Origin of the sequence: Pseudomonas sp. VI4.1, assembly GCF_002029345.1 — a bacterium.
Taxonomy (GTDB): Bacteria; Pseudomonadota; Gammaproteobacteria; order Pseudomonadales; family Pseudomonadaceae; genus Aquipseudomonas.
Genome location: NZ_MULM01000154.1, coordinates 1 through 56,335, shown reverse-complemented (window position 1 = coordinate 56,335; position 56,335 = coordinate 1). Strand labels below are relative to the sequence as shown.

General features: G+C 59.8%; 51 protein-coding genes and 5 pseudogenes (1 of these 56 cut by a window edge). 33 read left to right on the top strand and 23 right to left on the bottom strand.

The features are described 5' to 3' along the window. Together BZ163_RS15980 and BZ163_RS15975 are read left to right on the top strand one after the other, a co-directional pair. Positions 1-92, top strand: a pseudogene (locus BZ163_RS15980) (NAD(P)-dependent oxidoreductase) (it extends 801 nt beyond the left edge of the window). Positions 93-275: 183 nt separating this feature from the next. Next, positions 276-1,625: an MFS transporter gene (locus BZ163_RS15975; RefSeq protein ID WP_128871714.1), complete on the top strand. Its 1,350-nt coding sequence runs from the start codon at positions 276-278 to the stop codon at positions 1,623-1,625. A 180-nt stretch (positions 1,626-1,805) separates the two neighbouring features. Here BZ163_RS15975 and rapA read toward each other — a convergent pair whose 3' ends face one another. After that, positions 1,806-4,652 (bottom strand): RNA polymerase-associated protein RapA, encoded by a 2,847-nt coding sequence (gene rapA / locus BZ163_RS15970; protein ID WP_128871713.1) that lies wholly within the window; start codon positions 4,650-4,652, stop codon positions 1,806-1,808. A gap of 217 nt (positions 4,653-4,869) precedes the next feature. Here rapA and BZ163_RS15965 point away from each other — a divergent pair, with 217 nt between their 5' ends. From BZ163_RS15965 to ccoM, 3 genes are all read left to right on the top strand, one after another. Continuing rightward, on the top strand, positions 4,870-5,211 hold the full coding sequence (locus BZ163_RS15965; protein WP_128871712.1) for an aspartate-semialdehyde dehydrogenase: 342 nt from the start codon (positions 4,870-4,872) through the stop codon (positions 5,209-5,211). 72 nt (positions 5,212-5,283) lie between these two features. Next, a complete protein-coding gene (locus BZ163_RS34855) occupies positions 5,284-5,445 on the top strand; it encodes a hypothetical protein (protein ID WP_007906621.1) in 162 nt (53 codons plus the stop codon). A gap of 143 nt (positions 5,446-5,588) precedes the next feature. Beyond that, positions 5,589-5,702 (top strand): cytochrome c oxidase subunit CcoM, encoded by a 114-nt coding sequence (ccoM, locus tag BZ163_RS36255; RefSeq protein WP_275938805.1) that lies wholly within the window; start codon positions 5,589-5,591, stop codon positions 5,700-5,702. 175 nt (positions 5,703-5,877) lie between these two features. Here ccoM and BZ163_RS15960 read toward each other — a convergent pair whose 3' ends face one another. Together BZ163_RS15960 and BZ163_RS15955 are read right to left on the bottom strand one after the other, a co-directional pair. Further along, positions 5,878-7,353, bottom strand: coding sequence for an inorganic phosphate transporter (locus BZ163_RS15960; RefSeq protein WP_128871711.1), 1,476 nt, complete (start codon positions 7,351-7,353; stop codon positions 5,878-5,880). A gap of 379 nt (positions 7,354-7,732) precedes the next feature. Then, positions 7,733-7,933, bottom strand: coding sequence for a hypothetical protein (locus BZ163_RS15955; protein WP_064676198.1), 201 nt, complete (start codon positions 7,931-7,933; stop codon positions 7,733-7,735). A gap of 668 nt (positions 7,934-8,601) precedes the next feature. Here BZ163_RS15955 and pcaR point away from each other — a divergent pair. The 10 genes and pseudogenes from pcaR (at position 8,602) to pcaC (ending at position 18,028) form a co-directional block, all read left to right on the top strand. Then, positions 8,602-9,444, top strand: a complete 843-nt coding sequence (gene pcaR, locus BZ163_RS15950) for a pca regulon transcriptional regulator PcaR (protein WP_128871710.1) — start codon at positions 8,602-8,604, stop codon at positions 9,442-9,444. 383 nt (positions 9,445-9,827) lie between these two features. Further along, positions 9,828-10,685, top strand: a complete 858-nt coding sequence (locus BZ163_RS15945; RefSeq protein ID WP_074874180.1) for a CoA transferase subunit A — start codon at positions 9,828-9,830, stop codon at positions 10,683-10,685. Then, a pseudogene (locus tag BZ163_RS15940) lies at positions 10,685-11,463 on the top strand (CoA-transferase subunit beta). The gene BZ163_RS15945 and the pseudogene BZ163_RS15940 overlap by 1 nt, the downstream one beginning before the upstream one ends. Continuing rightward, a complete protein-coding gene (gene pcaF, locus BZ163_RS15935; RefSeq protein WP_178110484.1) occupies positions 11,460-12,665 on the top strand; it encodes a 3-oxoadipyl-CoA thiolase in 1,206 nt (401 codons plus the stop codon). The pseudogene BZ163_RS15940 and the gene pcaF overlap by 4 nt, the downstream one beginning before the upstream one ends. 36 nt (positions 12,666-12,701) lie before the next feature. Beyond that, a complete protein-coding gene (gene pcaH / locus BZ163_RS15930; protein WP_128871708.1) occupies positions 12,702-13,406 on the top strand; it encodes a protocatechuate 3,4-dioxygenase subunit beta in 705 nt (234 codons plus the stop codon). A 1-nt stretch (position 13,407) separates the two neighbouring features. After that, a complete protein-coding gene (gene pcaG, locus BZ163_RS15925; RefSeq protein WP_128871707.1) occupies positions 13,408-13,974 on the top strand; it encodes a protocatechuate 3,4-dioxygenase subunit alpha in 567 nt (188 codons plus the stop codon). A gap of 131 nt (positions 13,975-14,105) precedes the next feature. Next, positions 14,106-15,410 (top strand): MFS family transporter, encoded by a 1,305-nt coding sequence (locus tag BZ163_RS15920; protein WP_128871706.1) that lies wholly within the window; start codon positions 14,106-14,108, stop codon positions 15,408-15,410. Positions 15,411-15,455: 45 nt separating this feature from the next. Then, positions 15,456-16,822: pseudogene (locus BZ163_RS15915) on the top strand (3-carboxy-cis,cis-muconate cycloisomerase). 11 nt (positions 16,823-16,833) lie between these two features. After that, positions 16,834-17,625 carry a 3-oxoadipate enol-lactonase gene (pcaD, locus tag BZ163_RS15910; RefSeq protein WP_128871705.1) on the top strand — a complete coding sequence of 264 codons (792 nt, stop codon included), beginning with the start codon at positions 16,834-16,836 and terminating at the stop codon, positions 17,623-17,625. A gap of 10 nt (positions 17,626-17,635) precedes the next feature. Further along, positions 17,636-18,028, top strand: coding sequence for a 4-carboxymuconolactone decarboxylase (gene pcaC, locus BZ163_RS15905; RefSeq protein WP_128871704.1), 393 nt, complete (start codon positions 17,636-17,638; stop codon positions 18,026-18,028). Positions 18,029-18,229: 201 nt separating this feature from the next. Here pcaC and BZ163_RS15900 read toward each other — a convergent pair whose 3' ends face one another. The 4 genes and pseudogenes from BZ163_RS15900 to BZ163_RS15885 all read right to left on the bottom strand — a co-directional run bounded on the left by BZ163_RS15900 (position 18,230) and on the right by BZ163_RS15885 (position 25,706). Further along, entirely contained in the window at positions 18,230-19,489 is a 1,260-nt protein-coding gene (locus BZ163_RS15900; protein ID WP_128871703.1) for an OprD family porin, read from the bottom strand. A gap of 435 nt (positions 19,490-19,924) precedes the next feature. Next, complete coding sequence (emhC, locus tag BZ163_RS15895) at positions 19,925-21,385, bottom strand: efflux RND transporter outer membrane subunit EmhC (protein WP_128871702.1); 1,461 nt, start codon at positions 21,383-21,385, stop codon at positions 19,925-19,927. Continuing rightward, positions 21,385-24,545, bottom strand: a pseudogene (gene emhB / locus BZ163_RS15890) (efflux RND transporter permease subunit EmhB). The gene emhC and the pseudogene emhB overlap by 1 nt, the downstream one beginning before the upstream one ends. A gap of 3 nt (positions 24,546-24,548) precedes the next feature. Next, entirely contained in the window at positions 24,549-25,706 is a 1,158-nt protein-coding gene (locus BZ163_RS15885) for an efflux RND transporter periplasmic adaptor subunit (RefSeq protein ID WP_128871701.1), read from the bottom strand. A 264-nt stretch (positions 25,707-25,970) separates the two neighbouring features. Between BZ163_RS15885 and emhR the strand changes: the two genes are divergently transcribed. Further along, positions 25,971-26,603 carry an efflux system transcriptional repressor EmhR gene (gene emhR / locus BZ163_RS15880; RefSeq protein ID WP_128871700.1) on the top strand — a complete coding sequence of 211 codons (633 nt, stop codon included), beginning with the start codon at positions 25,971-25,973 and terminating at the stop codon, positions 26,601-26,603. A gap of 248 nt (positions 26,604-26,851) precedes the next feature. Here emhR and BZ163_RS15875 read toward each other — a convergent pair whose 3' ends face one another. Further along, positions 26,852-27,337, bottom strand: a complete 486-nt coding sequence (locus BZ163_RS15875) for an N-acetyltransferase (RefSeq protein WP_128871699.1) — start codon at positions 27,335-27,337, stop codon at positions 26,852-26,854. 140 nt (positions 27,338-27,477) lie between these two features. On the opposite strand from BZ163_RS15875, the gene BZ163_RS15870 reads away from it, so the two are divergent. The 3 genes from BZ163_RS15870 (at position 27,478) to BZ163_RS15860 (ending at position 29,685) form a co-directional block, all read left to right on the top strand. Further along, on the top strand, positions 27,478-27,903 hold the full coding sequence (locus tag BZ163_RS15870; protein WP_128871698.1) for a nuclear transport factor 2 family protein: 426 nt from the start codon (positions 27,478-27,480) through the stop codon (positions 27,901-27,903). Between the two features lie 99 nt (positions 27,904-28,002). Further along, positions 28,003-28,347 carry a YciI family protein gene (locus BZ163_RS15865; RefSeq protein ID WP_095630900.1) on the top strand — a complete coding sequence of 115 codons (345 nt, stop codon included), beginning with the start codon at positions 28,003-28,005 and terminating at the stop codon, positions 28,345-28,347. A gap of 102 nt (positions 28,348-28,449) precedes the next feature. Next, a complete protein-coding gene (locus BZ163_RS15860; RefSeq protein ID WP_128871697.1) occupies positions 28,450-29,685 on the top strand; it encodes an RNA polymerase sigma factor in 1,236 nt (411 codons plus the stop codon). Between the two features lie 110 nt (positions 29,686-29,795). Here the strand turns inward: BZ163_RS15860 and BZ163_RS15855 are convergent, their stop codons facing one another. Continuing rightward, positions 29,796-30,650 (bottom strand): LysR family transcriptional regulator, encoded by an 855-nt coding sequence (locus tag BZ163_RS15855; protein WP_128871696.1) that lies wholly within the window; start codon positions 30,648-30,650, stop codon positions 29,796-29,798. Positions 30,651-30,737: 87 nt separating this feature from the next. Here BZ163_RS15855 and BZ163_RS15850 point away from each other — a divergent pair, with 87 nt between their 5' ends. Next, positions 30,738-31,175, top strand: a complete 438-nt coding sequence (locus BZ163_RS15850; RefSeq protein WP_128871695.1) for a multidrug/biocide efflux PACE transporter — start codon at positions 30,738-30,740, stop codon at positions 31,173-31,175. 244 nt (positions 31,176-31,419) lie between these two features. Here the strand turns inward: BZ163_RS15850 and BZ163_RS15845 are convergent, their stop codons facing one another. Then, complete coding sequence (locus BZ163_RS15845) at positions 31,420-32,178, bottom strand: SDR family NAD(P)-dependent oxidoreductase (protein WP_128871694.1); 759 nt, start codon at positions 32,176-32,178, stop codon at positions 31,420-31,422. A gap of 119 nt (positions 32,179-32,297) precedes the next feature. Here BZ163_RS15845 and BZ163_RS15840 point away from each other — a divergent pair, with 119 nt between their 5' ends. Continuing rightward, positions 32,298-33,194, top strand: coding sequence for a LysR family transcriptional regulator (locus tag BZ163_RS15840; protein WP_128871693.1), 897 nt, complete (start codon positions 32,298-32,300; stop codon positions 33,192-33,194). A 138-nt stretch (positions 33,195-33,332) separates the two neighbouring features. Here BZ163_RS15840 and BZ163_RS36440 read toward each other — a convergent pair. The 5 genes and pseudogenes from BZ163_RS36440 to BZ163_RS15815 all read right to left on the bottom strand — a co-directional run. Then, positions 33,333-33,523, bottom strand: a pseudogene (locus BZ163_RS36440) (inorganic phosphate transporter); the annotation flags it as partial. A gap of 232 nt (positions 33,524-33,755) precedes the next feature. Further along, positions 33,756-34,778, bottom strand: a complete 1,023-nt coding sequence (locus BZ163_RS15830; protein ID WP_128871692.1) for a transporter — start codon at positions 34,776-34,778, stop codon at positions 33,756-33,758. Positions 34,779-34,871: 93 nt separating this feature from the next. Continuing rightward, positions 34,872-36,050 carry a GAF domain-containing sensor histidine kinase gene (locus BZ163_RS15825; RefSeq protein WP_128871691.1) on the bottom strand — a complete coding sequence of 393 codons (1,179 nt, stop codon included), beginning with the start codon at positions 36,048-36,050 and terminating at the stop codon, positions 34,872-34,874. A 156-nt stretch (positions 36,051-36,206) separates the two neighbouring features. Beyond that, complete coding sequence (locus tag BZ163_RS15820; RefSeq protein ID WP_128871690.1) at positions 36,207-36,512, bottom strand: PepSY domain-containing protein; 306 nt, start codon at positions 36,510-36,512, stop codon at positions 36,207-36,209. Positions 36,513-36,706: 194 nt separating this feature from the next. Continuing rightward, a complete protein-coding gene (locus BZ163_RS15815; protein ID WP_128871689.1) occupies positions 36,707-37,834 on the bottom strand; it encodes a glycerophosphodiester phosphodiesterase in 1,128 nt (375 codons plus the stop codon). Positions 37,835-38,068: 234 nt separating this feature from the next. Between BZ163_RS15815 and BZ163_RS15810 the strand changes: the two genes are divergently transcribed. Next, positions 38,069-38,395 (top strand): DUF2025 family protein, encoded by a 327-nt coding sequence (locus BZ163_RS15810; RefSeq protein ID WP_128871688.1) that lies wholly within the window; start codon positions 38,069-38,071, stop codon positions 38,393-38,395. Here the strand turns inward: BZ163_RS15810 and BZ163_RS15805 are convergent, their stop codons facing one another. Beyond that, entirely contained in the window at positions 38,396-38,926 is a 531-nt protein-coding gene (locus tag BZ163_RS15805) for a DUF1003 domain-containing protein (protein WP_128871687.1), read from the bottom strand. It abuts the gene before it with no gap. A 65-nt stretch (positions 38,927-38,991) separates the two neighbouring features. Beyond that, positions 38,992-39,600 (bottom strand): TetR/AcrR family transcriptional regulator, encoded by a 609-nt coding sequence (locus BZ163_RS15800; RefSeq protein ID WP_128871686.1) that lies wholly within the window; start codon positions 39,598-39,600, stop codon positions 38,992-38,994. 211 nt (positions 39,601-39,811) lie between these two features. Here BZ163_RS15800 and BZ163_RS15795 point away from each other — a divergent pair, with 211 nt between their 5' ends. Both BZ163_RS15795 and BZ163_RS36435 read left to right on the top strand, forming a co-directional pair. Next, the gene (locus BZ163_RS15795) at positions 39,812-40,864 is read left to right on the top strand and encodes an MBL fold metallo-hydrolase (protein ID WP_128871685.1); all 1,053 of its coding nucleotides are present in this window, start codon (positions 39,812-39,814) and stop codon (positions 40,862-40,864) included. Positions 40,865-41,177: 313 nt separating this feature from the next. Beyond that, positions 41,178-41,402 (top strand): hypothetical protein, encoded by a 225-nt coding sequence (locus BZ163_RS36435; RefSeq protein WP_128871683.1) that lies wholly within the window; start codon positions 41,178-41,180, stop codon positions 41,400-41,402. A gap of 77 nt (positions 41,403-41,479) precedes the next feature. Here BZ163_RS36435 and BZ163_RS15780 read toward each other — a convergent pair whose 3' ends face one another. Continuing rightward, positions 41,480-41,797, bottom strand: coding sequence for a helix-turn-helix transcriptional regulator (locus BZ163_RS15780; protein ID WP_128871682.1), 318 nt, complete (start codon positions 41,795-41,797; stop codon positions 41,480-41,482). 364 nt (positions 41,798-42,161) lie between these two features. On the opposite strand from BZ163_RS15780, the gene BZ163_RS15775 reads away from it, so the two are divergent. Continuing rightward, entirely contained in the window at positions 42,162-42,524 is a 363-nt protein-coding gene (locus BZ163_RS15775; protein ID WP_128871725.1) for a hypothetical protein, read from the top strand. A gap of 32 nt (positions 42,525-42,556) precedes the next feature. Continuing rightward, the gene (locus BZ163_RS15770; protein ID WP_128871681.1) at positions 42,557-43,261 is read left to right on the top strand and encodes a hypothetical protein; all 705 of its coding nucleotides are present in this window, start codon (positions 42,557-42,559) and stop codon (positions 43,259-43,261) included. Between the two features lie 14 nt (positions 43,262-43,275). Here the strand turns inward: BZ163_RS15770 and BZ163_RS15765 are convergent, their stop codons facing one another. Continuing rightward, positions 43,276-44,265 carry a hypothetical protein gene (locus BZ163_RS15765; protein WP_128871680.1) on the bottom strand — a complete coding sequence of 330 codons (990 nt, stop codon included), beginning with the start codon at positions 44,263-44,265 and terminating at the stop codon, positions 43,276-43,278. A gap of 256 nt (positions 44,266-44,521) precedes the next feature. Here BZ163_RS15765 and BZ163_RS15760 point away from each other — a divergent pair, with 256 nt between their 5' ends. Further along, positions 44,522-45,334 carry an HNH endonuclease gene (locus BZ163_RS15760; protein ID WP_128871679.1) on the top strand — a complete coding sequence of 271 codons (813 nt, stop codon included), beginning with the start codon at positions 44,522-44,524 and terminating at the stop codon, positions 45,332-45,334. A 129-nt stretch (positions 45,335-45,463) separates the two neighbouring features. Here BZ163_RS15760 and BZ163_RS15755 read toward each other — a convergent pair whose 3' ends face one another. From BZ163_RS15755 to BZ163_RS15740, 4 genes are all read right to left on the bottom strand, one after another. Then, positions 45,464-45,997 carry a Bro-N domain-containing protein gene (locus tag BZ163_RS15755; protein ID WP_128871678.1) on the bottom strand — a complete coding sequence of 178 codons (534 nt, stop codon included), beginning with the start codon at positions 45,995-45,997 and terminating at the stop codon, positions 45,464-45,466. A 389-nt stretch (positions 45,998-46,386) separates the two neighbouring features. Further along, the gene (locus tag BZ163_RS15750; RefSeq protein ID WP_128871677.1) at positions 46,387-47,637 is read right to left on the bottom strand and encodes a ribonucleotide-diphosphate reductase subunit beta; all 1,251 of its coding nucleotides are present in this window, start codon (positions 47,635-47,637) and stop codon (positions 46,387-46,389) included. A gap of 510 nt (positions 47,638-48,147) precedes the next feature. After that, positions 48,148-48,462: a hypothetical protein gene (locus tag BZ163_RS15745; protein ID WP_128871676.1), complete on the bottom strand. Its 315-nt coding sequence runs from the start codon at positions 48,460-48,462 to the stop codon at positions 48,148-48,150. A gap of 188 nt (positions 48,463-48,650) precedes the next feature. Next, positions 48,651-48,914, bottom strand: a complete 264-nt coding sequence (locus tag BZ163_RS15740; protein WP_128871675.1) for a DUF2790 domain-containing protein — start codon at positions 48,912-48,914, stop codon at positions 48,651-48,653. 438 nt (positions 48,915-49,352) lie between these two features. On the opposite strand from BZ163_RS15740, the gene acs reads away from it, so the two are divergent. The 6 genes from acs (at position 49,353) to BZ163_RS15710 (ending at position 56,163) form a co-directional block, all read left to right on the top strand. Beyond that, on the top strand, positions 49,353-51,308 hold the full coding sequence (acs, locus tag BZ163_RS15735; protein ID WP_128871674.1) for an acetate--CoA ligase: 1,956 nt from the start codon (positions 49,353-49,355) through the stop codon (positions 51,306-51,308). Between the two features lie 699 nt (positions 51,309-52,007). Further along, the gene (locus BZ163_RS15730; protein WP_128871673.1) at positions 52,008-52,781 is read left to right on the top strand and encodes an ABC transporter substrate-binding protein; all 774 of its coding nucleotides are present in this window, start codon (positions 52,008-52,010) and stop codon (positions 52,779-52,781) included. Positions 52,782-52,872: 91 nt separating this feature from the next. Then, on the top strand, positions 52,873-53,562 hold the full coding sequence (locus BZ163_RS15725) for an ABC transporter permease (protein WP_007943881.1): 690 nt from the start codon (positions 52,873-52,875) through the stop codon (positions 53,560-53,562). Then, positions 53,559-54,257, top strand: a complete 699-nt coding sequence (locus tag BZ163_RS15720) for an ABC transporter permease (protein WP_128871672.1) — start codon at positions 53,559-53,561, stop codon at positions 54,255-54,257. The genes BZ163_RS15725 and BZ163_RS15720 overlap by 4 nt, the downstream gene beginning before the upstream one ends. A 1-nt stretch (position 54,258) precedes the next feature. After that, positions 54,259-55,371, top strand: a complete 1,113-nt coding sequence (locus tag BZ163_RS15715; RefSeq protein ID WP_128871671.1) for a M14 family metallopeptidase — start codon at positions 54,259-54,261, stop codon at positions 55,369-55,371. 27 nt (positions 55,372-55,398) lie between these two features. Further along, on the top strand, positions 55,399-56,163 hold the full coding sequence (locus BZ163_RS15710) for an ABC transporter ATP-binding protein (RefSeq protein ID WP_128871670.1): 765 nt from the start codon (positions 55,399-55,401) through the stop codon (positions 56,161-56,163). Positions 56,164-56,335: the final 172 nt, after the last annotated feature.

Sequence of the window (56,335 nt, the reverse complement as noted above, 5' to 3'; positions counted from 1 at the left end):
AACTGATGCGCCTGCATGGGGGCCAGGGCTTTCTGGAAAAGGATCCGTCAACGCTGGTGCAGCTGTATCGCGAGCCAGGCTCGGAGGTCTGACTGCACTCAAGTGCTTGCGTTGGTTGATTTCGTTGCCTTTGGAAATAAATCGTTGCATGGGCCGCGCCTGCTGCCATGGGCAGGTATCAGCTTTACGAATAATTACAGACAGCTCCAGCGGGCCTGACTAGATTGCAGGCTCCGGGACAGTGATGTCCCAATAACAATAAAAGAGACGGACCCATGCAGAACTCGACCCAAGCGGCGAATGCCTGGCGCATTCTGTTCCTGCTGTTCCTGGCCAACCTGTTCAACTTCTTCGACCGCACCATTCCGGCCATCATCATCGAGCCGATCCGCATGGAATGGCACCTCAGCGACTTTCAGCTGGGGATCATCGGCACTGCATTCACCATCGTCTATGCCATCGCCGGCCTGCCGTTAGGGCGGATGGCCGATACCGGTTCGCGCAGCAAACTGATGGGCTGGGGCCTGGCGGCGTGGAGCGGGCTGACAGCCGTCAACGGCCTGGTGGGCAGCTTCTGGGGTTTCCTGATCGTGCGCATGGGCATCGGCATCGGCGAAGCCAGTTATGCGCCAGCGGCCAACTCGCTGATCGGCGACCTGTTCCCGGCCCACCGCCGTGCGCGAGCAATGGGCATTTTCATGCTCGGCCTGCCGCTGGGGCTGTTGCTCGCGTTCTTCACCATCGGCTGGATGGTCAAGGCGTTCGACAGCTGGCGTGCGCCATTCTTCATCGCGGCGGTGCCGGGGCTGATCCTGGCGGTCTTCATGTTCTTCATCAAGGAGCCCAAACGCGGCGCAGCGGAAAGCGTACAGGTCTCCCAGGAACGCGTGGACCGGCCAATCCGTCGCATACTGGCGGTCCCGACCTTCCTGTGGCTGGTGATGGCGGGGCTCTGTTTCAACTTCGCGACCTACGCCTGTAACTCGTTCCTGGTGCCGATGCTGCAACGCTATTTCCTGATGCCGCTGCAGGACGCCGCAGTGGCGACCGGGGTGATCGTCGGCGTCACCGGGTTGTTCGGCCTGACGCTGGGCGGCTGGGTCGCCGACAAGATCCACCAGCGCATCGCCAATGGTCGCCTGCTGTTTGCGGCCTTCAGCCTGATCATCTCGACGGTGTGCACGGGCTGGGCCCTGCATTCGGGGCGGATCGAGATCGGGGTGTTTGTGGCGGTGTTCAGTGTGGGCTGGTTGTTCGCCTATAACTTTTATACCTGCGTATACACCGCCATTCAGGACGTGGTCGAACCGCGCCTGCGGGCGACGGCCATGGCCCTGTTCTTTGCCGGGCTGTATCTGCTCGGCGGTGGATTGGGGCCGGTGGTAGTGGGGGCTCTGTCCGATCACTTTGCCCACGCCGCCATGCTCTCGGCCGGTGCCGAGCAGATGAGCGAGGCGTTCAAGGCGGTCGGCTTGCACGATGCGATGTACCTGATCCCGGTGGCGCTGTTCTTGACCATGGTGTTTCTGGTCCTGGCTTCGCGGTGTTTTGTGCGCGATGCCAAGCGGATGAAGGAAGGGTTGGTGGGGGTAACCGAGCCTGGGGTTTCTGCGGCGACTGCCTGATCGCCATGGCGGGCAAGCCCGCTCCCACAGTGTCCGTGTCGAGCACAAAATCCATGCACGCCACTGAACTTGTGGGAGCGGGCTTGCCCGAAGAGGTCATCAGCAACACCCTAACAATCAAGCAGACAAAAAAAGGCCCGCATCACTGCGGGCCTTCTTTTTCACCGGTGGAGCAGGGGCTTAACCTGCCACCAACACCCGGATCGCTTCCAGTCGCAACGCCGCCTTGTCCAGCATGGCCAAACCTTGCTCACGCTGTTTGCGCAGGGCAATCAGTTCGCTGTCGCGCACGGTCGGGTTGACCGCTTGCAACGCGGTCAGGCGCGCCAGTTCTTCGTCGGTATCGGCGGCCAGGCGCCGCTGTGCTTCGGCAACGCGCTCGGCGTGACGCGGGAAGATCTTCTCTTCGCCGGCGTTGATCCGTGGCGTCAGCTGGTCGCGCTGGGCCTGGATGAACTTGTTGGCGCTGGCGCGAGGCACGCTTTCCAGCTGGTCGTTCAGGGTTTCGAACGAGACCCGGGCCGACAGGTCGTTGCCATTGGCATCGAGCAGGCAGCGCAGGGCGGCTGGCGGCAGGTAACGGCCCAGTTGCAGCGAGCGCGGGGCAACCACTTCGCTGACATAGAGCAGTTCCAGCAACACGGTGCCAGGCTTGAGCGCCTTGTTCTTGATCAACGCCACGGCGGTGTTGCCCATGGAGCCGGACAGCACCAGGTCCATGCCGCCCTGCACCATCGGGTGTTCCCAGGTGATGAACTGCATGTCTTCGCGAGACAGCGCCTGGTTGCGGTCGTAGGTGATGGTGACGCCTTCGTCGTCGCCCAGCGGGAAGCTGGCGTCGAGCATTTTTTCGCTCGGCTTGAGGATCAGGGCGTTTTCCGAGTGGTCTTCGCTGTCGATACCGAAGGCGTCGAACAGGGTTTCCATATAAATCGGCAGGGTGAACTGATCATCTTGCTCGAGGATGTCCTCGACCAGCGCATCCCCTTCGCCAGCGCCGCCGGAGTTGAGCTCCAGCAAGCGGTCACGGCCGGTGTGCAGCTCGGCTTCCAGGCGCTCACGCTCGGCGCGGGCTTCGTCGATCAGGGCTTGCCACTCGCCATCGTCGGCATTTTCCAGTAGCGGCAGCAGGCGCGGGCCGAACTGGTGCTGCAAGGCGTTGCCGGTCGGGCAGGTGTTGAGGAAGGCGTTGAGTGCTTCGTGATACCACTGGAACAGCCGCTCTTGCGGGCTGGTTTCCAGGTACGGCACGTGCACTTCGATGATGTGCTTCTGGCCGATCCGGTCCAGACGGCCGATACGCTGTTCCAGCAAGTCCGGGTGGGAGGGCAGGTCGAACAGTACCAAGTGGTGCGAGAACTGGAAGTTGCGACCTTCACTGCCGATTTCCGAGCAGATCAGCACTTGCGCGCCAAATTCTTCGTCGGCGAAGTAGGCGGCGGCGCGGTCACGCTCGAGGATGTTCATGCCTTCATGGAACACCGTGGCCGGGATGCCGGAACGCACGCGCAGGGCGTCTTCCAGGTCCATGGCGGTTTCGGCGTGGGCGCAGATCACCAGCACTTTGGTGCGCTTGAGCATCTTCAGGGTGTCGATCAGCCATTCGACGCGCGGGTCGAATTTCCACCAGCGTTCTTCTTCGTTGGCGTCCGGCAGGGCCTGGAAGCTGACTTCCGGGTACAACTCGGCGTGATCGCCCAGCGGCAGTTCGAGGTATTCGTCCGGGCACGGCAACGGGTACGGGTGCAGCTTGCGTTCCGGGAAGCCCTGCACCGCGGCGCGGGTGTTGCGAAACAGCACGCGGCCGGTGCCGTGGCGGTCCAGCAGTTCGCGGACCAGGCGGGCGGCTGCTTCGGTGTCGCCATCGTTGACCGCGGTCAGCAGGGCTTCGCCTTCATTGCCGAGGAAGCCATGGATGGTCTTGTGCGCTTCGGGCGACAGGCGCCCTTTGTCCAGCAGTTCCTGAACGGCCTCGGCCACCGGGCGATAGTTTTCGCTCTCGGCGCGGAAGGCCTGCAGGTCATGGAAACGGTTCGGGTCGAGCAGGCGCAGACGGGCAAAGTGGCTGTCCTGGCCCAGTTGTTCCGGGGTTGCGGTCAGCAGCAATACGCCCGGGATCGTTTCGGCAAGCTGCTCGACCAGGGTGTACTCGGGGCTGGCCTTGTCTTCGTGCCACACCAGGTGGTGGGCCTCATCGACCACCATCAGGTCCCAGCCGGCGGCGAACAGCGCGTCCTGGGCCTTCTCGTCTTCCACCAGCCACTCCAGTGCAACCAGCGCGAGCTGGGTGTCTTCGAACGGGTTGGAGGCATCGCTTTCGATGAAGCGTTCTTCGTCGAACAGCGCGACTTGCAGGTTGAAGCGGCGACGCATCTCCACCAGCCACTGATGCTGCAGGTTTTCCGGCACCAGGATCAGCACGCGGTTGGCGCGACCCGAGAGCAGTTGGCGATGGATCACCAGGCCGGCTTCGATGGTCTTGCCCAGGCCCACTTCATCCGCCAGCAGTACCCGCGGCGCAATGCGGTCGGCAACTTCACGGGCGATGTGCAACTGGTGCGCGATCGGTTGCGCACGCACGCCGCCCAGGCCCCACAGCGCAGACTGCAATTGGCGGCTGGTGTGTTCCAGGGTGTGATAACGCAGGGAGAACCAGGGCAGCGGATCGATTTGCCCGGCAAACAGGCGGTCACTGGCCAGGCGGAACTGGATGAAGTTCGACAGTTGGGTTTCCGGCAGGGTGACCACTTCGTTCTGTGCATTGAGGCCGTGGTAGACCAGCAGGCCATCGACGTCGTCGACTTCCTGTACGGTCAGTTTCCAGCCTTCGAAGTGAGTGATCGAATCGCCCGGCGAAAACCGCACACGCGTGAGCGGCGCATTCCGTAGCGCGTACTGGCGAGTGTCGCCAGTGGCCGGATAGAGCACGGTCAACAAGCGGCCGTCCTGTGCCAGAACGGTGCCCAAACCCAGCTCGGCTTCGCTGTCACTGATCCAGCGTTGCCCCGGTTGATACTGCTGCGCCATGCTGCCTGACTCCCACCTTGAAAAAGCGGGCTATCTTAACGGAATGAGGGCTTGAGGGCCAAAGGACTCTCATAAAACTCACGGTATTTACCTTAGACTACCCAGACGAGGGGGCAGGCCGGGGCACCTATTCGTGCCAACCGGGTCACAGTTTGCGACCGATGGCTAAAGTCGCCATCTGCGCGGCCGACAGCCTGCTGACAGGAGACCCATCATTATGCTGCCACCGATGCTCCCCTTGAGTGCGGTTCCGATCACCTCACAGCTCGACCCGGTCCGCCCGCGTCCGGATATCCCGCCTGTGGCGGCGGTGCAGGAAAGCTCCAGCGAAAGCACGATCGACCTGCAGCAACACGACCCGGAAGAAGCGGCCTTTCAATTGCGCGAGGAACATCGTCGCAAGCAGGAGCGGGACAAGCGTCGTCGTGAAGCTGATGAAAGCGTCGAAGTGCACCTGGCGATTCCCGGTACCGAGCTCAACGCCGACGACACCGTGCCGGTCGCGCCGCTGATTGAGGGCGAGCCGCGTCAGGGTTTGTGGGTTGATATCAAGATTTGAGGCGATGGCTGTTCAGGGTTGTCGTCACACCGCATTATGATGACAAACCTGCCAAGCGATGTGCTGAACCCCATGAGCCAAGACGACAAACTGATCGACCTCAACACTGAACGCGCCAAGCGGGTTCATGACCTCAACGAAAAACGCCTGAACGAAGTGCGCCAGGCGTTTGAACAGGCCATGCCGTTGGGTAAGGCGAAGAAAAAGCCGAAAAACAAACCGAAAAAGCGTTGATGCCCCCTGCATCGGTTGATGCAGATCAATTTTTCCCCGCCTTTACGCCCAGTCTCGGGCGACATTGATCCCGGTCAATTTTCTCTTCTGCCTGATTGGTTACCTTAGCTCCATCGCAACAGGGCAACTGCAGGAGAGCCGTCATGTTTCTCGACAACGTGGTGATTGCCGGAGTGCTGACCGTCGGCCTCATGGTGGTGTTTTTCGCAGGGTTTGGATTTTTTATCTGGAAAGACTCGCATAAGCGCAAGCCGTAGGTCTTTGTGGATGTAATGAGCACGCAAGGCATTTTGGGCGACTTCGGTCGCCTTTTTTTTCGTCTGCGAAAGTCTATTTGAGGTACATGGATCCCACATTTTGATTGGCGGTGTCTGGAAGCAATAAAAAAGGCGCGAACCTCACGGAACGCGCCTTTTTTGTGCCGCTTCTGTATCAGCTGCCAAGTACCTTGGAAGCCAGCCAGAACAAGCCGGCCGACAGCGCCACCGTTGCCGGCAGGGTCAGGACCCATGCCAGCAGGATGGTTCTGACGGTGCCGCCTTGCAGGCCGCTTTTATTGGCGACCATGGTGCCGGCCACGCCCGAGGACAGGACGTGGGTGGTGGACACCGGCAGGCTGAAGATGTTGGCCATGCCGATCAGGCTCGCGGTAGTGATCTGGGCCGACATGCCTTGGGAGTAAGTCATGCCCTGCTTGCCGATCTTCTCGCCGATGGTCAATACCACACGTTTCCAGCCAACCATGGTACCCAGGCCGAGGGCCAGGGCAACCGCCAGAATCACCCAGAACGGCGCGTATTCGGTGGTGGTGGTCAGGTCTTTGCGCAACTTGTCCAGGTCAGCCTTTTCACGGGGAGCGAGGCCAGGCAACTTGCCGACCTTTTTCGCTGTGTCGTCAAGGCACAGCAGGTAGCGACGCACTTCGATGCGGCTTTCCGCCGGCAGCGAGTGATAGTCGGCTACACCCTTGAGGGTGCCGAGCAGGGCGGTGATGGTCGGTTCGGTCTGTTGCGGGTTGCAACGGAATTTCTCCGGCAGATCGCCTTCCACGCTTTTGCCCAGGGCCAGGTATTCACCCAGCGTATCGGCATTGCGCTTGTAGAATTGGCTCAGGTGCAAGGTCGCGTCGCGAGTCCGTTCGATCTGGTAGGTCGTGCTGCCCAGGTCGAGCACGAACTGCGCCGGGACGATACCGATCAACACCAGCATGATCAGGCCGATACCTTTCTGGCCATCGTTGGAACCGTGCACGAAGCTCACGGCCATCGCCGAAATCACCAGCACCAGGCGGTTCCAGAACGGCGGGTGCTTCTTGTCGTCGATCTTGCGGCGCTGTTCCGGGGTCTTGTGCATCTTCGACAGCGGACGCCACCATTTAAGGCCGATCAATATCAGGGCGGCGACCAGGAAGCCGGCCATCGGCGAGAACACCAGGGAAGCGCCAATGTCGATCGCTTTCTGCCAGTTCACGCCATCGGCCAACGGAATGTCGTTGATCAAGGCATTTGCCAGGCCGACACCGAGAATCGAACCGATCAGCGTGTGGGAACTGGAAGCGGGGATGCCGAAATACCAGGTGCCGAGGTTCCAGGTAATGGCGGCGGCAAGCAACGAGAACACCATGGCCAGCCCGTGACCGGTGTTCACATTGATCAACAGCTCTACCGGCAACAGGTGGACGATGGCGTAGGCCACGCCAACCCCGCCCAGCAGTACGCCGAGAAAGTTGAACACACCGGAAAAGAACACCGCCAGATGAGGCGGCATGGCTTTGGTGTAGATAACAGTGGCCACCGCGTTAGCGGTGTCATGAAAGCCGTTGATGAACTCGAAGGCGAGGACAAAGGCCAGGGCGAGCAAGAGGCTCACAAGCACCCAAGCATCCAGTCCGCTGAATAAATCGATCATGAAGGTTTTCTGACCCGGTCGTAAGGGGGCGCGATTATGCCAGAAAAGACTGGAAATCGATGCACTTGCTGCTCATCGGTAACATTCTTCAACGAATTAAATTGTAAAAATACCTTGGGCCCCCGTGTTTTGCCGGGTTTTACAAGTCATTGAATTGCTTTGGAAAGCCCGCAGGCACAAGGCATTCTCTCGTAATACCGAGAGGCTTCAACGCTTGTGTGAAATTTCTGAAAAGAGGGCCAGACATAAGCCATTTACCTCATCCGGTGGGAGAGGCAGCCGCTGCCCGCGGATAACGGGCGCGAAAAGGCAACATCTATACACCGCGCTTGTAACGGGTGCAGACACCAGGCCCTTGAAAGGAATCCGGCCGAGACTGTCACGGCTCTTCGGCTTTGAGTTCCTTTTCCATTTTCTGCAGTTCTTGAGTGAATGCCTGATCCTGAACGGTGGCGCGTTTACGCCAAGGCTTGCGTTCCGGTTCTGGCTGGGCGGCGTAGGTGGTGACTGCCCCGCCGTATACTTCCTTGTAGCGTTGTTCCTGGCGCTCAAGTTCCGCGCGCAGTTCGTCTTTCGTCACAGTGATACCTGATTGAGATGAGATTAATTCTGGTGAAACGCGCTGCATTGAACCTATTGGTCGCGCTCGCCGAAAAGACAAAACCCGCGAAGGCTTCGTTCCTGGGCATTTGCGATCAATACTTCCATGTTGCAGGCGGCCACGGCACCAGAGACAAATAGCTGACGTAGCATCAGATTCCTGTTCCAGCGAGCGCCAGGTTGTAACCTGTGAAATGAGCGTCTGGCGCTTGCTGCGGGCAGCGGCGATGGGACATCGCGCTACCGGGTGGCGAACTCAGGTGAAAACCGAGCACCACTGAACTGTATTATAGCGGTCGATTCGAAGAACACTATCGCCAACGCGTTAAAAGTGGTTCTCCATATGTGATTGTTTTGTTGTTCGCAACTTCAGGGCCAACTAGGACGCCCCACACAGCGGTGTCTTTCTGGCGCCATTAAGTCGGTCAAGTAAGGACAATTACATTTACCCTCTTATGCCTGTTCCGCGCAAGCGTGAATCGCCCAGGGAAGGTATCAATCCGCTGAGCTATCATCGGGTGCAGTGGCCACCAATTGCGATTATCGGCTGTGCGTTCGATAATCGCCCAGTGTTGGCCGCCATGGCTTGTGCAGGACGCCGGGAGCCGCTTGTAATAGTCGCTGATCCGTGTGGGAAAAGGACCTGATATGAACGATCAAATGCGCAATGCCTTCGCCTCCGTGGCCCCGCCAATCGTTGCGTCGCCGGCCAAGCGGATCCAGGCCATGACCGGTGACCCGGATTTCATGACGTCCCTGGCCCGTGGCCTGGCCGTGGTGCAAGCGTTCCAGGAGCGCAAACGGCACCTGACCATCGCTCAGATCAGCCATCGCACGGAAATTCCTCGCGCCGCGGTGCGACGTTGCCTGCACACCCTGATCAAGCTCGGCTACGCCACCACTGACGGTCGCACCTATTCGCTGCTGCCCAAAGTGCTGACCCTCGGCCATGCCTATGTGTCCTCGACCCCGTTGGCAGTGTCCGCCCAGCCCTATCTGGACCGCATGAGCGAGCAACTGCACGAGGCGTGCAACATGGCCACGCTGGAAGGCGATGACATCCTGTATATCGCCCGCTCCGCCACCACCCAGCGGCTGATTTCAGTTGATTTGTCGGTGGGCGGACGCCTGCCGGCCTATTGCACGTCCATGGGCCGGATTTTGCTCGCCGCCCTGGACGACACTACGTTGCGCGAGTACCTCGATCATGCGGAGTTGCAGGCCAAGACCAGTCGCACCTTGCATACCCCCGAGGCGTTGCTCGAATGCCTGCAGGAAGTGCGGCAGCAAGGTTGGTGCATCGTCGATCAGGAGCTCGAGCAAGGCCTGCGCTCGATTGCCGTTCCGGTGTACGACGCGTCCGGGCAAGTCGTGGCGGCCTTGAATGTCAGTACTCACGCCGGCCGGGTCAGCCGCAACGAGCTGGAACAGCGTTTCCTGCCGGGGCTGCTGAGCGCCAGCCGTGACCTCAGTGCACAGCTCTTCGCCTAAGTTGTTCGATAACCGCACACAGGTGTCGTTGTCGAATTGACGTTCCTTCCTCTGGATCACTAATGTCGCGGCAACGTCAGCCACCTCGAGGCAGGTGCTGGTGATTGCGCCGTAGCGGCGACTTCGGCGGTGGCCGCCTTCGCCAGCAAGCCGGTCTCGCTCCCACAATTGATCGCATTCCCCTGTGGGAGCGAACCGGCCCCTGGCGTTCCGACGAGCTTTTGGGATAGGTAGGCAGACAACAATCTGTGCGATAAACGAACACTCAGTCGATTATCGGATTGTTTGGCGAATTTCAGGGGCTTACTCTTCAGTCATTCCGGCGCTGCGCATCGCGCCTTTTTCTACCACTGTCGGTTCATAACAAAACGGGAGCCTGCCCCATGGCTGAAATCCTTTCGCTGCACGACGCGGTGAAGCAATTCGTTAACGACGGCGATACCGTCGCACTCGAAGGCTTCACCCACCTGATCCCTACCGCGGCGGGTCATGAAATCATTCGCCAGGGCAAGAAAGACCTGACCCTGGTGCGGATGACCCCTGACTTGATCTACGATCAATTGATCGGTGCCGGGTGTGCTCGCAAGCTGATCTTCTCCTGGGGTGGTAACCCGGGTGTCGGTTCGCTGCACCGTCTGCGCGATGCCGTCGAGAAGCAGTGGCCGCACGCGCTGGAAATCGAAGAACACAGCCACGCCGACCTGGCCAATGCCTACGTCGCTGGCGCTTCCGGGCTGCCTTTCGCTGTGCTGCGCGCCTACGCCGGCTCCGACCTGCCGAAGGTCAACCCGCTGATCAAGACCGTCACCTGCCCATTCACTGGCGAAGTGCTGGCAGCCGTACCGTCGGTACGTCCGGACATCACCGTGATTCATGCGCAGAAGGCCGACCGCAAAGGCAACGTGCTGCTGTGGGGCATCCTCGGCGTGCAAAAAGAAGCCGCGCTGGCGGCCAAGCGTTGCATCGTGACCGTCGAAGAAATCGTCGATGACCTTAATGCTCCGATGAACGCTTGCGTACTGCCGACTTGGGCCTTGAGCGCGGTCTGCCATGTCCCTGGCGGCGCACATCCGTCCTACGCTCACGGTTACAACGAGCGCGACAACCGTTTCTACCAGGCGTGGGACCCGATTGCCCGCGACCGTGAAACCTTCACCGCGTGGATCAACGAGTACATCCATGGCTGCGCTGACTTCAGCGAGTTCCAGGCCAAGCTGGCCGCTGCTTCGGAGGCGAAGTAATGACTTACACCACCAATGAAATGATGACCGTCGCCGCCGCCCGCCGTTTGAAGAACGGTTCGGTGTGTTTCGTCGGCATCGGCTTGCCGTCGAAAGCTGCCAACCTGGCACGTCTGACATCCTCGCCAGATGTAGTCCTTATCTACGAATCGGGTCCGATCGGTGCCAAGCCGAGCGTACTGCCGCTGTCGATCGGTGATGGCGAGCTGGCGGAAACCGCCGACACCGTAGTCCCGACCGGCGAGATTTTTCGCTACTGGCTACAGGGCGGGCGCATTGACGTCGGCTTCCTCGGCGCTGCGCAAGTCGACCGTTTCGGCAACATCAATACCACCGTGGTCGGCGACTACCACGCGCCGAAAGTCCGTCTGCCGGGTGCCGGTGGGGCGCCGGAGATCGCCGGTTCTGCCAAGAGCGTGTTGATCATCCTCAAGCAGTCGGCGCGTTCCTTCGTCGACAAGCTCGACTTCATCACCTCGGTCGGTCATGGCGAGGGCGGTGATTCACGCAAGCGTCTCGGTCTGCCGGGCGCCGGTCCGGTCGGCATCATTACCGACCTGTGCATCATGGAACCGGAAGCCGGCACCCATGAATTCGTGGTCACCGCGCTGCACCCCGGCGTGACCCGCGAGCAAGTGAGCGCTGCCACGGGTTGGCCGATCCGTTTTGCCGAACACGTTGAAAACACCGCCGAGCGACCGATGTCGAGCTCAAGGCACTGCGCGATCTGGAAGCCCGCACTGCCGCGGCCCACGGCCAAGCACCTGGAGAAGCGTGATGCGTGACGTTTATATCTGCGATGCGATTCGTACCCCCATCGGCCGTTTCGGCGGTGGCCTGTCGGCGGTTCGCGCCGACGACCTGGCTGCCGTGCCGATCAAGGCGCTGATGGAACGCAACCCGTCGGTGGACTGGACCGCGGTGGACGAGGTGTTCCTCGGTTGCGCCAACCAGGCCGGTGAAGACAACCGCAACGTGGCACGCATGGCGTTGCTGCTGGCGGGCCTGCCGGAAAGCATTCCGGGCGTGACCCTCAACCGCCTCTGCGCCTCGGGCATGGATGCCATCGGCACCGCATTCCGGGCCATTGCCAGCGGCGAGATGGAGCTGGCGATTGCCGGTGGCGTCGAGTCGATGTCCCGCGCACCGTTCGTGATGGGCAAGGCTGACGCGGCGTTCTCGCGCAACATGAAGCTGGAAGACACCACCATCGGCTGGCGTTTCATCAATCCGTTGATGAAAGCCCAGTACGGCGTGGATGCGATGCCGCAGACCGCCGACAACGTCGCCGATGACTACGAAATTTCCCGCGAGGATCAGGACGCGTTTGCACTGCGCAGCCAGCAAAAGACCGCCGCCGCGCAAGCTGCAGGATTTTTCGCCGAAGAGATCGTCGAAGTGCGCATTGCCCACAAGAAGGGTGAAACGGTCGTCAGCCAGGACGAGCATCCTCGCGCCGACACCACCTTGGAAACCCTGGCCAGGCTGAAGCCGGTCAACGGTTCCGACAAAACCGTGACCGCAGGCAACGCCTCGGGTGTGAACGACGGTGCCGCCGCGTTGATCCTGGCATCCGGCGACGCGGTGAAGAAGCACGGCCTGACGGCCCGCGCCAAAGTATTGGGCATGTCCAGCGCCGGCGTCGCCCCTCGGGTCATGGGCATCGGCCCGGTCCCGGCGGTGCGCAAACTGACCGAACGCCTGGGCCTGGCAGTCAGCGATTTCGACGTGATCGAACTCAACGAGGCCTTCGCCAGCCAGGGGCTGGCGGTGTTGCGCGAACTTGGGCTGGCGGACGACGCGGCTCAGGTCAACCCGAACGGGGGCGCCATTGCCCTGGGCCATCCGTTGGGCATGAGCGGTGCGCGCCTGGTGCTGACCGCGCTGCATCAGCTGGAAAAGACCGGTGGCAAGAAAGGCCTGGCAACCATGTGCGTCGGCGTCGGCCAGGGTCTGGCGTTGGCTATCGAGCGCGTCTGATACGTCGCCTGGATAATAAGAACTGAGGAATGCTCCATGACTGACAAGCCTGGTTACCGTCGCCCGCAGGCGGGCACTCAGCCGGATTACCTGCACCCGGCCTACCAATCCACCAACCGTCGCTCGCCGTCCAAGCCGCTGGTGTTCTTGCCTCATTCGCTGTCGGAAATTACCGGTCCGACCATCGGCGCCGAGCGCATCAACGAGAAGGACAACGACCTGACCGCTCAACACCAGGGCGAACCGCAGGGCGAGCGGATCATCGTTCATGGCCGTGTGCTGGATGAAGACGGCTTGCCGGTACCGGGGATCCTGGTGGAGATCTGGCAGGCCAACGCCGCCGGTCGCTACAACCATGATCGCGACCTGCACGATGCACCGCTGGACCCGAACTTCACCGGTACCGGCCGCACCGTGACCGACGCTGATGGCTGGTACCAGTTCCAGACCGTCAAGCCCGGCGCCTATCCGTGGGGCAACCACCACAATGCGTGGCGTCCGGCGCACATCCATTTCTCGCTGTTCGGCCCGAGCATCCTGACGCGGCTGGTCACCCAGATGTATTTCCCCGGTGACCCGTTGCTGGCTTACGACCCGATCTACAACTGCGTACCGGATACGAGTGCCAAAGAGCGTCTGATCGCCAGTTTCGACCTGGAAAAGACCATTCCTTCCTACGCCCTCGGTTATCGCTGGGACATCGTCCTGCGCGGCCGCGAAGCCACGCCGATGGAGAAATAAGATGACGCTGAACGCGACCACGTCCCACACCGTCGGGCCGTACTATCACATTGGCCTGACCTGGCTGAACCGCGAAAACCTGACCGTCGAGCAAACCCTGGGTGAGCGCGTGGCGATCACCGGGCAGGTCATCGATGGCAACGGCGATGTCGTCAACGACGCCATGCTGGAAGTCTGGCAGGCCAACGCCGCCGGCAAGTACGACCACCCCGAAGACGATCAGGACAAACCCCTGGACCCGAACTTCGAAGGCTTTGGCCGCGTGCCGGTGGATGCCGAGGGGCGTTTCCGCTTCACCACGATCAAGCCGGGCACGGTGCAAGGCCTCAAAGGCACGACCCAGGCGCCGCACCTGGTGGTCCTGGTGTTCGCCCGTGGTCTGGTCAAGCACTTGCTGACGCGAATCTACTTCGATGGCGAGCCGGCCAATGTGGCTGATTCGTTGCTTGAATGCGTACCTGCCGAGCGCCGCGATACCTTGCTGGCGAAGAAGGATGCATCGGGTGTTTATCAGTGGAACGTGATTTTGCAAGGGACTGATGCGGAGACGGTGTTCTTCGATTATTGAGAGAACACCATCAATCCTGTGGGAGCGGGCAAGCCCGCTCACACAGGGGTTGTGTATTGCTAAAGCTTCTGTGGAACGGGACTGTTGCAAATTGTGTCTAGACTCTGACAGTCCCCAAAGAGTGAATACCCATGACTACCCCCACCGCTATTCCAGCGCACTACACCGGTGAAGAGCGCAGCAAACGGATCTTTGCAATTGTCGGTGCCTCGTCGGGCAACCTCGTCGAATGGTTCGACTTCTACGTCTACGCCTTTTGTGCAATCTATTTCGCGCCAGCGTTTTTTCCTTCCGACAACCCCACGGTACAGCTGGTCAACACCGCTGGCGTGTTCGCCGCCGGGTTCCTGATGCGACCGATCGGCGGCTGGATTTTCGGCCGGGTCGCGGACAAGCACGGGCGCAAGAATTCGATGTTGATCTCGATTCTGATGATGTGCTTCGGTTCGTTGCTCATCGCTTGCCTGCCGACCTACAAGGACATCGGCGTCTGGGCGCCGATCATGCTGCTGTTCGCCCGCTTGTTGCAGGGCTTGTCGGTGGGCGGCGAGTACGGCACCACGGCGACCTACATGAGCGAAGTCGCCCTCAAGGGCCAGCGCGGTTTCTTCGCCTCGTTCCAGTACGTGACGCTGATCGGCGGGCAGTTGCTGGCGGTGTCGCTGGTGGTCATCCTGCAACAGTTCCTCACCGAGGACGATCTGCGTGCCTACGGCTGGCGGATACCGTTTGTGGTCGGTGCGGCGGCAGCGTTGGTTTCGCTATTCCTGCGTCGTTCGCTCAAGGAAACTACCAGCAAGGAAATGCGCGACAACAAGGACGCCGGCAGCATCCGTGCCCTGTTCCGTGACCACAAGGCCGCGTTCATTACCGTGTTGGGTTACACCGCCGGTGGTTCGCTGATTTTCTACACCTTCACCACGTATATGCAGAAGTACCTGGTGAATACCGCAGGCATGCATGCCAAGACGGCCAGCTACATCATGACCGGCGCGCTGTTCCTGTATATGTGCATGCAACCGTTTTTCGGCATGCTCGCGGACAAGATCGGCCGTCGTAAGTCGATGCTCTGGTTCGGCGCCCTCGGTACCTTGTGCACCGTGCCGATCCTGTTGAGCCTGAAAAGCAACACCAATCCGTTCCTGGCCTTTGTGCTGATTACCCTGGCGCTGGCGATCGTCAGTTTCTACACGTCTATCAGCGGTCTGGTCAAAGCCGAGATGTTCCCGCCAGAAGTGCGCGCGTTGGGCGTCGGCCTGGCGTATGCGGTGGCGAACGCGATCTTCGGCGGGTCCGCGGAGTATGTAGCCTTGAGCCTCAAAGCCGTGGGCATGGAAAACTCCTTCTACTGGTATGTGACGGTGATGATGGCGGTGGCGTTCCTGTTCAGCCTGCGCCTGCCGAAGCAGCCGAAATATTTGGAACACGATCTTTGATTTTTACCCGTGGGCCTGACCGGCCCACGCCTTCAGGGACTGTTTATGAACCAGCGACCGGGCAATCATTTGTTCGATGCTTATTTCACTGCCCGCGATATGCGTGACGTGTTCTGCGATCAGGGCCGGGTCCAGGCCATGCTCGATTTCGAAGCGGCACTGGCCCGGGCCGAGGCGCGGGTCGGGTTGATTCCGCCGACTGCGGTCGCACCGATCGAAGCGGCTTGTCGGGCCGAGCATTACGACTTCATTGCCCTGGGTGAGGCGATTGCCACGGCGGGCAATTCGGCGATTCCGCTGGTCAAGGCACTGGGCAAGCAGATCGCCAGGCACGATGCCGAAGCCGAGCGCTTTGTGCATCTGGGCGCGACCAGTCAGGACGTAATGGACAGCGGCCTGGTCCTGCAACTGCGCCGCGCGCTGACGTTGATTGAAAACGATCTGGCGCAACTGGGGGCAACCCTCGCGAGCCAGGCCTTGCGTTACAGCGCCACGCCACTGGCCGGGCGCACCTGGTTGCAACATGCGACGCCAGTCACCCTCGGCATGAAGATCGCCGGCTGGCTCGGCGCCGTGACCCGCAGCCGCCAGCGTCTGCAAGCACTCAAGCCACGACTGCTGGTGCTGCAATTCGGCGGAGCCTCCGGGACACTGGCGGCCCTCGGCGAGCAGGGCGATGACCGGTCGCCGAAGCACTGGCAGCCGAACTGCAACTGGCCTTGCCCGAACAACCCTGGCACACCCAGCGCGATCGCCTGGTGGAATTCGCTGCGGTGCTGGGTTTGATCGCCGGCAGCCTCGGCAAATTCGGGCGCGACATCAGCCTGTTGATGCAGACCGAAGCGGCCGAAGTCTTCGAACCGTCGGCACCGGGCAAGGGCGGTTCCTCGACCATGCCGCACAAACGCAACCCGGTGGGCGCAGCGGTGCTGATCGGTGCCGCGACCCGGGTACCGGGTCTGTTGTCGACTCTGTTCAGCGCCATGCCTCAGGAACACGAGCGCAGCCTGGGCCTGTGGCATGCCGAGTGGGAAACCCTGCCGGAGATTTGCTGCCTGGTGTCCGGTGCGCTGCAGCAGGCGCTGTCGCTGGCCGACGGGCTGGAAGTGGATGCCGATCGCATGGCTCGCAACCTCGACCTGACCCAAGGCCTGGTGCTGGCCGAAGCGGTGAGCATCGTCCTCGCCCAACGGGTCGGCCGCGACACTGCCCATCATCTGCTCGAACAATGCTGTAAGCGCGCCGTGGCGGAACACCGTCACCTGCGCGCGGTACTCGGCGACGAACCGCAAGTGACCGCCGAGCTGTCCGCTGTTGAACTCGATCGTCTGCTGGACCCCGCCCATTACCTCGGTCAGGCCCATACCTGGGTCGAGCGAGCGGTGGCTGAACATTCTGCGTTGACTGCCTGAAGGAGACTGCTGTGGCTTTCGTACAACTCGCCGAGGGCGAACTGAACTACCAACTCGATGGACCGGCCGATGCGCCGGTACTGGTGCTGTCCAACTCGTTGGGTACCGACCTGCACATGTGGGACGCGCAGATTGCGGCGTTCACCGAACAGTTCCGGGTGCTGCGTTTCGATACCCGTGGGCATGGCAAGTCCCTGGTGACGCCGGGGCCCTACAGCATCGAGCAACTGGGCCACGACGTGCTGGCACTGCTGGATGCCTTGCACATCGAGCGCGCGCATTTTTGCGGCCTGTCCATGGGCGGCTTGATCGGCCAGTGGTTGGGGATCAACGCCGGCCAGCGTCTGCACAAACTGGTGGTGTGCAACACCGCGGCGAAAATCGGCGATCCATCGGTGTGGAACCCGCGGATCGACACCGTGCTGCGTGACGGTACGGCGGCGATGGTCGCGCTGCGCGATGCGTCGATTGCGCGCTGGTTTACCCCTGACTTCGCTGAAGCGAACCCGGCTGTCGCGAAGAAGATTACAGACATGCTCGCGGCCACTTCGCCTGAAGGTTACGCGGCGAACTGCGCGGCCGTGCGCGATGCCGATTTCCGTGATCAGCTGGCTTCGATCAAGGTGCCGCTGCTGGTGATCGCCGGTACCGAAGATGCGGTCACGCCGCCGGCCGGCGGGCACTTCATCCAGGAGCATGTACACGGGGCCGAGTACGCCGAGTTCCATGCGGCGCATTTGTCCAACGTCCAGGCCGGCGCTGCGTTCAGCGATAGGGTGCTGGCGTTCCTGTCAGCGAATTAGGGGGAAGGTCGTGGACGAGAAACAACGTTATGACGAGGGCATGCAAGTCCGTCGCGCAGTACTCGGTGATGCCCACGTGGACCGTAGCCTGACCACCCTGACCGAGTTCAACTCGGAGTTCCAGGAGATGATCACCCGCCATGCCTGGGGTGACATCTGGACCCGCCCGGGCCTGCCGCGCCACACCCGCAGCCTGATCACCATCGCTATGCTGATCGGCATGAACCGCGAGGGTGAACTCAAGCTGCACCTGCGCGCCGCTGCCAACAACGGCGTAACCCGTGGCGAGATCAAGGAAGTGATCATGCAGAGTGCAATTTACTGCGGCATCCCGGCGGCGAATGCGACGTTCCACCTGGCGGAGTCGGTGTGGGACGAGTTGGGGGTCGAGTCGCGGGAGTGATTCCGGCGATTTGCAGGGCCTGACCTGGCCCCTTCGCGGGCAAGCCCGCTCCCACAGTTGTCCAGTGTGAACACCAATTTTGTGTTCACCGAAGATCCCCTGTAGGAGCTGGCTTGCCAGCGAAAGCGTGCTATCAGACAACATCTCTGTCGAATGTGCCGCTGCCTTGGCGGGTAAGCCCGCTCCACATTTGACCCGTGTTTACAGCAAGTTGATCGGATAACTGACGATCAACCGGTTCTCATCGAACTCGTTATTGCTGAAATCCCGGCGAATGGTCGAATTGCGCCATTTGACGTTCAGGTCCTTGAACGTTCCGCTTTGTACGGTGTAAGCCAGTTCCGATTCACGCCCCCATTCCTTGCCATCGGTAACGGCGCCGGTGTGCACGTTGTCACCGCTGATGTAGCGGTTCATCAGGGTCAGGCCCGGTATGCCGACGGCAACGAAGTTGTAGTCGTGGCGCAGCTGCCAGGACTTCTCCCTGGCGTTGTCATAGCTGGCGTTATAGCTGTCGTTGGCCAGGGTGCCGCCACTGGTGCCGTTGACCCGCATCCAGGCATTGTCGCCGGTGAGCTTTTGCAGGCCGACGTAGAAGGTGTGGCCGCCGTACTTGGCGGAGAACAGGCCGGACCAGGTCTTGTTGTCCAGCTCTCCGGCCCGGGCGCTGCCGTCATCCTTGCCATGGAAGAAACCGAGGTTGGCGCCCAGGGTCCAGTCGCCGATGGGCTGGCTGTGGGTCACATTCAGGTATTGCTGGCTGTAGATGTCCTTGAGTTCGGCGTTCCACAGGCCGACCTGGGTGCGCTTGTCGTTGAACAGGTACTCGCCGCCCTGGAAGTTGAACCGGTCGGAGGTGAACGCAGCCTGGCCGGTCATCGACATGTCGCTCATGCTGCTGTCGTCCCGCGGGCTGTTGGCGCGGAACTGGCCGCCGTAGAGGGTCAGGCCGGCGATTTCCTTCGAGGTGATCTGGCCGCCACGGAAGGTTTGCGGCAGGGAGCGCCCGTCGTCGGAGCGCAGGATCGGCAGCACCGGCATCCATTCGCCGACCTTGACTTCGGTCTGCGACAGCTTGGCCTTGAACGCCACGTTGGTGCGCCCGAAGTGGTCCGCCGGGCCACCGTCGCTGTCCAACGGCAGCAACTGGCTGCCGCCGGTGCCTTTACCGCCGTCGAGTTTCACCGAATACAACCCCAGCACATCCATGCCGAACCCGACAGTACCCTGAGTAAACCCGGATTTGGCGTCGAGGATGAAGCTTTGCGTCCATTCTTCAGCCTTGCCCTGGGCCCGGGTCGGGTAGGTGAAGTTGCGGTTGATGTAGAAGTTGCGCAGGTTCAGGTTGACCTTGGCGCCTTCGACAAAACCCGATTCCTCGGCCGCGGCGGGCAGCGCCGCACCGGTCAGCGCGATGGCGATCAGGCTGGGAAAAAAATACTGCGCGGTGGAAGGCGTCATGGGCTCGGGTCTCTCTGATTCTTGGGGATGAAGCGTGGCGATGCCGCAACCTGGGGTTGCAGATACAAGATTCGAATTCGAAACGGTGCGGGATCAGCCGGAGAGGGCAGGGCGCTGGGACATGGTGTCGAACCTGTTGTTATTGGTTTTGTGTGGCAAATGGTGCTGTGAATGGACTAGATAGTTCAATTGGGCGAAGCGGGTTTTGGGCGATAATCGAACGTAAGATTGACTGAAGTTTATGTGTTGCTTGCACTGGCCCCTTCGCGGGCAAGCCCGCTCCCACAGGGTCGGTGTCGCACACAAATGTTGTGAACACCGCAGAACCTGTGGGAGCGGGCTTGCTCGCGAACGGGCCAGCAGGGCCAACACACCTTTCCCCGCAGCCAACAAAAAGCCCACCAAAAGGTGGGCTTCAAGTTGTTTACCCCGAGATCAGAACAACTTCAGCTTCGGCGCTTCTTCTTTCTGCGGCTCGACCTTCGCGGTCAGCTCGTTCCAGCCACCCCCCAGCGCCTTGTACAGATTGACCGCACTGGTCAGCTGCGCCAGGCGGTCGGTGATCAGCGCCTGTTGGGCACTGAACAGCTGACGCTGGGCATCCAGGAAGGTCAGGTTGCTGTCGACACCAATGCGATAACGACGCTCGGCCAGACGGTAGTAGTCCTGGTTGGCAGTGACGAAATCACGCTGGGCCTGCAACTGCTCGGTGTAGGTCTGGCGCGCGGCCAGGCCATCGGCGACTTCCTGGAAGGCCGTTTGAATGGACTTCTCGTAGTTCGCCACGCCGATGTCTTTCTGGATTTTCGAGTAATCCAGGCTGGCGCGCAGGCTGCCGGCGTTGAAGATCGGCAGGTTGATCTGCGGCTGGAACAGCCAGGTGCCCGATCCGCCCTTGAACAGGCCGGACAGGTCCGGGCTCAGGGAGCCGGCATTGGCCGTCAGGCTGATGCTCGGGAAGAATGCAGCCCGGGCCGCGCCGATGTTGGCATTGGCGGCCTTGAGGTTGTATTCGGCCTGGAGAATGTCCGGACGACGTTGCAGCAAGTCCGATGGCAGGCCAGGCGGAACGTCGCTCAGCAGTTCGTCGGACAGCGGCTTGGCGGTTTGCAGGTTGGCCGGGATTCCAGTGCCGAGCAGCAGCACCAGGCCGTTTTCATCCTGCGCCACCTGGCGGGTGTACCGGGCCAGTTGCGCCCTGGCGTTTTCCACCGAGGTACGCGACTGGGCCAGGTCCAGGGCCGAGGCCACACCGACTTCGTTGCTGCGCGCGGTGAGCTTCAGGCTCTCCTCGAATGCACCGAGGGTGTCCTGGGTCAGTTTGCGCAGCTCTTTGTCGGCTTGCCAGGTCAGGTAGGCATTGGCGACGTTGGCCACCAGGCTGATCTGCGTGCTGCGGCGGCCTTCTTCAGTGGCGAAGTACTGCTGCAGGGCTTCTTCGCTCAGGCTGCGAACCCGACCGAACAAGTCCAGTTCATAAGCACTGATGCCGACCGTGGCCGAGTAGGAACTGGTGATGCCCGCTTCGCCGGTCTGCGAGGCCCGTGCCGGGACCCGTTGACGGCTGCCGGTGCCATTGGCCGACACCGCCGGGAACAGATCCGCACGCTGGACGCGGTACTGCGCCGCGAAGGCATCGATGTTCAACGCCGCGACCCGCAGGTCGCGGTTGTTTTCCAGGGCGACCTGGATCAGCTGTTGCAGGGCCGGGTCATGGAAAAACTGCTTCCAGCCCTGTTCGGCGGCGGCCTGGGCCGGCGCCTGGGCCGGCGAGTACGCCGGGCCCTGTGGATACTGGCCTGCCACCGGCGCGTCAGGGCGCTGATAGTCCGGTATCAGTGAGCAACCGCTCAGCACGAGGGCGGCGATTGCGATGGAGAGTAGCGACTTGCTCATTAGCCAGCCTCTTTAGAAGGTTCAATCGCGGCATCCTGGTCAGCGGTTTTGCGCTGGCCCATGCCCGACACTGTGACGAAAAACAGGGGGACCCAGAAGATCGCGAGGACCGTGGCCGTGATCATACCGCCAATCACCCCGGTACCGATCGCATGTTGGCTACCTGAACCTGCGCCTGTGGAAATGGCCAGCGGTACCACGCCGAGGACGAAAGCGAGCGACGTCATGATGATCGGTCGCAAACGCATCCGGCAGGCTTCGATCGCTGCATCGCGCAAGCTACGCCCCTGTTCATGCAGTTCCTTGGCGAACTCGACGATCAGGATGGCGTTTTTCGCCGCCAGACCGATGGTCGTCAACAAGCCCACCTGGAAGTACACGTCGTTGGACAAGCCGCGCAGGCTGGTCGCCATCAGCGCCCCGATGATGCCCAGCGGCACCACCAGCATCACCGCGATCGGGATCGACCAGCTCTCATACAACGCCGCCAGACACAGGAACACCATCAGCAGCGACAGCGCATACAGGGCCGGCGCTTGCGAGCCGGACAGGCGTTCCTCGTACGACAGCCCGGTCCAGGAAAGACCGACACCGGCTGGCAGTTTCTTGGCCAGGGCTTCGACTTCGGCCATGGCTTCACCGGTGGAGTATCCGGGGGCCGGGGCCCCGAGGATTTCCACCGCCGCTACACCGTTGTAGCGCGAGAGTTTCGGTGCACCGTAGATCCATTCACCCTTGGCGAAGGCGGAGAAAGGCACCATGGTTCCGCTGGCGTTGCGCACGTACCACTTCTTGAGGTCTTCCGGACTCATGCGCGAGCCGGGCTGACCCTGTATGTACACTTTCTTCACCCGACCACGGTCGATGAAGTCGTTCACATAGCTACTGCCCAGGGCAATCGACAGGGTGTTGTTGATGTCGCTGAGGGTCACGCCCAAGGCGCTGGCCTTCTCATCGTCGATTTCCAGCTGATATTGCGGTTCGTCGTTCAGGCCGTTCGGACGCACTTGCGAGAGGATCTTGCTTTGCGCCGCCATGCCGAGGAACTGGTTGCGCGCTTCCATCAGCTTTTCGTGACCGATACCGGCGCGGTCTTGCAGGAACACGTCGAAACCTGTGGCGTTACCCAGCTCCAGTACCGCCGGTGGCGCGAAGGCGAACACCATGGCGTCACGGAAGGTGAGGAAGTGCTGCTGGGCCCGAGCCGCGACCTTGAATACGCTGTTATCGGCGTTACGTTCGCCCCATGGTTTGAGCATGATGAACGCCATGCCCGAACTCTGGCCACGGCCGGCGAAGTTGAAGCCGTTCACGGTAAACACCGAGGCCACCGCATCGCCTTCACCGCCGTCCTTGCTCGGACGCAGGAGGAATTCACGCATCTCGTCCACCACCACCTGTGTGCGCTGGGCACTGGAGCCGGCGGGGGTTTGCACCTGGGCAAACAGCACACCCTGGTCTTCTTCCGGCAGGACGCCGTTGGAATGCGGGTGAACAGCCAGATCATGCCGACCAGGATGACCAGGTAGGCCAGCAGGTAGGGCGCCTTGTTCGAGAGCATATTGCCCACGCCACGCTCGTAGCTTCTGACACCACGGTCGAAATTGCGGTTGAACCAGCCGAAGAAGCCGCGTTTCGGCGTGCCGTGCTCGCCTTTGGGAATCGGCTTGAGCATGGTGGCACACAGGGCCGGGGTGAAGATCAGCGCAACCAGTACCGACAGGGCCATGGCCGAGACGATGGTGATCGAGAACTGCTTGTAGATCACCCCGGTGGAGCCGCTGAAGAACGCCATTGGCAGCAGTACCGCCGACAGCACCAGGGCAATGCCGACCAGTGCACCCTGGATCTGCCCCATGGATTTCTTGGTGGCCTCCTTGGGCGACAGGCCTTCTTCGCTCATCACCCGTTCGACGTTTTCCACCACGACGATGGCATCATCCACCAGCAAGCCGATGGCCAACACCATGCCGAACATGGTCAGGGTGTTGATGCTGAAACCGAACGCCGCGAGGATCCCGAAGGTACCCAGCAATACGACCGGCACGGTCATCGTGGTGATCACGGTGGCGCGGAAGTTCTGCAGGAACAGGAACATCACCAGGAACACCAGCACGACCGCTTCGACCAGGGTTTCAACCACACCCTTGATCGACTCCTTCACCACGGGGGTAGTGTCGTATGGGAACACCACTTCCATGCCTTGCGGGAAGAACGGCTTGAGGGTTTCGATGGTATCGCGCAGGGCTTTTGCGGTGTCGAGGGCGTTGGCACCGTTGGCCAGTTTCACCGCCAGACCGGAGGCCGGGCTGCCGTTGAACTGGGCGCTGATCGCATAGTTCTCACCACCCAGGCTGACATCCGCCACGTCGCCGACGCGCACTTGCGAGCCGTCCTTGTTGACCTTCAGCAGGATCGCCTTGAACTGCTCGGCCGTCTGCAGGCGGGTCTTGCCGATGATCGTCGCGTTCAGCTGTTGGCCGGCGACCGCTGGCAAACCGCCGAGTTGACCGGACGACACCTGGACGTTCTGCGCCGCGATGGCGGTTTTCACGTCCACCGGGGTCAGGCTGTAGTTGTTGAGCTTGGCCGGATCGAGCCAGATCCGCATCGCGTACTGGGCACCGAAGACCTGGAAGTCACCGACACCGGCGGTCCGCGAGATCGGATCCTGCATGTTCGACACGATGTAGTTGGACAGGTCGTCCTTGGTCATGCTGCCGTCACGCGACACCACGCCGATCACCAGCAGGAAGTTTTTCACTGCCTTGGTCACGCGGATCCCCTGTTGCTGCACTTCTTGGGGCAGCAGCGGGGTGGCCAGGTTCAGTTTGTTCTGCACCTGAACCTGCGCGGTATCGGAGTTGGTGCCCTGCTCGAAGGTCGCGGTAATGGTCATGCTGCCGTCGGAGTTACTTTCCGAGGAGACATAACGCAGGTTATCGATACCGTTGAGCTGTTGTTCGATCACCTGCACCACGGTGTCCTGCACGGTTTGTGCAGACGCGCCCGGGTAGGTCACCTGGATCGCAATGGCCGGAGGCGCAATGCTCGGGTATTGGTTGATCGGAAGTTTGAGGATCGAGAGTGCCCCGACCAGCATGATCACCAGGGCTATTACCCAGGCGAAAATCGGACGGTCGATAAAGAATTTCGACATGATTTACTCCCCTTTGCCGCTGGCAGCCTTGTCAGCTACCTGTGCGGGGGCCGGGCTCTTTGCGCCAACGTTAGTCGCTTCACTGGCTTTGACTTCAATGCCAGGTTTGACGTATTGCAGTCCTTCGGTGATCAGTCGATCACCGGCCTTCAGGCCGTCTTCGATCAGCCATTGGCTGCCCACCGTGCGGCTGGCCTTGAGCTGACGCAGTTCGACCTTGTTGTCCGGGCCGACGACCAGTGCGGTCGGGCTGCCTTTGAGGTCGCGGGTCACGCCTTGTTGCGGCGCGAGGATCGCCGCGCTGTTCACGCCGGCCTGCAACTGGGCGTGGACGAACATGCCTGGCAGCAGGGTGTGGTCAGGGTTCGGGAACACCGCACGCAAGGTCACGGAACCGGTGGTCTGGTCAACCGAGACTTCGGAGAACTCGAGCTTGCCCGGTTGTTTGTACTCACTGCCGTCTTCGAGGGTCAGCTTGACCGCTGCGGCGGTATCGCCAGCCTTTTGCAGGCGCCCGCTTTCCAGTTCGCGGCGCAGTTCAAGCAGCTCCACGGACGACTGGGTCACGTCGACGTAGATCGGGTCGAGCTGCTGAATGACGGCCATGGCGTCGACCTGGCCGTTGGTCACCAGCGCGCCTTCGGTCACCGAAGAACGGCCGATGCGGCCAGAGATTGGCGCATACACCTTGGTGTAACGCACATTGATCTGCGCACTTTGCAGGGTCGCTTCCGCTTGTAGTCGGTTGGCCAGGGCCGTGTCGTATTCCTGGCGGCTGACAGCCTGCTCCTTGACCAGTTGCTGGTAGCGATCGGAGATCGACTTGGTCTGTTGCAGGTTGGCCTGGGCGCTTTTCAGGGTGGCGTCATAAACGGCCGGATCGATCTGATACAGCTGCTGGCCGGCCTTGACGTCGCCGCCTTCCTTGAACAGGCGCTTGAGAATGATGCCATTGACCTGAGGGCGAACTTCGGCGATGCGGAACGCGCTGGTGCGGCCCGGGACCTCGGATGTCAGGGTGAACGCTTGTGGTTGCAGGGTTACGACGCCGACCTGAGGGGGCGCTGCGGCAGGCGCGGCCTCTTCCTTTTTGCATCCGCTAAGCAGTGTTGCCAAGGCGACGGCGGTGACCAGAGCGGTAACAGCTGGCTTGAATTGCATGAAAATCCTCGGGTCAGGCGCGCAAATTGCGCACAAGAAAGGTGGAAGGGTAAAAATTGTGCGCTGAGTGGATAAGTAGCTTGCTAAGTAATATACTTACGTTCATGGTTGTTTGTAAATAGCTGAACCGTGTCACCTTGACGTTACAAAATTTTTTCAAAGGTTCGAATTGTAGGCCGGGGACGACGCCTGAGAGCGCTCGCTCCACTTTTATTCAGCTGATATTCAGACATCGCTGAAGCATCCTGATGAGGTTGTACTGCCATGGTCCGTCGTACCAAAGAGGAAGCTCAAGAAACCCGTAGCCAGATACTCGAAGCGGCCGAACAAGCCTTCTTCGAGCGGGGCGTGGCGCGCACCACGCTGGCGGAGATCGCGACCCTGGCCGGCGTTACGCGCGGGGCCATCTATTGGCATTTCAGCAACAAGGCGGCCGTGGTGCAGGCCATGCTCGACAGCTTGCACGAGCCGCTGGATGACATGGCCAAGGCCAGCGAAAGTGCGGATGAACTCGACCCGCTGGGCTGCATGCGCAAGCTGTTGATTCATTTGTTTCATCAAGTTGCGCTGGACCCGAAGACCCGACGACTCAATGAGATTCTGTTTCATAAGTGCGAATTCACCGATGAAATGTGCGACCTGCGCCAGCAGCGCCGCGCGGCCAGTCTCGATTGCAATGGGCGAATCGCCCTGGCCCTGAGTAATGCAGTGAATCGGGGACAGTTGCCGGAAAACCTCGACACCGTCCGCGCCGCCATCAGCCTGCATGCGTACATTGATGGCATCCTGTACCAGTGGCTGTTGGCGCCCGACAGTTTTGAACTGCACACCGAAGCCGAGCGTTGGGCCGATACAGGGTTGGATATGCTGCGCTTGAGCCCGAGTCTGTGCAAATAAAACAAAATCTATAAATGGAACCGGTTCTGCCAATGCTCGGCAGGGGTGAAGCGTCGTTCCTGGCCCGCGTTGTCGCAACGGGGTGCTTTTATATACGCAGGCTCGCCCGGTTGAAAGGTAACGGGCCAGGTAATTTGTAGGGATTTTGTGTCGAGTGGGTGTAAGAGCGTGACGTCGGCGTGATCGGCGTAGCGCTCTTTTGCATCGGTGGTGTTGCAGTTGCCTGGATCCAGCGCCAGCGCCGACCATCAGAAGATCAGGCCCATTCGCCGTTCATAACCGATCCGGCCCCTGTAGGCCTCGCCGCTGTCGATCCAGCCGAATTTTGCATAAAGCGCGATGGCCGACACGTTGTCGGCATCCACTGACAATTCCAGCCCCTTTATTTCCGGCCAGGCCTGGCGCGCCACCTCGGGCAACGCTTGCAGGCAGGCCTTGCCGTAACCTTTGCCCTGAGCGCGGTGATCCACTTGCAATGCATGCAGGGTCGCGCTGTGTTCGTCGGCCCAGGCCGGCAGCACCGGCGGGCGTTTGAGCAGCAGAAAAGCGACGGGAATATCCCCGGCCAGCAGGGCAAATCCCTTGACCCCCGGGCCAGGCTTTGACAGCAGGGTGTGCAACGCACCGTGGATGTCGCCGGAGAACCTGATTTGGTCTTTGTGAACTTCAATGGCCTCGACCTGCCGGCGCTGGAGCGCGTTCAGGCTTTCGTAAGGCACGAGTCTGGCTGTCACTGGAGTATCCTTTTTCCATTACCGAGATGTTTCGAATTCTAACGAGTTTGTGCCGATGGATTATTTTTATTTCGGTTGTCGATCTGGCGTTTTGCCAGACGACAAAGGGTGTCTTCCAACAAAAACCACGGAGAACCACCATGAACGCGACACACGAGATCCAGACCCTGATCGACACCTATCGTCAGGCGGTCATCGCCAAGGACGTCGAGAAAATCATGGCCCTGTATGCCGAGGACATCGTCTCCTACGATGCCGTCAAGGCCCTGCAATTCCGGGGCAAGGCCGCCTACCGCGCGCATTGGCTGGAGTGCATGGAAATGTGCCAGGGCGCGCACACGTTTGACTTCGACCACACGAACATCGTGGCGGACGAGCATATCGCCTTCGCCCATTGGCTGGCCCATTGCGGTGGCACCAATGACAAGGGTGAAACCCAGGCCTGCTGGATGCGAGTGACCGCCTGTTACCGGCGCGAGGCCGGACAATGGCGCATCGTCCACGAACACTGGTCGGCCCCGTTCGACATGATGAGCGGCACCGCATTATTCAACCTGGAACCCTGATCGTCGGGCGGTTGATCGGCAAACAACGCCAAACCGCCGATCTGCAGCCATAGTTGATCAGTTCGAGCAGGGCAGAGCCTCAAGAAACGGAGAGCGTCCATGAAATACCTATGCCTGGTGTACAGCAACGAGCACGAGTTGCATTCACTGCCCGACAGCCCGAAAGACGCTGAATGCATGGCCTACGCCGAGTCGATCCAGGGCAGTGGCCGGATGCTCGCGGCCGAAGCGCTGGAGTCGGTGCAGACCGCGACCACCGTGCGCATGCGCAACGGGAAAATGTCGATCACCGACGGCCCGTTCGCTGAAACGAAGGAGCAGTTGGCCGGCTTCTACCTGATCGATGCCAAGGACCTCAATGAAGCCCTCCAGGTCGCCGGCAACATCCCGGCGGCCCGGGTGGGCTGTGTCGAGGTGCGCCCCGTTCGCCAGTTGAATCCCTGAACAACCCTCACACACAGGAGCACTGCATGAGCCCGCAACCTTGCAACAAGCAGCCTGGCGGATTCGCGTCAGTGACGTGGGTGCCGCAGGTCTGCCGGACTGATGCCTGACGTCGCGGTGACGGCTCGGGTCGAGCAGGTCTACCGTGAAGACTCGCGGCGGATTCTGGCGACCCTGATCCGCTTGCTCGGCGATTTCGATCTTGCCGAAGAGGCCCTGCACGAGGCGTTTTTCGTCGCGGTCGAGCGCTGGCAGCGTGACGGTGTGCCGGACAATCCACGGGCCTGGCTGGTGTCTGCCGGGCGCTTCAAGGCCATTGATGTGTTGCGCCGGCGCGCGCGCTTCAACGCGTCCCGGCCGCTGTTGATCGCGCAACTGGAGGCGCTGGAGCAGGCCGACTGGAGTGACGAAGACGTGGAAGACGACCGCCTGCGCCTGATCTTTACCTGCTGTCACCCGGCACTGGCGGCGGACGCCCAGGTGCCGTTGACCCTGCGGGAAGTCTGCGACCTGACCACCGAAGAAATCGCCCGGGCCTTCCTCTCGGCACCGGCCACCATTGCCCAGCGCATCGTGCGGGCCAAAGCGAAAATCCGCGACGCGAAAATCCCCTATCAAGTGCCGACCCTCGCCGAGTTGCCCGAACGTCTGGACAGCGTGCTGCGGGTGATTTACCTGGTATTCAACGAAGGGTACTCGGCGTCCATCGGCGCCGAATTGACCCGAGAGGATTTGACCCGCGAAGCGATAAGGCTGGGCCGGTTGCTGGTCGAGTTGCTGCCGGAGCCGGAGGTGATGGGCCTGCTGGCGTTGATGCTGTTGCATGAGTCGCGGCGCCTGGCCCGGACCTCGGCCAGTGGCGAGTTGATTGTGCTGGATGAGCAGGACCGTTCGTTGTGGGATGCCGGGATGATCGCCGAAGGTTGCGCGCTGGTGGAACAGGCACTGACAACCCGGCGTTTCGGGCCTTATTGCCTGCAGGCGGCGATCGCGGCGGTGCATGCCGAAGCGCCGAAGGCGGGGGAGACGGACTGGCCGCAGATTGTCGGCCTGTATGACGTGCTGTTGCAGGCCATGCCTTCACCGGTGATCGAGCTGAACCGGGCCGCGGCACTGGCCAAGCGGGATGGCCCGTTGGCGGGTTTGACCCTGGTTGAAGGGATTCTGCAGCGGGGGGAGCTGCTCGATTACCACTTGGCGCATTCGGCTCGAGCCGAATTCTGTCGGCAGTTGGGACGGGTGGATGAAGCGCGGGCGGCGTATGAGCGGGCGCTTGAGTTGACGCAACAGTTGCCGGAGCGGCGGTTTATCGAGGGGCGGCTCAAGGGGTTGGAGTGAGGTGATCCCTCGGGCCCTTCGCGGGCAAGCCTCGCTCCTACGGGGCCAGGTCAATCACAAGATGGGCTCGATCCTGTAGGAGCGAGGCTTGCCCGCGAATGGCCGCGCCGCTATTCCAGCATCTTGCCGATCAACCAGCTCCCCGCCGGCCCCGGCGGATGCAACCGCGACCATAGCGCATCCACCGACACGGTCTTCGGCCAACCGCGCACCTGAATCTCCTGCAGCGACCCCGCGCCAAAGCGTTCCACCAACCACCGGGGCAACGGCGCCCAACCGAACCCGCCCTGGGCCATTTCCAGCAGCATCAGGTAGCTCGGCGCCGACCAGACACGCCCCTTCGCCCGGCTTTCATAGGGATTGACGATGGTCGCCAGACGCAATTCGCGATGCTGCTGCAGCACGTCCTGATCCACCTTTGCCATGGCCGCCAACGGATGCGCGGGCGCGACGAACAGCGCGATTTCCGTGCGTTCGTCCACCGTCGAACTGGCCAGGTCCGGTGGGTAGCTGTCTTGCCGCTCGGCGAAGGCGACATGGGCGCGACCGCTTTGCACCAGCGCCACCAGGTCATCGCATTCGGCAATCAGGCATTCCAGTTCCAGGTCCGGATAACGCTGTTCGAAGGTGCTCAGTGCCGCTTCGAACCGGTCGGACTGGTAGGTGTCGGACAGCGCCACCGTCAGCTTCGCCTCGATCCCCTGGGACAATTGGCTGGCAGTCATTTCCAGGCGGCTGGTGGCCGCCAGAATCGCCTCCGCCCGCTGCAATACCACATGCCCGGCCGGCGTCAGGCCGGGCTTGCGACTGCTGCGATCGAACAAGGTCAGGTTCAGGTCGATCTCCAGGCTGGCCACGGCCGCGCTGATGGTCGACTGACTGCGGCCAAGCTTGCGTGCCGCCGCGGAAAACGAGCCTTGGGTCGCCGCCTGGACGAACGCCAGCAACACTTCGTGAGAGGCCATGAACTATCGCCCTGATCGATGGTTATTGGTTATGAAGTATCGATGGGATGACGGACCATGGCAACACAGTCACGCAGGAGTCTGGTCATGAACGCCAACAAATCCATTACAGAACGTATTTTCCAAGCCATTGGTTTTGAACTGCTGGCGGTGCTGATCTGTACCCCGTTGCTCGCCTGGGTCATGGACAAACCGATGCTGGAGATGGGGGTGGCGACCCTGGCTATCGCTGCCTTGGCCCTCGCCTGGAACGTGGTCTTCAACGGCTTGTTCGATCGCGCGCTCAAACGTCTCACCCTTGCGCGCAACGCCTGGGTACGTGTCGTGCACGCATTGCTGTTTGAAGGCGGGCTGGTCGCCGTCGGCGTGCCGCTGATTGCCTGGTGGCTGAATGTCAGCCTGTGGCAAGCGTTCCTGCTGGACATCGGTGTGCTGCTGTTTTTCCTGCCGTATACCTATGTTTATCACTGGGCGTATGACGTGGTGCGTGAGCGTGTGGTCATGCGCACCTCTTGCGAAGGATAAAAGCCAAGATCGCAGCCTGCAGCAGCCCCTACACCGATCAGGTACAACCACTACAATTGCGGATGTACCCGATTCCTGTAGGCGCTGGCTTGCCAGCGAAGGCGGCCTCGAGCCATGCCGCGCCCATGAAGACGCCTTCGCCGGCAAGCCGGCTCCTACAGGTTTGGTGTTGACCACAAACCATTAGTACGCAGGTCAACAAGGAACTGCCGCAGGCTGCGATCTTTTGATCCTGGCGGTCTGCTTACAAAAACATCCCCCCCGAAGCCTCGATCCGCTGCCCGTTGATCCACTGGCCACCCGGCGCCATCAGTAACGCAATGGCCGCGCCGATGTCGTCCGGCTGGCCGACACGACCCAGCGCGGTATTGCTGGCGACCAGTGTGTTCACCTGCGCGTTGTCGCGCACCGTACCGCCGCCGAAATCGGTTTCGATCGCGCCAGGTGCCAAGGTATTCACTGCAATGTTACGCGCACCCAGCTCCTTGGCCTGGTAGCGCGTCAGCACTTCCATGGCACCTTTCATGGCCGCGTAGGCGCCGTAACCCGGCATGCTGAAGCGGGTCAGACCGCTGGAAACATTGAGAATGCGTCCACCGTCAGCCAGCAGCGGCAACAGCTTCTGCGTCAGAAAAAACGGCCCCTTCAGATGGATGTTCATCAGCAGATCGAACTGGGCGACGGTGGTGTCGACGAAGTTCGCATTCACGCCGATGCCTGCGTTGTTGATCAAAAAGTCGAACTGCTGACGATCGAAATGCTGTTGCAGGACATCGGCGACCTGAGTGGCGAATTCGGCGAAGCCTTCACTCTGTCCAACGTCGAGTTGCAGCATCGCGGCGCGACCGCCGAGACTTTCGATGTGCGCCACCAAGGCGTGCGCCTCTTCGGCGCGGCTGTTGAAAGTGCCGATGATGTCGACGCCCTGGGCGACCAGATGCAGCGCTGCGTTTTTGCCAAGGCCACGGCTGGCGCCGGTGATCAATGCGATTTTACGGTTCATGGGACTTCCTCAAGCGCGGTGAGTGATGGCGTGAAGGAAGTTTATTTATCCGCAGCACAGTGATAAACAGAGCTGAATCGGAATCACTGGTCGGTTAAATCGGACAATAGGGGCGACCCATGAACAAGCTGGAACTGCTGCGCACCTTTGTGCGTGTCAGCGAGATGTCGAGTTTTACCCTCGCCGGTGAAAGTCTGGGCTTGCCCCGGTCTACGGTCTCCGACCACGTCCAGGCCCTCGAAACGCTGCTGGGCACGCGCCTGCTGCAACGCACCACGCGCAAGGTCCAGGCAACCCAGGACGGCATCGTGTTGTACGAACGCAGCAAGGACTTGCTGTCGCACATGGACGAAATCGAGGGGCTGTTTCGCCAGGATGCGGCTGCGCTCACCGGGCGCATCCGCATCGACATGCCGAATATTCTGGCCCGTCGCGTCGTGATGCCGCGCCTGCCCGAATTCATGGCGCAGCACCCCCATCTGGAGCTGGAAATCAGCAGCACCGACCGCCGGGTCGATTTGCTCGGTGAAGGTTTTGATTGTGTGGTGAGGGTCGGCGCGCAGCCGGATCAATCGGTGGTCGCCCGCCACTTGTGCGACTTTGTCATGGTCAACTGCGCCAGCCCGGCTTATCTGCAACGCTATGGTGTGCCTGAACGACTCGAAGACCTGGCGCACCATCGGCTGGTGCATTACGTCGGTGTCCTGGGTTCGCGCCCGGAAGGTTTTGTGTACGAGGTGGACGGGCAGTCGCATCAAGTGCCGATGGCGGGCAGCGTCACGGTCAACAGCACCGATTGTTACGAGTCGGCGTGCCTGGGTGGTTTTGGTTTGATCCAGGCGCCGCGGGCGGGCATGACGCCGCACCTGCTCAGCGGTGAGCTGGTGGCGGTATTGCCGCAGTTCAACGCGCCGTCCCTGAGGGTTTCACTGCTGTATGCCCGGCAACGGCATTTGCCGTTGCGGGTCAGGGCGTTCATGGATTGGTTGGGGCAGGTGATCCTGCCAACCACCTGAGCACCACCTCCCCCCTGTAGGAGCTGGCTTGCCAGCGAAAGCGGTGGATCAGCCGACATATTTATTGCCTGAACGGACGCCTTCGCTGGCAAGCCAGCTCCTACAGGGGGTTATGTGGTGGTCAGATAATTTGGGTGACGGTGGCGGAGCGTCGCCCACCGGGGCCTTGTACAGCGCGCGATTCTTGACGAAAACCCGCAAGGCAGCAGCAACAGCGCGGCGAAGCCGAAGCCGACCAGCGGCGACAGCAATAGCGCATAACCGATCTTGGTCGCCTGTGCCCAGTCCACGCCGCTGGTGCCGTCGTGGCCATGCATCAGGCTGTTGGCCGTGAACAACAATCCGATGGCCAGCACCGTGAAAAAATCACAATGGTCAGCAGGCCGGGTTTTTTGTCGAGCTGCGGTTTGGCGCTGCTGGTGGGCGCCCGGGCGGCGGTGAAGGCAGGAGTAGCCATGGCGGACAATCCTGAGGAGGCGAGGAGTGTTTGTCATGACCATTGCTAAATATTACAGAGAGGTTGCGTTGGGTCAGGGTTTGGGCGTTTTGCGGGCTGTCTGATTAATAATCCTGACGCTTGCGAAACGCCCAGCGCCCGGCGATCACCGTGAAGGTCGCGACCAAAGCCACCAGGATCCAGAACCCCTCTGGGTCACCGGAAAGCGGCACCCCACCGACATTCATGCCAAAAAAACCGGCAATGATGTTGATCGGCAGCGCCAGCACTGTGACCACAGTCAGCGTAAACAAGGTGCGGTTGCTCTGTTCGTTGAGGTTGGCGGCGATTTCTTCCTGCAACAGCTTGATCCGCTCCCCCAGTGCCGTGAGGTCGTTGATGATCAGCGCAAACTCCTCGGTGGATTTGCGCAACTCCTTCACGTCCTCTTTCTGCAACCACTGGGGCGGGCGATTGAGCAACCGCAGCAGCGAGCCGGGTTCCAGCGCCAGCAGACGTTGCAGGCGCACCAGCACCCGGCGATTGGCGCCCAGCTCGGCCCGGTTGGTCGACAGTCGCGACGACAGCAACTCATCCTCGACCTGGTCGACACTGAGGCTGGTCTTGCGCACGATCTGCGTCAGCACTTCGCCCTGATCGCGCAGCAAATGCACCAGCAGTTCCAGCGGCGAGCGGAAGCACTCGCCGGCCTTCACCGACGAGCGCAATTTATCCACCGAATGCAGCGGTTGCAGGCGCGCGCTGATGATCAGCCGGCTGCGGGCGCAGACCCACAGCGTCGACACATCGGACGACACCATGCTGCTGAGGTTGAAGACCACATCGTTGACCACCGCCAGCAACGCTGAATCGACGTGCTCGATGCGCGTCGAACGCGAGCCTTCATGCAGTGCCTCGAAAAACTCTTCGGGCAATCGCAGATGGTTTTTCATCCAGCGCTCGCACGCGGCATGGGCGAGGTTGAGGTGCAGCCAGAGAAATTCATCGCTGTCGTCCGGCTGTTGCAGGCACTGCAAAGCGCTGGCCGAATCGATTTCCCTGCCACGTTCGCCGGGGCGAAAACGGAAACCGTACAGCAGACCGAACAGGTCCGGATCGCGGTGGCTTTGGTCGATGCTGTGGTTCATGGAGGCTCGCTGTGAGGAGGCGCCTGTCGCGGGTTTCACAGGTTCACTTGAGCCGCATCATCGCAAGGCTGTTTGACGGTTTTGTGACGGTTCCTAGGGGCGAATGGGCAGGCTGAAGGTAAAGATCGTGCCCTGTTCCGCGTTGGAGACCACGTCCAGCGTGCCGCCATGGGACCTGGCGATTTCGCTGGCGATGTACAAGCCCAACCCGAGGCCGGCCTGCGGTGTATCGCCGGTCGGTCGCGAGTAGGGTTTGAACAGGTGCGGCAACGCCTCCTCGGCAATCTGTCCCTGATTTTTGACGCTCAGCACAAAGGTGGCTTGATCGCTTTGCGCGCTGGCCACGACCGCACCTGCACGATCGCCATGGGTGACCGCGTTGGCCACCAGATTGGAGGCCAGTTGCGCGACTCGCTCGCGATCGCACTGCACATCGCGCAAGTCGCCGATGGACGACAGGATACTGCGGTCGGGGTGCACGCTCTGGATTTCAGCAATCACATGGCGTAATGCCTCTTCCAGATCCGGGCACGGCTCGATGTTCACCGGGATGCCCTTGCCCATGGAGCCGCGGGTGAAATCCAGTACATCGTCGACCAGTCTGGTCGCGCGCCGGGCGCTGGTCAGTATGTGTTGCACCAGCTTGTCGCGGGCCGGGTCGGGAAACTTGCGCAGGAGCATTTCCGCGCCGGCGCTGATGGCAAACAAGGGGTTGCGCAAGTCATGCCCGAGCACGGCGATGAACTGTTCGCGCAGTTCTCCGTTGGCCTGCTCCTGAATCAGCGCCGCTTCGGTCTTCTGCTGGTTTTCTTCGGATTCGATCTGCAGCGCCAGCATCCGTGCGAACGACTCCATGGTGCTCTGGATCGTGCTGGAGGTGAGCGGCGCCGGGTTGGGATCAAGGGCGCAGATGGTGCCGAAGAAACGCCCGTCAGTGCGAAACACCGGTACCGCAATGTAGCTTTCGAATTGATACAGGCGCGGCGTGTGGTGGTCGCGGTAAAGCGGGTCGTCACTGGCCTTGTCGATCACCACGGCGTGGTGGGCCTGGCGTATTTCGTGGCACAGCGTGGTCGTGACCTCCAATTCACCACCGACCTGCAGGCCGAAACCCAGTTGATCGAGCACCGCACAGGCGGTCCAGGAGTCTTCGGTGACGCGGGCCACTGCAGCAAAGCGCAGGCCGGTCATTTCGCGGATCACCTGAAGTATGGCGGGCACCGCGCTGATTCGACCGATGGTGGCGATGTCTGCTGCCGCTGTATGACCCATGTACGTTGTTCTCGCTGCAAGACGCCGAGGATGTCGAGGAATTCTAACGGGCTGGCGCGAGCTTGGCGTCACTTGTTTGATGGCGTTCGGAATCAGTTGCCGCAAGATGCAAAAAGCCGCACGACCCGACGGTCGTGCGGCTGTTTGATAGGCGTATCAGTCGTCTTGTTTGTTTTTCAGGACTTCGCCGGTGGCGGCATTCAAATCCACGTCCCATTCAATGTTTTTGGCATCGCGCAGTTCAACTTCGTATTCGTAGTTGTTGAAGTGGTTGTCCAGGTCGCTGTCGGTAATCGTGGCCCCCGGGTGCAGTTTCAGCACGATCTGGTTCAGTTCTTCCAGCGGCTTGATCTTTTTGTCTTTGACCAGCTGCGGGATCTGATCGACAGGCACATCGGCCTGGGCCAGGCCAGCGGTGAGGGTCAGGGCAGCTGCGGTGAACAAGGCAGTCAGGGTTTTCATGGGGTTCTTTCCTTGGATTGATCTGTTTAAGTGGGATCAGATTAACTGTGGCAACTTAATTCAGCCTTAATTCCTCAAGCGGCGTCGTTAGTTAGAGCTTCGCTGGCAAGCCAGCTCCTACGAGGCCTGCGCAAAACCTGTAGGAGCGTGGCTTGCCCGCGATGGCAGCGCCTCGGTGTAACGCCAGGCGCACATCAATACCCATTGTTCTTCAACAACTGCGCCACACTCGCCGCCGCCGGCCGTTTATAAAACTTGAGCAGTTCGCTGGCGCGGTTGGTGAAAATGCCATCGACCCCGGCGTCCATGACTTTCTGATAATCCACGGCATCGTCGACGGTGTAGGCGTGCACCAGCAAGCCCTGGTCATGGGTGTACTGGTTCATCCACGGTTGCACCAGGTCCGAGTAACTCTGATCACCCCCCTGGGTCAGCCTGACAGAAGGGCCGGTGCCGATGGCGCCCTGGGCCTTGGCGTACTCGACCCAGCGCTGGAATTCGGCTTTGTCCTTCGGTTGCTGTTTGGCGTAGAACGTCGCTTTGTCCTTGTCGCCGGACTGGGCGAAGGTCACCTTGGACTTGGGCTCGATGCTGCCTTCGCCGACCCACAGCAGCAGGATCTTCGGCACTTGCGGCATTTCCTTTTGCAACAGTTCGAGGCTGCCCTTCTCGAACGTTTGCAGCACCACCTTGCCTTTGCCCTGGCCGACCGCCAGTTCGCTTTTCGCCAGTTTCGAACCGGTCGGACTCAACCAGCCGCGATCCTGGAGCTTGTCCTTGAGGTCGCGTTCGAGACCGGGAAACTGCTTCGGTTCCTTGGTTTCGATGTACAGGCCCGGCTTGTGCAGCGGGTTGCCCTGGGCGATGTCGATGATCTCGTCCAGGGTCAGGATCTTCAGCCCCGCATAGGACGCACGGGCGCGATCCGGATAAGCGTGGTTGAACCAGCTGCCGGCATCGAGGGTTTTCAGTTCGGCAAGGGTGAAGGCGTTGGCCGGGCTGTCCTTGCGCTCCGGAAATTTGGTGGCGACGTCGGTGGTGCGTTGCAGGTTGTCGTCGTGCAGGGCGAACAGCACGCCGTCCTTGCTGCGCTGCAAGTCCAGCTCCAGGTAATCGGCGCCCAGATCGCGCGCCAGTTTGTAAGCCGGGGCGGTGGATTCCGGTGCATCGAAGGACGCGCCACGGTGGGCGATCACGGCGGGATGCGGGATACCCAGGCGGGTCGCCAGTGCGGTGGGGCTTGGTTCGCTGGCGGCCTGTGCCTGGCCGAGGCCGAGCAGCACACTCAGCAACAGGGCGCTTTGGGTGAAGGTGACAGGCATGGGTCGAGGTCCTTTCGCAGTTTTTCAAAGAGTCCCCTTTTAACAACTGAGGGCTGCCAGCGCTATCGCGAGACCGACATAAACCGATTCAAAGCAGATATTTCCCGCGCTTTCATGCGGTTCCTTGCAGTACCCTTGGCCCCGGCAGCGTCCCCGGCAGAGGGAACGCCATTGATTTGTCTTGCGTGTAAACCATCGATCACCGGTCCATCGCGACCCTTTGTGAGGTTTACCATGCGTATCACTTCCCAGCTCATCTGCCAGGCTGCCGACCAACTCAAGGGCTTCGTCGGCCTCAATCGAAAAACCGGCCAGTACATCGTTCGCTTCAGTGAAGACGCGTTCGGCATGGACGTGGCGGATGACGGCATCATTGCGGCGAGCGAGTTCGTCTGGGCAGCCGGTCCGGAGCAGGCCATGACGCTTAAACGCGAGTCGATTCAGTTGTTGCTGGATCAGCACATCGATGACCGGATCAACATTACCGAACCGTTGCGGGTGTACATGAACCGGCGGGAAGTGCCTGAGATTTCGGCAGTGCGCAGTCTGGTGCAGGACTGATCAGCGGCTCGGCTGATCCTTGGCCACAAAGTGCTGATGCATCTCCGACGTCAGGCTCTCGATGCGTTCAGTCAGGGCCTTGGTCATTTCGGTCAGCCGGGTGTTCTGCTCCAGCAGTTCCAACAGTTGCGCGCTGTTCTGCGCGGCCTGGGCCTGACGTTCGGCGTTGGCCACGGCCAGGGCTTCGCGGTGCTGCGCATCGGCATCGGACTGGGCTTTGTCACGGGCGGCCTGGCGGGTCTGGGCCAGCAGAATCAGGGGTGCGGCATAAGCCGATTGCAGGCTGAACGCCAGGTTGAGCAGGATGAACGGGTACAGGTCAAAGTGGGCCACGCCAAACAGATTAAGGCATATCCACACCACCACGATCAGCGTCTGCGCACCGAGAAAGGTCGGTGTGCCGAAGAACCGCGCAAAGGCTTCGGCGCGCAAGGCAAACTTGTCGTTGCCAAAGGTCGGCGCCAGGTGCGCGTGAGGCCGGTGGAAACGCAGGTGATCGACGGCGGCGGTGGTTTTGGTGTCGGTGGTCATGGGGCTCTCTGCCTGGCGCTGGGACTGAGGCTCACTATAGCGCCAGGGCGCAGCGAGAGCTTGATCTAGACCTGATGGCAGGCCAGAAACATGTCCAGCGCCGACTCCACGACTGCGCTCTGCCGCTCGGCTGACAGGGTTGGCAGGCCCATGGAAATCTGTGGCCAGAAGGCAAAGGACTTGAGCATTCCCTGAATCTGCTGCGCGGCAAATTCCGGCTCGCCCGGTTTTAACCGGCCGGCGGCCTGGGCGGCACGGATCCACAGGGTCAGGCTTTCTTCGCGTTCGCCCATGCGCGCGACCATGTTCTGCGCACGCTCCGGGGAATGGATGGTGGCGGCGATGGCAATCCGGGCCAGGTCGAGAAAATTGTCGTCGCTCATCATCTGCAACTTTGCCATCAGCATCCGGCGCATCTGGTCGCGCAGGGGCAGGTCCGGACGGTAGGACGTTTCCGGTTCCGCGGTCAGTCGCGCCCACAACTGATTGAGGATTTCGGCGAACAACTCTTCCTTACTGGGGAAGTGGTTGTACACCGTGCGCTTCGACACCCCTGCAGTGGCGGCGATCTTGTCCATGCTGGTGATGTCGAAGCCGTTGGCACGGAATTCGGCAATCGCCGCCTGAATGATGGCTGCACGTTTTCGATCGGTGAGGCGCTGTGGGGCAGTCATAGGGACGCTTCGTCAGGAAAAGGTAAAGATTACACTGATCAGTTTACTTGTGATCGGCAATGATGCAACCTAGAAACTACACTGTGCAGTGTAATGCTCTGTTAATCCTGTGCAGTGACCATAGAGTTTTCGGCTAGTGCGTGCGTGCTCGGCCATTTAACGTTTCAAAGCAGAGGGCCGCCAATCAGCGGTTTTCCTGGAGTCTTCAGCCATGGCCACCTCAACTTCCCCGGCGGACAACACCGCCACACCTGAAGCATCTCGACAGACTCAAGTGCAATACCGAAACCATGCCCCGGTGCAACGCGAAGGTTTTCGTAAAACCTTGCGCATCCTGTGGAACATGATCTTCCACAAACCGGGCAACACCCGCCCGACGGCACCCGTACCGGTGCAAAACCTGACGCGAGCGGCATTGCTTGCCGCGCCCAATCACAGCGTCTACCGCCTCGGTCATTCCACGGTACTGCTGAAACTGCGCGACAAATTCTGGATCACCGACCCGGTCTTCGCTGAACGCGCCTCACCGGTGCAATGGGCCGGCCCCAAGCGTTTCCATCAGCCACCGATCAGCCTGGACGAATTGCCGCCGATTGAAGCGGTGATCCTGTCCCACGATCACTACGACCACCTCGATTATCAGGCGGTACTCAAACTGGCGGACAAGGCTAACTACTTTCTGACGCCCCTGGGCGTGGGCGACACCCTGATCAAATGGGGCGTCGACGCCAGCAAGGTGCGTCAGCTGGACTGGTGGCAGGGCACCGAGGTCGAAGGCCTGCAGTTCATCGCCACCCCTTCGCAACATTTTTCCGGCCGCGGCCTGTTCGATGGCAACAGCACCCTGTGGGCTTCATGGGTGATGATCGACGGCGACACGCGAATCTTCTTCAGCGGCGACAGTGGCTATTTCGACGGCTTCAAACGCATCGGCGAACAGTTCGGACCGTTCGACCTGACACTGATGGAAACCGGCGCCTACAACGTTGAATGGCCCCATGTGCACATGCAGCCGGAGCAGACCTTGCAAGCGCATCTCGATCTGAAAGGGCGCTGGTTACTGCCCATCCACAACGGCACTTTCGACCTGTCGATGCATGCCTGGTACGAACCCTTTGACCGGATCCTGGCGTTGGCCTGGGAGCGCAATGTGTCGATCACCACGCCGCAAATGGGGCAAGCCTTCAATGTGCTGCATCCGCAGCGAGGCAGCACCTGGTGGGACGAGGTCGAGCAGCAGGTGTACCAGCAGAGTGTCGGCTAAAGCGGCTACAGGGCGGGGCGCGTATTCGTACAGGATTCAGCGATAAGTGATGACGGACATTTCCAGCGTCGTCGATAGGCTGGAAAACGGGTGAACTCATTCACTCGCTATCCATCATCACAAGGATTTTTATCACATGGATGTGACATTAAAAGCCTGCATGACGCGAAGGCATTGGCCATCGCCGAGTCGCTGGATCAAGAGCGACGGGCAGGGCATATTCGAGGCCCACTGCATGGCATTCCGATACCGTGGGCCTGCTCAGTCGCACGGGCATTATTCCCGTGACATACAAAACCGATACCCCGGGCCGATGACGCGCACCGTTCGCGAGGCTGCCCTGCTATTGAATGCCATGACCGGCAATGACAATGCCGAACCGATCAAAACACCACAGCCCATTCGCCGCGTGGATTACACGAAATGGCTGCAACCGACACGAACCGGTCTTGCCGTCCAAAGCCTGGAGCAACTGGTGCAATTCAACGAAAACGCTCCCGGCGCAAGTATCCCGTGCGCGGCGGGCACCGGCGTTTAATCCGTAGGCAGTGGCGGGTGCTGAATAGGCGAGTCATAGCTCGACGCTCATTGAGCGTCAGAGCTGCTCCTGCCAGATCACTCAACCATCGCATAATCCGCCCGTCCCACCGGATTCGGCGTCGAGCCCTTCACATTCATCCCTCTCCCCGGCGCAAACCCCGGGAAGAACACCAACCCCTCCGCTTCGAACCGGTAAGCCAACGCCAGCCGGGTCACATCCAGCACATCACGCTCGGCTTCGAATCGTTGAATGGCGTCAACCGAAACGCCGGATTCTTCAGACAGCTCTTTGATACTCCAACCCAGCATCGCCCGGGCCTGGGCGCAGTGGGTTGGCGTGAATTGGAAAAGGGCGATACGTTCCAGGGTGATCTTCATCGCATAAGAGGCCATGGTGTTCTCCGGGCTCGAGAGTGTCGGTTCAAAATATACTGTGTTTTTGTACAGTTGTTTTGGCCTCGGATCAAACTCATTTTTTGAAGCATGCTATTTCGGCCACTCCAGCCAGATCTACGATGGCTCTCACGGCACTCGGCGAAACAGCGTCGAATACGCCGCTGATCTCTCACAGTCTAAATCCCAACGCGAGCAGCAAACCTCCTGGATCGGGCGGCTTCGGACCGAGTGCATGCCCGTTTCTACGTGGGTTTGCTAGTTTTTGTAATAGCAAGCATGCGCATCAGTCAGGGTTGGAATCAGGAGGCCTCTTCTCACGAATATGCCTTCGCACCATTTCAACTTCACCCAGGAGAACCTCATATCGATCCTCGAAAGCGACTGGAAGAAATTCAAGGAACTGCGCAAGATTGCGCTCGATCGTTTCTGCCAAGGTGTACTGGCTGATGCCAACACCATCACCGGGCATGACGCGCTTTCGTCGCAAGCCAGGTATGTAATGCTTCATCGCTTGATGCGCGATCGGCACAACGACATAGGCCGGATTTTCGACGCCTACAGTCGCTACAAGGCACCCATGGCCCTGCGATTGATGGTCAGGCACGACTTATTGACCGATGCAGAACTCTCGATTCTCAGCGAGGCAACGCAGCAGGACCTTGCTGACGTTGTTCGCCAGCCCTATGAGCTTGAATGGATTGAAGAGATCGAGCGAGAGGACTGAACATCGCACATCGCATTATTAAAGGACCACGAATGTTGATCTTCAACTGCACCGAAGCCGCCGGCAACTTCTTCAGTCGCGTGCACAAAGGCAAGAAAATCACCCCGGTGGAGAAGCCGCCATCGACCGTTGTCGAGGACGACGAGCCAGACGAATTCGCCGAGCAATGGCTGGTCCACGCCAAGACCGTGCAACGCAAGCACGTGTTGTACGTCATCCATGTGCAAACTCGTTACTGCATGATCTTCGCCGACGCTAAAAAGGCTGACGTTGCAGGTTTTATCCAACGATTTACCGAGCGCTGGATGAATGGGCTGATGCGTGATGCGCTGCACCATGACGCCCTGCAATGGGCGGGTGGTACCGACATGCTGGCGCGAATCGCTGAAAGCTGCCGCCAATACAAGCTGTACAAACGTGGTCATCGCAGTGCGCAGGGACACCTGGGTGAAATTGCCTGGATCTTTGAGGATTACGCCGCAGAGTGGGGATGTTTACCTCCAGACGAGATCATGGCTGGTCGCTTTGACGCAAAGATGAATGGCTTCATCAGAGGAAATAAAAGCGTCAAAGGTTATTTAGTGCCGGACGAAGAAATGATGGCCCACTGGATGCGCCAGTACTGTGGTCTCGACGAGTCCGTCATCCAGGACGCCCGCAACCGACGTGATGAAGTAAAACGAGAGATACGGGAGCTGGAAGCGGCCCACGAGCAGCAGGATCAGCCGTTGCAATAACGCTATGCAGCGAGTTACTTGCCCGCCAACCCCGGCGCCTCACGAATAATGAAGTGATCCAGGTTCTCGATATCGGCACTGAACACCCCGAACGTCTGCTCGGGGTTCTTCTTGCTCGGCACCTGCTGCAACTCCGGCGTCACCCCATAAAAGAAGCAAAACAACTCGGCATCACTGTCGATGGCATGCTTGATCTCCTCCAGAAACGCCTTGCGCTTGCGGTAGTTCTCAATCAGCTTCTTGCTCAGGTAAACGTTGACCGAATAAGGCTTCTTCTTCGCCTCATCCCCTTGCTTGAACCAGACCTTCTGTTCGAAATCGATGCGAAAGCTCTGGGTGTAATCCTTGATCTCCTTGATCTTGCCCCAGTAGATCAGCCCCTTGTTGTCCTGCAGATACTCGATTTTCTTGAAGAATGATGCATAAGGCGCCGTGTGCTCGCCAATCTTCAGCGGCATGCGCTTGAGCAACTCCTTGTCCTCGAAGTTCGAGACGAAGCATTCCACCGGATGCGCGAAGACACTGGTCTTGTCCGGCGCCGAGTCGCGAGTTGAATGCTCGACGTCACTGGCCGCTGAAGGAAGTTTGGGATCATCCCGCAGGACATCCGCCATCACTGCCGGGTTGGATGGCTTGCGCACATACTCACGCCGAGTCAGCAATAACTCGGATGGGAAATATTCCTCGCGACTGTCATCCGTTTCCGCACCCTCCGCCTCGACGCCCGATGCCGGCGTCTTCAAGCTGACATAAGGACAACCCTCGATATGCCGGGTGCTGGGGATGTTCTTGAAGTGCGGCGTGCGTACGTAATTGACATTCTTGGCGTTGAACGTCCCCAACACATTCCCCGCATCGAACGCCAAGCGGCACGCATCGTTGGGGCACTGGAAGTGCTCCTTGGCGGAATCGAACGCCATCGTCTCGTCGAAATTCAAATCGCGCACGTCATAGATCGACAGCTTGGCGTCGAGGCTGAGGCAGTAGGCGAGGTCGAATTTCATGGTGGGCGCGGGTCTTTGAGTGGGGAAGGGGTATTAATAGCGGGAGGCGCCTGGTGGCGCACCTGTTAATTCACCTCAGTAACGCCACCATCTTCATTTTCAGGGCTACGTCACAGCCTTGTGCGTTCTAGGCGCGACACATGCGCCATCTGCTCTCGAGTTTCTGGTTCGATCTGGTCGTGAGAGCTTTCCGCCAATCGTGTAGGAGTTTTCCTTAAATTTGGTAGTCTTCATCCTCTAATAAGAGGATGAGTGGATGCCAGCTGTCATTGCCGAAAATGATGAATCGAAGTGGGCCGACGAAACTGGGGTCCGTTACCACTTCCCGAAGCAGTACCGAGCGATACTGACCGAAGGAACGGCGGTGCTTTATTACAAAGGGAAGATGACAAACAAGGCTTTTTCGGATCAGCGTCTGAGTACCAATCCTCACTATTTTGGTATTGCTCGAATTGGAAAGGTTCATGCGGATGAGAACAGCACGCAAGGTGATTTGTTCGCTGTCATTGAGGGCTTCAGACCTTTTGAATCTGCAGTCCCGATCAAGCTCGACGGGGAATACCTCGAGCAAATTCCTGTAAAACTGAAGAGTAATTACTGGCGTAATGGTGTCCGGTTAATTGACCAAGCGGTGTTTGACGGCATCTGCTCCCATGCTGTGCTGAAGTCGGAGCAGGTCGACGACTTCAGCTCAATCGATAGTGCACAGGAATTTGAGACTAGAGTTATCGGGACTGAAGGGAAAAAAATCGCCTATTACGGTGTGAGGTATGAGCGCTGTCCGAAGCTTAGGCTTCAGGCAATCGCTATTCATGGGCTTCGATGTAAAGCCTGTGACTTTGACTTTGAGAAAGCGTACGGCGCGCATGCAAAAGGCTTTATCCATGTACACCACGTGAAGCCCATTTCCGAATTTGACGAGGACCAGGTTGTCGATCCAGCGACTGACTTGATTACCCTCTGCGCAAATTGCCACGCGGTTACTCATAGGAGGCCCGAAAAGTTGCTGAGCATTGAGCAATTGAAAAGTCTTCTCAACGGTCGTTGGGTTTTCGATGATTTAACCTAAGCTAGCTAGGTGGGTGTAAGAACGCCGAGGGGAGAAACCCTCGGACGATACTGAGTGGCCATAACGGGAATACGAAAATTCCTACAACAATAGCGACGACTCTCACAAGCGATCTTACAAGCACGTCAGTTAACCCATTGAATGCTTCGACGATTGGAACACCTGTGCGACCCTCCGCCACCAAGGTTTAACTGCTGTCACCGGCCGCTGCGGCTGATTATGCAGTAGATGAGGCATGTCCCGCAGCCGAATCCAGCCTTCATCCTGCCAATGCAGCAGGCTCAACGACATCTCCGGCCAATCCAACAAGCTCAACATCGGCCGATCCGGATTTACCGAGGGTTCTGCGTCGCGTAAGGCTGGCACCACCTGATGGGTCAACCACGCACGCAGTAAGCGATTCCCTGGAACGTAGTGATAAACCAACAGCGCATATACCCCTGACTCGCTGAGCATCAGCTGTTTTTCTGGCTGCCAGAAATACTCAATCCACAAAACACGACGCTGATCTTTATCCAATTTGCTAACCATACGATCACTCAGATGGACGCCCATTAAACGGCCAATATCGCGGGCGCAGAACCATGGTTGATTTTCAAGAAGAAGGGCGTGGAGGTGGAGGTTGTGGCGGGTGAAGATCGTCGGGCTAAGGGGATCGCGCATGACCGATCGGTGTGGAGTTTCTGCAGGCATATCCATTACCTCTACGTTTGAGTGGAAGAGGGCCGGAACCCGACGTAGAGGATCTAAGAAATCCCAACAGGCTGTTTCCCCACTCACAGGATTGCGCGTGTATCGCTGATATCAGCGCGCGTTCTGTGGAAAGGAAGTTAGCTTCTACGTTGGGCGTTTCTTAGGCACCTGCTGTAGAGCTTAGAGGTGCTCTGAAACGACATCAATGCGGACGATGCTGGAATTGTTGTAGGAGTTTTAGTGGTGAAGGTCGAGTTTAGTGAGACTTTTCTTACCCAATAAAAAGGCCCCGATCAGATCGGGGCCTTTTGCAATTCGATTTGTCGATTTACATCGTCAAATCGCGGCGAACTCGGGAATCAATCCCAGCTCAACGCCCCACCAGTCTGATACTCAATAACCCGCGTCTCAAAGAAATTCTTCTCTTTCTTCAAGTCCATGATCTCGCTCATCCAAGGGAACGGGTTAGTCGTCCCTGGGTACTCTTCTTTAAGACCGATCTGCGACAGACGACGGTTAGCGATGAACTTGAGGTAGTCCTCCATCATCGCCGCATTCATCCCCAGCACGCCACGAGGCATGGTGTCCCGCGCGTATTCGATCTCCAGCTGAGTGCCTTGCAGAATCATCTGCGAAGCCTCTTCCTTCATCTCGGCATCCCACAAATGCGGGTTTTCGATTTTGATCTGGTTGATCACGTCGATGCCGAAGTTCAGGTGCATGGATTCGTCGCGCAGGATGTACTGGAACTGCTCGGCGACGCCGGTCATTTTGTTGCGGCGGCCCATGGAGAGGATCTGGGTGAAGCCGCAGTAGAAGAAGATGCCTTCCAGGACGCAGTAGTAGGCGATCAGGTTGCGCAGCAGCTCTTTGTCGGTTTCGACGGTGCCGGTTTCGAACTTCGGATCGGAGATCGAGCGGGTGTATTTGAGGCCCCAGGTGGCTTTTTTCGCGACCGATGGGATCTCGTGGTACATGTTGAAGATCTCGCCTTCATCCATGGCCAGGGATTCGATGCAGTACTGGTAGGCGTGGGTGTGGATCGCCTCTTCGAAGGCCTGGCGCAGGATGTACTGGCGGCATTCCGGGTTGGTGATCAGGCGGTACACGGCCAGGACCAGGTTGTTGGCAACCAGGGAGTCGGCGGTGGAGAAGAAGCCGAGGTTGCGCATGACGATGCGGCGCTCGTCGTCGGTCAGGCCTTCCGGGTCTTTCCAGAGGGCGATGTCGGCGGTCATGTTGACTTCTTGCGGCATCCAGTGGTTTGCGCAGCCGTCCAGGTACTTCTGCCAGGCCCAGTCGTACTTGAAAGGTACGAGCTGGTTGAGGTCGGCGCGGCAGTTGATCATGCGCTTTTCGTCGACCGCTACGCGGGCGGAGGCGCCTTCGAGTTCGGCAAGGCCTTCGGCAACGTCGAGGTTGTTCAGGGCTGCTTTGGCTCGGGCGATCGCGGCGGAATCGGACGCGGTGACGGCGCGAGCTTCTTGAGCCGCGACACCACCAGCCGTATCGAGGCGGTCCATGTTGGCTTCAGTCGCGTGGCCGGCGTTTGCGCCTTTTACAACGGTTTCGCCGCTGTCTTCTTTGTCGAATTCGTCCCAGCTCAGCATGACGTGTCGTCTCCTGCGTGAGGGCCAGATGCCCGTGTGATTGTGTTCACACAGCTTTCTGACCGCATTGGATCTTAAGAAATAGTTTTTTGCAGCAGCTAAGGCAGGCAATAAAACAGAATTTTGTACGGGGTTCCGAGAGCCACTGATGGGCGCGGGCAGCGATGATCGCTACTGCGGGGCTTCAGACTGGCTTTACATCCCTGTAAGGGGATATTGCAGGCCCGTTTAGGGCGGCATTATAGGGAAGTTTTCATCGCTTTGCTGCGGTGAAATTGGCTGACGGGCTGGTCGACGAGATACGTTTTTCGTTGGAGCGAGGATTTACAGGGCTTTGGCAGCGATCACGGGTGCAGTTTTTTTTTCATAAAATTTAACGCAGATCTTTTTTGTTCAAAAAACAGCCAGAAAATCACGTTTTTTACTACATCTTGTGTTTTTGGCCGTTTTTAAGTAGCTCCAGACACAACTAAGCCCGACCGAAGTCGGGCTGTAAGTCACGCTCGAGGATCAGCTCAGGCGACCAGCACCCACGTGATCGGCACCATCGGCAGCGACCTTGGCGGCACCGGTGTGATCGAAGCCGTCAGCGGCGACTTTGGCGGCGCCTGTGTGATCAAAACCGTCGGAAGCGAGTTTGCCCGCACCGACGTGATCGGCACCGTCGGCGGCGAAGTTAGCCGAGCCGGTATGGTCGTAACCGTCAGAAGCGACAGCTGCCGAGTTGGTGTAGGCAGCCGAGCCGGTGCGGTCGTAGCCGTCGGCGGCAAAGGTGTTGGCGGCCAGGACGGAGAGGGTCAGGGCGATGATCAGTTTGGCTTTCATGTGAGTGCTCCAGGTTCGTTGGCGTTGTGTGCCTTGGGTGTGGAATTGATACTACGCCGACTATTTTGATTAAAAAGCGCAAATAAACGCTAAAAATAATCGAATAATTCGATATAGAAGGTTCGGCGCTTCATCTGCCTTGAACCGCGGGCGGATGGGTCGAACCTTGGAAAGGAGAGGGCGGGTGATCAGCCGTTGGAGCAGCCGTTGCCCATGACGCTGTAACGCAGGATGTGGCGCTGACCTTTGGAGTCGTCGTATTCCATTTTGGCCGGAACAACTTCGCAGACGTTGGGGATTTCGCTCATCGAGATGACTTTGGCGATGTCCAGGTCGGTGGAGTAAGTGTATTCCTCGATGGCGATTTGCTGCTGTGCGACATCAGTCGGAACCCCATCTGCCATGGCGGTTGCGCACAGGCTGCTGAGGGCCAGAACTAATAAAGCTTTCATTTCAGGTTTACCTTTTAAAGGTCGAGTGGGGTCACGCAACCTTTTGGGGGTTGCGTGTGGAGCGGGTTACCGGGTTTTGGATTAACTGCCTTCGTGGGGGCTGCAACTTGGTTAATCGCGTTGCCTTGTTGGCGAGGTGGATTTTAGGCGTGGGGTGGGCATTCATATAGGTGGGGTTTTGATAAACACTTTTGGCGAATTTTGTAACAATCCCTGGATAGCGTTGTAGGAGCCGGTTGGCTGGCGATCTTGACGACGTGGTTTTTCAGGTGCGCCGCATTCGCCGGCAAGTCGGCTCCTACAGGGGTTGCGTACGTATTTCGGGCTTACCACACTAATTTGTAGGGGCTTGTTACTACCATCGTCGAATGGTTCTATAGGCCCGGTCCGGCTACAACTGGGTCATACAAAAACAACTATTCCACCGAGGTAAGAAAGATGAGTGCGGCTTCCCTGTATCCCGTTCGTCCCGAGGTTGCGGCCAACACGCTGACTGATGAGGCGACCTACAAGGCCATGTACCAGCAGTCCGTCGTCAACCCGGATGGCTTCTGGCGCGAGCAAGCCAAGCGCCTCGACTGGATCAAGCCTTTCACCACGGTGAAACAGACCTCGTTCGACGATCACCATGTCGACATCAAGTGGTTTGCCGACGGCACCCTCAACGTTTCCTACAACTGCCTCGACCGTCATCTGGCCGAGCGCGGCGATCAGGTCGCGATCATTTGGGAAGGGGATAACCCGGCCGAAAGCCGCAACATCACCTACCGCCAATTGCACGAAGAAGTCTGCAAGTTCGCCAACGCCTTGCGCGGCCAGGATGTGCACCGCGGCGACGTGGTGACTATCTATATGCCGATGATCCCCGAAGCCGTGGTCGCCATGCTGGCCTGCACCCGGATCGGCGCGATCCACTCGGTGGTGTTCGGTGGCTTCTCGCCGGAAGCCCTGGCCGGTCGCATCATCGATTGCCGCTCCAAAGTGGTGATCACGGCCGACGAAGGCCTGCGTGCCGGCAAGAAGATCCCGCTCAAGTCCAACGTCGATGACGCGCTGACCAACCCGGAAACCAGCAGCGTGCAGAAGGTCATCGTGTGCCAGCGCACCGGTGGCGACATCAAGTGGAACCAGCATCGCGACATCTGGTACGAAGACCTGATGAAAGTGGCGGGCAGCGTTTGCGCGCCAAAAGAGATGGGCGCCGAAGAAGCGCTGTTCATCCTTTACACCTCCGGTTCCACCGGCAAGCCCAAGGGCGTGCAGCACACCACCGGCGGTTACCTGCTGTATGCGGCCATGACCCACGAGCGCGTGTTCGACTACCGCCCGGGCGAAGTCTACTGGTGCACCGCCGACGTCGGCTGGATCACCGGCCACACCTACATCGTCTACGGCCCGCTGGCCAACGGCGCGACCACGTTGCTGTTCGAAGGCGTACCGAACTATCCGGACATCACCCGGGTGGCGAAGATCGTCGACAAGCACAAGGTCAATATCCTCTACACCGCGCCGACTGCGATCCGCGCGATGATGGCCTCGGGCACCGCCGCTGTCGAAGGCGCCGATGGCAGCAGCCTGCGTCTGCTGGGTTCGGTCGGTGAGCCGATCAATCCGGAAGCCTGGGATTGGTACTACAAGAACGTCGGTCAGTCCCGTTGCCCGATCGTCGACACCTGGTGGCAGACCGAAACCGGCGCCACCCTGATGAGCCCGTTGCCGGGTGCACACGGCCTGAAGCCGGGTTCTGCGGCGCGTCCGTTCTTCGGCGTGGTGCCGGCCCTGGTGGACAATCTGGGCAACATCATCGAAGGCGTGGCCGAGGGCAACCTGGTGATTCTCGATTCGTGGCCAGGCCAGGCGCGTACCCTGTATCGCGACCATGACCGTTTCGTCGACACCTACTTCAAGACCTTCCGCGGCATGTATTTCACCGGTGACGGTGCCCGTCGTGACGCAGACGGTTACTACTGGATCACCGGGCGTGTGGATGACGTGCTCAACGTGTCCGGGCACCGCATGGGCACGGCCGAGATCGAAAGCGCGATGGTCGCCCACCCGAAAGTCGCCGAGGCGGCGGTGGTCGGTGTGCCGCATGACATCAAGGGGCAGGGCATTTATGTCTATGTCACGCTGATCGCTGGTGAAGAGCCGACCGAGCAATTGCGCCTGGAACTGAAAAACTGGGTGCGCAAAGAGATTGGCCCGATTGCTTCGCCGGATGTCATCCAGTGGGCGCCGGGGTTGCCGAAGACTCGCTCGGGCAAGATCATGCGCCGGATTCTGCGCAAGATTGCGACCGCTGAGTACGATGGGTTGGGGGATATCTCCACCCTGGCGGATCCGGGTGTGGTGCAGCATTTGATTGATGAGCATAGGACGATGAACGTCGCTTAACGGCGGTTCTTGAGTCAATGAAGCCCCGTCAGGCATTGCGCCTGGTGGGGCTTTTTTTGTCTGGGGTTTTTGTGTTGTCTGTACTGGCCTCTTCGCGGGCAAGCCCGCTCCCACAGGGATTTGTGGTGTGAATGCAATCGCAATCTATCCCGAAAACCCTGTGGGGGCGGGCTTGCCCGCGAAGGCGACCTGTCAGACGTCGCATAAACAACGAACCAATAATTATCGGCTTCGCCCGTAGTCCGTTTCTTACTGTTACCCGCTACCCTTCAAGTAACTAAATGTGTAACCGCTGGCGCCAATACGGGGCATTGAGAAACGCAATATCCCGTTCCCGGGGCACTTCAGCACCCATAAAAAATAAGACCCAACGCTACACTTGCCGGATTAGAAGGCTTTGCCAATAATAGGCCCGCAATTTGCAACTTTGATCGGTTCTCTGTCTTTTGCTCTTGCATGAAATTGCAAGGCTGTCAACGCGCCCGAACGGCTTTCTCGGTGCATCTGTAATTTGTTGTCGCATTGAAGAAATATCGGCTTCGGGCCTGTCGTTAGAATGCCGATCACTCGCTCGTCGTTGCTCGTGTTGAATTCAACAGGGGTTTTCCAGGACGCAGCACTGCTTTGCGGTTCTATTCATTCGCATATTGGGCTGTCGCTCACTCTGCCGTTTTAGCCCTTTACCGATGGAGTCCCAAGATGAAGAAACTCGTGCTGCTTGGCGCCCTGGCACTTTCCGTGCTGTCCCTGCCGACGTTCGCTGATGAAAAGCCGCTGAAAATCGGTATCGAAGCGGCTTACCCTCCGTTCGCTTCCAAAGCGCCGGACGGCAGCATCGTGGGTTTCGACTACGACATCGGCAACGCCCTGTGCGAAGAGATGAAGGTCAAGTGCACCTGGGTCGAACAAGAGTTCGACGGCCTGATCCCGGCCCTCAAGGTGCGCAAGATCGACGCGATCCTGTCGTCCATGTCGATCACCGAAGACCGCAAGAAGTCCGTGGACTTCACCAACAAGTATTACAACACCCCGGCGCGCCTGGTGATGAAGGCCGGCACCCCGGTCAGCGACAGCCTGGCTGAGCTCAAGGGCAAGAACATCGGCGTGCAGCGCGGTTCGATCCACGAGCGTTTCGCCCGCGAAGTCCTGGCCCCGCTGGGTGCCGAGATCAAGCCTTACGGTTCCCAGAACGAAATCTACCTCGACGTCGCGGCCGGTCGCCTCGACGGCACCGTGGCAGACGCTACGCTGCTGGATGACGGTTTCCTGAAAACCGACGCCGGCAAAGGTTTCGCCTTCGTTGGCCCGGCCTTCACCGACGTCAAATACTTCGGCGACGGCGTGGGTATCGCAGTACGCAAGGGTGACGCGCTGAAAGACAAGATCAACGCCGCGATCACCGCCATTCGCGAGAACGGCAAGTACAAGCAAATCCAGGACAAGTACTTCGCCTTCGATATCTACGGCAAGTAATCCGCCCCGGCGACACGTCCGAAATGGCGCAAGCAGCAGGATCTCTGAGGTTTGCGCCATTTTTTCATCCCCCTTTTCGAGGACCTGAATCATGTTGAAAGGCTACGGGGCTGTCATCCTCGATGGCGCTTGGCTGACGCTTCAGCTCGCCTTGTCGTCCATGGTCCTGGCGATTGTTCTGGGTCTGATCGGCGTTGCGCTGCGTCTGTCTCCGATCCGCTGGCTGGCCTGGCTGGGCGACCTGTATTCCACGGTGATCCGCGGGATTCCCGACCTGGTGCTGATCCTGCTGATTTTCTACGGGGGGCAGGACCTGCTCAACCGCGTCGCACCCCTGCTTGGTTTTGACGACTACATCGACCTGAACCCGTTGGCCGCCGGTATCGGCACCTTGGGCTTCATCTTCGGTGCGTACCTGTCGGAAACTTTCCGTGGTGCGTTCATGGCGATCCCCAAAGGTCAGGCAGAAGCCGGCATGGCGTACGGCATGAGCAGTTTTCAGGTGTTCTTCCGGGTGTTGGTACCACAGATGATTCGCCTGGCGATTCCGGGTTTCACCAACAACTGGCTGGTATTGACCAAGGCCACTGCGCTGATTTCGGTGGTGGGTCTGCAAGACATGATGTTCAAGGCCAAGCAGGCGGCCGATGCCACCCGCGAGCCTTTCACCTTCTTCCTCGCAGTGGCGGCGATGTACCTGGTGATCACCAGTGTCTCGTTGCTGGCATTGCGTCACCTTGAGAAGCGCTACTCGGTAGGCGTAAGGGCGGCTGATCTATGATCTTCGACTACAACGTCATTTGGGAGTCCTTGCCGCTGTACTTCGGCGGTTTGGTGACCACCCTGAAATTGCTCGCGCTGTCGCTGTTTTTCGGTCTGTTGGCGGCCTTGCCGCTGGGCCTGATGCGCGTCTCGAAGAATGCGGTCGTCAACATGTCGGCCTGGCTCTTCACCTACGTGATTCGCGGCACGCCGATGCTGGTGCAGCTGTTTTTGATCTACTACGGTCTGGCGCAGTTCGAAGCGGTACGTGAAAGCTTCCTGTGGCCATGGCTGTCCAGCGCCACGTTCTGTGCGTGCCTGGCGTTCGCGATCAATACCAGCGCCTACACCGCTGAAATCATTGCCGGCAGTCTGCGCGCCACGCCGAACGGCGAGATCGAAGCGGCCAAGGCCATGGGCATGTCGCGCTACAAGATGTACAAGCGCATCCTGCTGCCATCGGCCCTGCGCCGGGCGCTGCCGCAGTACAGCAACGAAGTGATCATGATGCTGCAGACCACCAGTCTGGCGTCCATCGTGACCCTGATCGACATCACCGGTGCCGCGCGCACGGTCAATGCCCAGTTCTACTTGCCGTTCGAGGCCTACATCACGGCGGGTGTGTTCTACCTGTGCCTGACCTTCATTCTGGTGAAGCTGTTCAAACTGGCCGAACGCCGCTGGCTGGGCTATCTGGCCCCGCGGAAGCACTGATATGGAACGCATCGACCATGCATTGCCGTGGAGCAACCTGGGCAGCGAACGCCAGATTTCGGTGTTCCGCTTCGGTGGTGGCGAGCGCAAGGCCTACATTCAGGCCAGCCTGCACGCCGATGAATTGCCGGGGATGCGCACGGCCTGGGAGCTGAAAAAGCGCCTGGCCGAACTCGAAGCCCAGGGCTTGCTCAACGGTGTGATCGAGCTGGTGCCGGTGGCCAATCCCATTGGCCTCGGCCAACTGCTTCAGGGCAATCATCAGGGTCGTTTCGAGGCAGGCAGCGGCAAGAATTTCAACCGGGATTTCGTCGAGCTGAGCGCGTCGGTGGCTGCCGAGCTGGATGGGCATCTGGGTGATGATCCCCACGCCAATATCCGCTTGATCCGTCAGGCCATGAGCGACCTGCTCGACGCTTTGCCGCCGGCCGCGAGTCAGTTGCAGGGCATGCAGCGCGTGTTGCTCAGCCATGCCTGCACCGCCGACGTGGTGCTGGACTTGCATTGCGATACCGACGCGGCGCTGCACATGTACGCCTTGCCGCAGCACTGGCCGCAGTGGCGTTCCCTCGCCGCGCACCTGGACGTGAAGGTGGGGTTGCTGGCGGAAGAATCCGGCGGCAGTTCCTTCGACGAAGCCTGTTCGCTGCCGTGGCTGCGCCTGTCGCGTCTGTTCCCGGACGCGCAGATTCCGCTGGCCTGCCTGGCGACTACCCTTGAACTGGGTGGGCAGGCCGACACCGGTCGGGTTGAAGCGCAAGCTTACGCCGAAGGCATTCTGGCGTTCCTCGCCGAGCAAGGCTTGATCAGCGGCGAATGGCCGAAGCCTGCGCGAGAAGCCTGCGAAGGCATGCCGTTCGAGGGCACCGAATTGCTGTTCGCGCCGCACCCTGGCGTGATCAGCTTTTTGCGCAAGCCCGGCGAATGGGTTGATGCCGGCGACGAGATTTTCGAAGTGATCGATCCGTTATCGGATCGGGTCAGCACGGTGTGTGCTGGTACGTCCGGGGTGCTGTTTGCCATTGAACGGCTGCGTTATGCCCAACCCGGTTTCTGGCTGGCCAAGGTGGCGGGGCGCGAAGCGCTGCGTCACGGGCGCTTGCTCAACGACTGACTGACTGTTTTTGTGAGAACCGACCGCATGTACAAACTTGAAGTCCAAGACCTGCATAAACGCTATGGCAGTCACGAAGTGCTCAAGGGCGTGTCCCTGAAAGCGGCGGCTGGCGATGTGATCAGCATCATCGGCTCCAGTGGCTCCGGCAAAAGTACGTTCCTGCGTTGTATCAACCTGCTCGAGCAGCCGCACGCCGGCAGGATTCTGCTCAACAACGAAGAGCTGAAGCTGGTGGCGAACAAGGAAGGCGCGCTGAAGGCGGCCGACCCGAAACAGCTGCAACGCATGCGTTCGCGCCTGTCGATGGTGTTCCAGCATTTCAATCTGTGGTCGCACATGACCGCACTGGAAAACATCATGGAAGCGCCGGTGCACGTACTCGGCATGTCCAAGGCCGAAGCCCGCGAGAAGGCCGAGCTCTACCTGAACAAGGTCGGCGTGGCGCATCGCAAGGACGCTTACCCGGGCCACATGTCCGGCGGTGAACAGCAGCGCGTGGCGATTGCCCGGGCGCTGGCGATGGAGCCCGAAGTGATGCTGTTCGACGAACCGACCTCGGCGCTCGACCCGGAACTGGTGGGCGATGTGCTGAAAGTCATGCAGGCCCTGGCCCTCGAAGGCCGGACCATGGTGGTGGTGACCCACGAAATGGGCTTCGCCCGGGAAGTGTCGAATCAACTGGTGTTCCTGCACAAAGGTGTCGTCGAAGAAAGCGGCAACCCGCGTGAGGTGCTGGTCAATCCACAGTCCGAACGCTTGCAACAATTCCTCTCGGGCAGCCTGAAGTAATCGCTGCCGTTACGCACCGGGATCGTGCATGCTTCCTGATCTAAAGGCTGCCCCCGATCCCCTGTAGGAGCCGGCTTGCCGGCGAAGGCGATCTCTGTAGGAGCCGGCTTGCCGGCTCCTACAGGGGGGCTGGGTTGGTTTTGAGATGTGCGTTCATTTACGGGCTAGCATT

Excerpts from the sequence above, each read along its gene's own strand:
- BZ163_RS15975 (WP_128871714.1), top strand. The coding sequence starts at position 276 with ATGCAGAACTCGACCCAAGCGGCGAATGCCTGGCGCATTCTGTTCCTG.
- rapA (WP_128871713.1), bottom strand. The coding sequence starts at position 4,652 with ATGGCGCAGCAGTATCAACCGGGGCAACGCTGGATCAGTGACAGCGAA.
- BZ163_RS15965 (WP_128871712.1), top strand. The coding sequence starts at position 4,870 with ATGCTGCCACCGATGCTCCCCTTGAGTGCGGTTCCGATCACCTCACAG.
- BZ163_RS34855 (WP_007906621.1), top strand. The coding sequence starts at position 5,284 with ATGAGCCAAGACGACAAACTGATCGACCTCAACACTGAACGCGCCAAG.
- ccoM (WP_275938805.1), top strand. The coding sequence starts at position 5,589 with ATGTTTCTCGACAACGTGGTGATTGCCGGAGTGCTGACCGTCGGCCTC.
- BZ163_RS15960 (WP_128871711.1), bottom strand. The coding sequence starts at position 7,353 with ATGATCGATTTATTCAGCGGACTGGATGCTTGGGTGCTTGTGAGCCTC.
- pcaR (WP_128871710.1), top strand. The coding sequence starts at position 8,602 with ATGAACGATCAAATGCGCAATGCCTTCGCCTCCGTGGCCCCGCCAATC.
- BZ163_RS15945 (WP_074874180.1), top strand. The coding sequence starts at position 9,828 with ATGGCTGAAATCCTTTCGCTGCACGACGCGGTGAAGCAATTCGTTAAC.
- pcaH (WP_128871708.1), top strand. The coding sequence starts at position 12,702 with ATGACTGACAAGCCTGGTTACCGTCGCCCGCAGGCGGGCACTCAGCCG.
- pcaG (WP_128871707.1), top strand. The coding sequence starts at position 13,408 with ATGACGCTGAACGCGACCACGTCCCACACCGTCGGGCCGTACTATCAC.
- BZ163_RS15920 (WP_128871706.1), top strand. The coding sequence starts at position 14,106 with ATGACTACCCCCACCGCTATTCCAGCGCACTACACCGGTGAAGAGCGC.
- BZ163_RS15900 (WP_128871703.1), bottom strand. The coding sequence starts at position 19,489 with ATGACGCCTTCCACCGCGCAGTATTTTTTTCCCAGCCTGATCGCCATC.
- emhC (WP_128871702.1), bottom strand. The coding sequence starts at position 21,385 with ATGAGCAAGTCGCTACTCTCCATCGCAATCGCCGCCCTCGTGCTGAGC.
- BZ163_RS15885 (WP_128871701.1), bottom strand. The coding sequence starts at position 25,706 with ATGCAATTCAAGCCAGCTGTTACCGCTCTGGTCACCGCCGTCGCCTTG.
- emhR (WP_128871700.1), top strand. The coding sequence starts at position 25,971 with ATGGTCCGTCGTACCAAAGAGGAAGCTCAAGAAACCCGTAGCCAGATA.
- BZ163_RS15870 (WP_128871698.1), top strand. The coding sequence starts at position 27,478 with ATGAACGCGACACACGAGATCCAGACCCTGATCGACACCTATCGTCAG.
- BZ163_RS15865 (WP_095630900.1), top strand. The coding sequence starts at position 28,003 with ATGAAATACCTATGCCTGGTGTACAGCAACGAGCACGAGTTGCATTCA.
- BZ163_RS15860 (WP_128871697.1), top strand. The coding sequence starts at position 28,450 with ATGCCTGACGTCGCGGTGACGGCTCGGGTCGAGCAGGTCTACCGTGAA.
- BZ163_RS15855 (WP_128871696.1), bottom strand. The coding sequence starts at position 30,650 with ATGGCCTCTCACGAAGTGTTGCTGGCGTTCGTCCAGGCGGCGACCCAA.
- BZ163_RS15850 (WP_128871695.1), top strand. The coding sequence starts at position 30,738 with ATGAACGCCAACAAATCCATTACAGAACGTATTTTCCAAGCCATTGGT.
- BZ163_RS15845 (WP_128871694.1), bottom strand. The coding sequence starts at position 32,178 with ATGAACCGTAAAATCGCATTGATCACCGGCGCCAGCCGTGGCCTTGGC.
- BZ163_RS15840 (WP_128871693.1), top strand. The coding sequence starts at position 32,298 with ATGAACAAGCTGGAACTGCTGCGCACCTTTGTGCGTGTCAGCGAGATG.
- BZ163_RS15830 (WP_128871692.1), bottom strand. The coding sequence starts at position 34,778 with ATGAACCACAGCATCGACCAAAGCCACCGCGATCCGGACCTGTTCGGT.
- BZ163_RS15825 (WP_128871691.1), bottom strand. The coding sequence starts at position 36,050 with ATGGGTCATACAGCGGCAGCAGACATCGCCACCATCGGTCGAATCAGC.
- BZ163_RS15820 (WP_128871690.1), bottom strand. The coding sequence starts at position 36,512 with ATGAAAACCCTGACTGCCTTGTTCACCGCAGCTGCCCTGACCCTCACC.
- BZ163_RS15815 (WP_128871689.1), bottom strand. The coding sequence starts at position 37,834 with ATGCCTGTCACCTTCACCCAAAGCGCCCTGTTGCTGAGTGTGCTGCTC.
- BZ163_RS15810 (WP_128871688.1), top strand. The coding sequence starts at position 38,069 with ATGCGTATCACTTCCCAGCTCATCTGCCAGGCTGCCGACCAACTCAAG.
- BZ163_RS15805 (WP_128871687.1), bottom strand. The coding sequence starts at position 38,926 with ATGACCACCGACACCAAAACCACCGCCGCCGTCGATCACCTGCGTTTC.
- BZ163_RS15800 (WP_128871686.1), bottom strand. The coding sequence starts at position 39,600 with ATGACTGCCCCACAGCGCCTCACCGATCGAAAACGTGCAGCCATCATT.
- BZ163_RS15795 (WP_128871685.1), top strand. The coding sequence starts at position 39,812 with ATGGCCACCTCAACTTCCCCGGCGGACAACACCGCCACACCTGAAGCA.
- BZ163_RS36435 (WP_128871683.1), top strand. The coding sequence starts at position 41,178 with ATGACGCGCACCGTTCGCGAGGCTGCCCTGCTATTGAATGCCATGACC.
- BZ163_RS15780 (WP_128871682.1), bottom strand. The coding sequence starts at position 41,797 with ATGGCCTCTTATGCGATGAAGATCACCCTGGAACGTATCGCCCTTTTC.
- BZ163_RS15770 (WP_128871681.1), top strand. The coding sequence starts at position 42,557 with ATGTTGATCTTCAACTGCACCGAAGCCGCCGGCAACTTCTTCAGTCGC.
- BZ163_RS15765 (WP_128871680.1), bottom strand. The coding sequence starts at position 44,265 with ATGAAATTCGACCTCGCCTACTGCCTCAGCCTCGACGCCAAGCTGTCG.
- BZ163_RS15760 (WP_128871679.1), top strand. The coding sequence starts at position 44,522 with ATGCCAGCTGTCATTGCCGAAAATGATGAATCGAAGTGGGCCGACGAA.
- BZ163_RS15755 (WP_128871678.1), bottom strand. The coding sequence starts at position 45,997 with ATGCGCGATCCCCTTAGCCCGACGATCTTCACCCGCCACAACCTCCAC.
- BZ163_RS15750 (WP_128871677.1), bottom strand. The coding sequence starts at position 47,637 with ATGCTGAGCTGGGACGAATTCGACAAAGAAGACAGCGGCGAAACCGTT.
- BZ163_RS15745 (WP_128871676.1), bottom strand. The coding sequence starts at position 48,462 with ATGAAAGCCAAACTGATCATCGCCCTGACCCTCTCCGTCCTGGCCGCC.
- BZ163_RS15740 (WP_128871675.1), bottom strand. The coding sequence starts at position 48,914 with ATGAAAGCTTTATTAGTTCTGGCCCTCAGCAGCCTGTGCGCAACCGCC.
- acs (WP_128871674.1), top strand. The coding sequence starts at position 49,353 with ATGAGTGCGGCTTCCCTGTATCCCGTTCGTCCCGAGGTTGCGGCCAAC.
- BZ163_RS15730 (WP_128871673.1), top strand. The coding sequence starts at position 52,008 with ATGAAGAAACTCGTGCTGCTTGGCGCCCTGGCACTTTCCGTGCTGTCC.
- BZ163_RS15725 (WP_007943881.1), top strand. The coding sequence starts at position 52,873 with ATGTTGAAAGGCTACGGGGCTGTCATCCTCGATGGCGCTTGGCTGACG.
- BZ163_RS15720 (WP_128871672.1), top strand. The coding sequence starts at position 53,559 with ATGATCTTCGACTACAACGTCATTTGGGAGTCCTTGCCGCTGTACTTC.
- BZ163_RS15715 (WP_128871671.1), top strand. The coding sequence starts at position 54,259 with ATGGAACGCATCGACCATGCATTGCCGTGGAGCAACCTGGGCAGCGAA.
- BZ163_RS15710 (WP_128871670.1), top strand. The coding sequence starts at position 55,399 with ATGTACAAACTTGAAGTCCAAGACCTGCATAAACGCTATGGCAGTCAC.